The organism is Allgaiera indica, from assembly GCF_900106675.1.
Taxonomy (GTDB): Bacteria; Pseudomonadota; Alphaproteobacteria; order Rhodobacterales; family Rhodobacteraceae; genus Acidimangrovimonas; species Acidimangrovimonas indica.
In genome coordinates, this window is the sequence record NZ_FNOB01000025.1 from 1 (window position 1) to 47990 (window position 47990).

A 47990-nucleotide genomic window follows, 5' to 3' on the forward strand; every position below is an offset into this window, starting at 1 on the left:
CTTGCGTTTCGACATCTCTGATCTCCTTCTCGTCGAAGATCAGCAGACTGCAAATCGTAGCTTATGTCAGTGTCCGAATTTCGGGGGGTAGCTCAAAGTTCCGATCCAACGCCGAGGTTCTCCGCGCCATTCGTATCAGACAACTCTATAGCCATGGACCTGGCAGGGGCATTGGTCTGCCACCCGATGCTCGAGGAGGCGCCCCAATTGGCGCTGACACGCGACGCGATTATGCCCGTGTTGCGGAAGAGAAAGATGATCCTCGAAAGACTGGGGATCGAACAATCACAGCTATGCGAGCTTTTTCGGGAGCGTGCATGGTTGTGATTAATGGGAGGTGAGAAGGTTCTGCACCTAATTGAATGAGGATGCAGCAATGACCAAACAACCTCTCCCCTCGGGCCTGATGAGCGCCACCGACGTTGCCGAGCATTTCGGTTGCGGGATTTCGACGGTCTGGCGCTGGGCCAAGATCGGCGTTCTACCGAAGCCCGTCAAGATCGGTGGCTCGACCCGCTGGCGCCGCGCCGATATCGAGGCCGTGATCAACGGCTCGGAGGCTGCATGACATGGGCCGAATGAAAGACTTCGCCCCTGGCGGCTGGCGGGCCGACCAGGGGCTGCCTGGGTCTTCAAGAACTCTGGATGCCCGAATTGTATCGCAACCGCGCAATCGGCGCCAGACCGCAAAGCGATATCGGATTGCCTCGATCGGTGAGGCACCCCGCGACATTCAGTTGAGCGGTCGACCGGCATGGCTCCTCGAAGAACTGATCCGTGCAGGATCTACCGGATTGACCGCGGCTGACCTGCCGGCGGGGCTTCGTGTGTCCGGCTTCGTTATGAAGTTGCGGCGCGCTGGGGTGCCGATCGACACGCTGACCGAAGCCAACGAGGGCGTCTATGGCGGCCACCATGGCCGGTATCGGCTGGCCTGCAGGGCTGAGCGTCTGGGCAACTCTGGCCACGATTGAAAGGGAGATATGAGGGCGCCGCATTGGGCGCCCCCGCGTCGGCTGGACGGTTTGCAAGACAGTGGCGACCGACGCAAAGGGCTTACCACGGGGACCGGCCAAAAGCCATCCGCAGTCCGAAAGGCTGAAGCGGGGCCGGCGGGGGCAGAGACGCTCTCGGAAGTAGCAGCCGACCTATGTGCCGTCTCCTAGGGACGCATGGGGCCCAAGCGATGGCCCGGCTCCGTTGAGCAGGACTTCACGCAGAGGGCATGGGATCAACCTCGGCTAACCCCGGGGCTGGTCGTCCTATGCCCTTCGCTCCGACCCTCTCCATTGAGCAGATCAGGTTAGAAAGAAGGTGAACATGACAATCAGCGACTGCATCCAGGAAGCGATCGACGACGGGCACATCGACAAGGAGCGCGGCGAGCGCGCGCAGCAGATGTGGCGCGAGATGGCCGATCGCTACCAGAGCGCGGGCTATACCCGGCACCAGGCCGAGACGATGGCGGCCGACGATCTGAAGGAGGCCCTGAAGCGCGAGGCCGGAGCGAAGCAGCATCGCTATCTCGCCACGCTCTCGATCCTGCGCGACCGCGAGCTTGAGGTTTCGAAGTTGAAACCTGAGCAGATCAAGTCGCACGCCACGGAGATGATCGAGCGGCTGGGTCACGAGGAACGCGGCCTGTCGCGCTACTTCATGGGCCGGATCGGGCAGTTCCTGAACGAGCACCACGCCGACCTTCTCGGCCGGATCTCCAAGCCGGCGCAATGGATGAACATCCTGCGCGAACTGCATGGGCAGGCGACTGACGACGAGGCGGCCAAGGCGCTGGCGCAATCCATCCATGCGGCGCGCGAGGAGCAGCGGCTGATGTATAACGCCCAGGGCGGCAACATCGGAAAGCTGGACAACTGGGGCCTCGCGCATTCCCATGACCGGGTGAAGGTCAGCCAGGTGTCGTTCGAGAACTGGTATGGCAACCTCAAGCGCCCGGATGGCACGTCGCGGATTGACTGGACCAAGATCGAGGACGACCTGACCGGGCGCCCGCTGCAAGCGGAGGGCGGCCCTGAGCCCAGCGAGGCGCTCCAGCGGCGCTTCCTGCAGGAGATCAAGGATAACATCGACTACGGCAAGGGCTCCAAGGAAGTGGTCTATGGCCGCAACAAGGGGTCTGGGCTGTCGATCGAGAACTCGCGCGTGCTGCACTTCAAGAGCGCGGACGACTGGATCGCCTACAACAAGGCCTTCGGCACGGGCACGCCCTTCAATGCGCTGGTGAGCCAGATGAACAGCATGTCGCGGCGGATCACCGAGGCGCGGATGCTGTCGGTCAACGGAGACGCGGGCCTTGACGCGGTGCGGCAGATGCTTGCCAAGCGCGTCCGCGACGAACGGCTGCCTTCGGAGATCAGCGATTCGATGGAAGGCAACGTCCAGCACGCAGAACGGATGCTGAAGGTGCTGCGGCCGGGCGTCGGGCCCAAGGGCCGCTTCTCGCGCGCCGCGGCATCGTTCTTCGCCACCACGCGCGAGGTGATGAATGCGGCCTTCCTCGACCGATCGGTCATCATCTCGTCGCTCTCCGACACCAACCTGTCGCGGCTCGGCCTTCAGACGCTCGAGATGAACCCGGGCAACATGCTCACCACCTACGGCAAGCTGATGGCCGAGAGCCTGAAGGGCGGCGGCCTGACCCATGAGGAACTGCTCCAGCAGGGCTGGATCGGGCAGGCGCTTGCGAACCCGCATGTGGCGATGGACCGCTACAACAGCGAGTATCCGGCCCACACCGTCGCGAAGCTTCTCTCCAACGCTTCGATGCAGATCCAAGGCCACCTGGCGCACACCGACAATATCCAGATGGCAATCCAGCACGAGATTGCCGGGACATGGGGCGCTGCCGCCGACAAGACCTTCGACGAGCTTGCGCCGCGCCTCCGTGCCGAGATGCAGAAGCATGGCATCACCGCGGGCGATTGGGACACCTTCCGCCAGCCGGCCGGGATCTACACTGCGGCGAACGGGGCCAAGTTCCTGACACCCTTCTGGTGGCGCCACGCGGCCGAGGGCGCGCCCGACGTGATCGACCGGACCTTCTTGAAGTTCCAGAGCTTCATGGAGAAATGGACTGAGATGGGCGTGCCGAGCCGCAACCTGTGGGTTTCGGGCATCTTCGATCCAAAGGCCCACGGCATGACGCCGGGCAGTCTGCCCTACGAGTTCCTGAAGTCGGCCGGCATGTTCAAGAGCGTGATCGGTTCGATGATGGTCAGCCAGTACCGGATGGCGATGGCGCACCCCGGCGGCTGGTCGCGGGTGCGCTTCGTTGCCGACCTCGCGGCGAGCAACCTCATGGTCGGTGCGATGGCGCTTCAGATCAACGACGTGCTGATGGGACGCGACCCGCAAGCGATGGACCCGCGGACGCACCCCGGCTTCATCGCACACGCTTTCATTCGCGGCGGCGCCCTCGGCCCGATCGGGGACGTTCTCTCGGTCGGCTCATCGCCTTGGGGCGGCATCGCTGCCTATGTGGCGGGTCCGATGCCCCAAGCCTCTCAGGACGCCTACAATCTCGCCTTCAAGGCATCCTCGCTCCTTGCGGCCTGGGCGATGGGCGGCGCGACCAGCAAGCAGCGGAGCGCTTTGTTGAAGGAGATGGCGCACCTTGGGATGCGCTACACCCCCATGGGCCAGACGCCGCTGTTGGCCGGCGGCGCGGCGATGGATCGCCTGATCTGGGATCAGCTCTGGATGGCGCTCGACCCCGAGGCGGTGAAGGCGATGGAGAAGGCCGCCCGCAGGCGGACCAAGGTCTACGGCGATGGAGAGTGGTGGCCCAGCACCAGTCCGCTGCCGACGCGGTTGCCTGACCTGGACTGATCGACTCGCCCACATGCGCCCGGTGATGTGCTAGGATCTGCGCGAGTGGCGGCATCGCTGCCGCGGCGCTCACCGGCATCACAAGAGGGGGCAGACATGCCTGACCTGGGAAGCGCACGAAGACGCCCGGCAGATCTCTGGGACCAAGCCGAGTCGCTTGCAGGGCGGCGCGGCGCTCCCGACCGGCTGGATATCGTTCTGCTCGTCCCGTTTTTCCTCATCTCGGCCACGATTGGGGAAATGGTGGCCATGTTCGTCTTTCCCCGGGCAGAGGGACTCGCCACTCTGACCGCCCTTCTGGTCACCGCGCTGGGCTACTCGATCTTTCGAGAGCGCAACAACGAACGCTTCCGCATGATCGAGGAGGCGCACGCCGAGCTCTTGGAAGTAGAAGAGCGCCGCGAAGCGACGGAGCGCGCGGCGCCGAAGGCCGAGCACGCGGACCCCGGGGCGGCAGCGGAACCCGTCGAGCACCTGACTATGGCGACATCCCCTGGGACGAACCGCACAGCGCAGCTGATCGCAGCGGCGGACAAGATACTGGCGCTGCCGGATCGAACGCCAAGCCAGATCGCGAAGGCGCGGCGGGCGAAGGCAATCCTAGAACAGGTACAGAGCGCACGGCAGCGGGGGAACAGCATGTCACCCCCGGTGTCGCCCCGATCACCGAGCGACAGCGCCTAGAGGCGCAGCAAGCCAAACAGATCAGCGGCTTGCACAACGCGCGAGTGCCGAAAAACATGCTCTGCCGCCCGCGTGCTGGTCCACCCCTTTCCCCCTCTTCCCGCATCCCCATCCGGGCGCGCGCCCTTGTTTTCCGGCCATCGGCACCTTCCCCAGCATTCCGCCTCCGGTTGCCTGATCCTCAACGTTTCGGGCTCTGGTCGAGGCTTCCGGGGTCTTGTGCGCCCCGGGAAATGCCCTGCGCCGGGTTCGCGAGCGCTTTTCGGCGGCTGATCGGCGGCTCTGTCCTCGCTCGGGAGGGGGCGGGGCGCCCGGTGTCCGACCCTATGGCGACTCGTGAGGTGATGGTGGCAGGATCGGCTGGACGAGAGGGAAGGCAAGAGATGCAGCCGAGGGCATGGTATTTCTATCGGCCGGACGGGCGCCGGCATGGGCCATCGTTCACCGAATGGCAGGCGAAGGTGGAAGCGGGCAGGTTCGCGGCCCGGCGGCCGAAGCTGGAGGCGGAAACCGCCTTCATCCTGTACCGCTCCCTGTCAAAGGCTGGCTGGCGCGTTGATCACACGGGAACGAGGTTCATTCCGGCTCCGAGCTGATCGGCTCTTCCTCGATCTCCACGACCCTCTGTCCCGGGCGCCGGTATTCGTAACCGCCCCCCTGACGCGCGTCGATGTTGACGGAGACCTGCGGCGCCTTCCCGTCGCTCGCCAGAAATTCAGCCATTCGCGCACGGATCGATTCCGACTTCGCATGGAGCATCAGCTCGAGCGCGACTTGAAGGGCCTGGGCCTTGATGAGGCCGCGGTTGGCGTCGACCTCGGCAACAAAGCGGCGCTGGACCTCCTCGAGGTGGTCGCGCACCGCGGGCCGCTTCATGGCCTTGTACCAGCCTTGCGGGCTGATCCCGGCTTCGGCACAGGCGTCGGCGATGGTCCTTCCCTCCGTGACGCGCAACTCGATGGCGCGGCGCAGCTTCGCGGAAAGGCGGGACGGGCGGGGCTGAACGATTGCAAGGGGCTTGGTCATGCCGGGATGATATGCCGGTCCCGTGCTATCTCAAATGCCCGATCCCTGAGCGAAGGCAGCGGAGGCTCGCTGATCAACTTCTGGGCTTATGATCTGAGCAGGGATGTACGGGAAGCCGGCAGCAACCGAAGCGAAGTAGCGATGGAAACCATCCCTGAGCCGGTACGGGTAATCTTCGCCCGCCCAAGGCCCACTCACCTTGATCGGCGGAAGGAACGAATGCTCACCCTCGCGAAATGCCATAAGCACAGGCACCAGTCGCAGCTTGTTCAAAAGCGCAACGCCGGCACGTCGCTCCGGAACAACAATCGCATCAAGCGGGATCAGTTCACACTCTGCGCACGGAAGCGGTGTGAAACATCGTCTGCCGCTCCGATTCCAAGTCTGCATTTCAGAGAACACCCACCAATCATCTGGAATCTCGAAAGGCTTACCTGAGGGCGTCTGAAACTGCATCCTTGGAACTCTGGCTGTCTTGCGTGTGTGCTCGAGAAAATGCCGGTGGCGAGGCATATGCGCTAGAAAAAAATCAAAATCCGCGCGCGCCGGGGTCCACTGATTGAAATGCGGCCGCATTTTTCCCCCTACCCCCCCCCTGCCAGGTCGCCTGAGCGCCCGCGGTCACCCTCGATCGACGTTTTCTCCGCCGCCCTCACCGCGCGGGATGGTAGGTCGGCGCTTCGCGTGCGCCTGGCGCTGGATATTTGAAGCGCACAGCGCCATCTCTGGCCGCCGGGGGTCAGGAGGGCGGCGCGGTCAACGTCGCCCTCTGGCGGCTGCTATTCGGCCATCTGCGGCGCGGCGGGTGTCCCGATCGTCCGAAGCGGCAACCCGAGGGCGGCGTAGGCTTCGCGGATCAGCACCGCGCCCTTGCTATCGTCATCGGTATCCGGCGCGCCATCGGCCAGCACAAGGAGCTTGCGGAAGACATCGAGGCTCGACTGGCTCGGTGCCGCGAGAATCTGGCGCTCCAGGTCGTCGATGATCCGCAGGGCGCATTCGTGCTCTTGGGCGCCAGTCTTGCCCCACAGGTTCTCGTTTGCCGCTATCCACTCGTCGAACATCCACTCAATCGGACCGCCAACGCCGAGTAGGGCCATCGCGTCATTCGCAAGGAACGTGGAGGGAAGGACTTCAACGTCGTCGCTGCCGCCTGCGATGATGCACTTTTGGGCCAGCTCTTCGAGAGAGCGCGGCGCAGTTTTCGCAATGGCGTTTTCAACCTCGATCCGCTCGTCATTCGTGCGGTCGAAGTCCTCGGGCGCGAAGGCACCGATCGCAAGCTTGCGGGATAGCTCACGCCATTCGGTGAACAGGGTGGGGATGGTCTTCGGGGTGGTGTCGTTCGTCATGATCAGATCCTTCAGGTCTGGTGACCGAGCCGCGTGATTGCGGCGCGAAGGATGATCTGAGGCGGGGCAAACAGCGTCCTCGTGGTGGGAAGAATGGTGGGTCAAGCGGCCGTGACGGCTATCTTTCCCTTATTCTTCAAAGCCTTGAGGTGGTTAATTTGGTGGAGCCAAGGGGAGTCGAACCCCTGACCTCTTGAATGCCATTCAAGCGCTCTCCCAACTGAGCTATGGCCCCACCGGAGCGCGACCCTTGCGGATCGCTCGGGCTATTTAGGGGAGCGCGGAGGGCACTGCAAGTGAAAAAATCACCCTGGATGCCATGTTCCGCGCCGCCCCTTCGGCCCGTCAGCTTTCGTCGTCGTCACCGCCCACGTCGGCGATGTCGTCAAGCGAAACGGTGTCGTCGTCGTCGTCTTCGAGAAGATCGTCGTCGATGTCCGAATCATCGGACGCGTCATCGTCAAGCAGGTCTTCGGCCTCGATCGGTTCAACGCTGGCTTTCTCAGCCTTCACCGGTGCCGCCCGGGAACCGCCAGAGGTTCCCTTGCGGAAGGCGTCTTCGATTTCGACCACTTCGCCCGTATAGGGGCTGACGATCGGCGTTTTGTTCAGGTCGTAGAAGCGTTTTCCCGTGGTGGGGCAGACCCGCTTCACGCCCCATTCTTCATTGGGCATGGATGTTCCCCTGCGATGCTGGGCTAACGGAATTCGACGCCAACTGCCACATGTCGCTCCTGGTGTCAAAGCCTTTGTCGGTCATTATTTTAACGTGTCGCACCGCGCCGCGGAAAGCGGATTCGCCCTTTCCGCGCCGCGCCGGGTGACTATGCTGAAACCATGGCCTCGTCCGACGACATCCGTATTCTGCCCGGCGACCCCCCGGTCACGCTGACGCTGCGCCGCTCGGCCCGCGCGCGGCGGCTCAGTCTGCGGGTCTCGCGACTGGATGGGCGCGTCACGCTGACGCTGCCGGCGCGCGCGCCCGAGCGCGGTGCGCTGGCCTTCGCGCAAGAACGCGCGGCCTGGATCCGCGAGGCCCTGGCCCGTATGCCCGCGCCCGAGACGGTGGGGGAAGGAATGCAGCTGCCCGTCGAAGGACGGATCTTGACCCTGGCCGCGCCGCCCGGCCGCGGGGCGCCGCGGATCGAGGGCGACAGGTTGATCCTGCCAGGCGGTCCTGCGCGCGCGGGCATCCGGGCACAGGCTTTCCTGAAAGCCCTGGCGCGCGAACGCCTGGCGGCGGCCTGCGCGCGGCATACGGCGCAACTGGGGCTTCGGCATGGCAAGCTGACGCTGCGCGACACGCGATCGCGCTGGGGCTCGTGCACCGCGGCGGGTCACCTGATGTTTTCCTGGCGGCTGATCTTGGCGCCGCCCTCGGTGCTGGATTACGTCGCGGCGCACGAGGTCGCACATCTGGCGCGGATGGATCATTCGCCGGCCTTCTGGGCCGTGGTCGCGCGCCTGATGCCCGGCTATCAGACCCCGCGCGCCTGGCTGAAGCACGAAGGCCAGAATCTGCACGGCTACCATTTCGGCCACTGACCGCCGGGCGCCGCACGGGGGGATTGACCCACCGCCGCTTTGTGATCACATCAGGACATGCTTTTGCAATCGCGACCATCCGACTCGGTCTCGGCCGTCCACGACCGGCTTTACCGGACGTTGCGGTCCCAGGTGATGCATGGCGAGCTGGACCCGGGCGCGGCGCTGACCCTGCGCGGCATCGCCAAACGCTTCGGCGTTTCGATGACCCCGGTGCGCGAGGCCCTGCGCCGGCTTGTGGCGGAAGGCGCGCTCAGCATGTCGGCCTCCGGTCGGGTGACGACGCCCGAACTGTCGAACGAACGGATCGAGGAACTGGCCGCGATTCGCGCCTTGCTGGAGCCCGAGCTTGCCTCACGCGCGCTGCCGCGCGCGCATTTCGCGCTGATCGAGCGGCTTCAAACCATCAACACCGCCAATGCCGAGGCCGTGGCCAAGCAGGATGCGGTGGCCTATATCCGCACCAATCTGGAATTCCACCGCACGCTATATCTGCGTGCCCAGGCGCCGGCGATGCTGGCGATCGCCGAAACCGTCTGGCTGCAGCTGGGGCCGACGATGCGGGCCCTATACACCCGGCTGCGCCGGAATGAGCCGCCGCCGCATCACCGCATGATCCTGGCGGCGCTGAAGGCGGGCGACGAGCCGGGGCTGCGGCTGGCGGTGCGCGCCGACGTGACCCAGGGGCTGCGGCACCTGGCCGGCTGATAGGCGCCAAGCAGGCACGAACCGGGCCAAGCTGAACCGGCGCTGCGGTGCCTTGGGCCGATCAATACATCCCGGCGTCGCGTGCCAGCAGGGCGGCCTGGGTGCGGTTCTTGGCCTCGAGCTTCCGGCACAGGTTCTTCACATGCAGCTTCACGGTGACCTCCTGCAGCCCCAGGTCGCGCGCGATTTCCTTGTTGGCAAGTCCCCGGCACAGGCCTTCCAGAACCTCGCGCTCGCGCTCGGTCAGCTTGTCGGCCAATACCTCGGGCGCGTTGGGGACCGAGTCGTTCAGCAATTGCACCGGCGCGAAGGTCTCGCCCGCCGCCATGTAGCGCACCGCGTGGATCAGGGCCTTTGCGCCGATCGTCTTGGGCACGAAGCCCGCGGCGCCCATCGCAAGCGCTTCGTCCGCGATGCGCCGCGTCGCCGCTCCCGACATGATCGCCACCGGCGCATCGGTCAGTTCGCGCATCTTCGCAAGGCCTTCCAGCCCGTCCATTCCCGGCATGGCGTAATCAAGCAATATCACATGGAACGGACCGGCCTTGGCAAGCTGCACCACCGCCGCCGGCAGGTCTTCCGCGGTGGTTACCTGAAAGTCGTCTTCGTTCGAGAGATAGGCGACAAGCGTATCGCGGATCAGCGCATGGTCATCAGCCAGCAGTACTTTCATGCTTTTCCCCAGGGCTTCTTTCCCGTCGCGCGACCGGCAAGATCCCCATGGCCTGGCCGCGCAGTCCCGCCATGCCCGAAGGGGGGACTATTCTTTCGGATATCACAGGTTGGTCCCCGGGGGCAATTTGAACCGTTGCCTTACCCGTGCCATCCTGCGCCGCAGTCGAGCAAGCCCTCGGCAGGGCGGGGCGGCGTCGCAAAGGCCTATACAAAGGCACAGGACCCTATGCCGATTTTCCGTGGGGAACAAACATCCCCAATGTAAAATGTTCGCGATTATTCGCGAGCTTGCCGTGGTGCGATACAGGAAAGACTGCGTGGTTCTGTCGTCTTCCCGACAGCCGGCCCGGCGGTTGGAATGGGGGCGGCCCCGACCGAGGGGATCGTCATCGTGCGGGCGCGCCGGCGCGTGGCTTGCGTTGCTTTGGCTGACTGCCAGTCTGATGTCGGTGCCCGCCTGGGCGGTTGCGTCGCCGCGAGGCGTGGTGCTTCTGACGGTGAAGCGCGCCATTCCGGGGCAGGGGACGCCCAGCGTCAAGCGATTCGATATGGCAATGCTGCAGGCGCTGCCGCATCGCAGCTTCACGACCACCACGATCTGGACGAAAGGGCCGCAGCGGTTCGAGGGCGTGCTGCTTCGGGATCTGATGCGGGCGCTTGGGGCGCCGCCCGGGGCGATGTTGCTGGCCCATGCGCAGAATGCCTATTCCGCCCGCATCCCGCTGTCCTCGGCGACGGATCCGGGCCCGATCATTGCCTATCTGCGCAACGGCAAGCCGATGAGCCTGCGCGAAAAGGGGCCCCTATGGCTGGTTTTCCCCTATGACGCCGATCGCCGCTGGCAAACCGAGGTGGTGTATTCGCGTAGTATCTGGCAGCTTGATCAGATTACCATCGCGCCGGGCCCGGCGGCGGATTGATCCCCGGCCACCCGGCTCGTGCCAGCCAAGCCCCGCCCCGCCCCAGGACCGCGCGTCCGGGATGAGCCGAGTCAGAGGTGACGTGACGAAAACCGCCGATCAGGAGACCGCCGCAGCCGAGAGGCCCCCCGGGAAGGCGCCACCGAAGGCCCCCGCCGCCGCCGGAGGCCCGCCGGCCCCGGAAAGCGGCCGCTGGCCACGCCGGTTGGGCTTTGCCCTTGCCATCGTGGCGATCCTGTCCGCGATTGCGGTGCTGATGGTCGAGGTCGTGGCGCGGATGGATTCGCTGCAGACCGCCGAGGCCGACAATCTGCAATGGTCGCTGTCGCAGGTCGAGGTGGAATTCCTCTTGCTGGAAGACGCGGTGACGGTCGCGCGCATGACCCACGCGGCTCCGCTCGGCCCCGAACTGGCTGCGGTACGCAAGCGTTTCAACCTGTTCTATTCGCAATTGCGTACGGTGCAGACCAGCCCGCATTTCTCGCCGGTTCGCGACGATGGACAAGGCGGCGCCGCGATCGCGCATATCGGCAAGTTCACGATGCGGATGATGCATCTGGTCGACGGGCCGGATGCCGCCCTGGCGGCGCAGCTGGATGACATCGGTCGGCAGATGGCGATGCTGCGCCCGGATGTGCGGGCGCTGACGGTGCAGGGCCTGGGGGTGTTCGCCCGCATTGCCGATCAAAGCCGCGCCGCGCTTGGGGCCACGCTGATGCGGCTGGCGGCGTTGACCTTCGCGCTGATCGTGGTGCTGGGCGGGTTGGCCGGTGCACTGGCCTGGCTGAACCGCGTCAACCACGCCCGCATGGCCGAGATCGCCCGCACCCGCGCCCGCCTGCAGACGATCCTGGCCACTGCGCTCGATGCCGTCCTGGTCACGGATGCGCGCGGCAGGTTGCAAGAGATGAACCGTGCCGCGGAAGAGATGTTCGGGCTTGATGCCGCGACCGCCCGGGGCCGGGCGCTGAATCAGATGGTCGCGCCCACCGAGGCCGCCGCCGCCCAGGATGTCGGGCTGGCCGCCTATCTGGTCACCGGAGAACCCGCCACCATCGGCCAGGGGCGGCGGCGGCTGCAGGGGCGGCGGGCCGACGGCAAGGTCTTTCCCGTGGAACTGGCGCTTGCCGCCGCCCAGGGAGGCGAGGGTGGCGACATGCTGTGCATCGCCATCGTGCGCGACATCTCCGATCAGGACGCGGCCGACCGCGCCCTGCGCGAGGCCCGCGACCGGGCGCTGGCGGGCGAGCGCGCCAAGGCCGAATTCCTGGCGGTCATGAGCCATGAGATGCGCACCCCCCTGAATGGCCTGCTGGGCACCATCGAGCTGCTCGCGCAAGAGCACCTCAGCCCCAAGCAGGCGGAATATGTCGAGGTGATGCAAAGCTCGGGGCGGCATCTGCTGCGCCATGTGAACGACGTGCTCGACATCGCACGGGCGGAATCCGGCCGCGCGCCGGCCGCGCTCGAACCCGTCGATCTGGCCCAGCTTCTGGAAGAGGTCGCCGCCGGTCAGCGCGGCCTGGCAGAGGCCGGGGGCAATCGCCTGCGTCTTGATCTGCCCGACCCGCCGCTGCCGCCGGCCGAGGGCGATCCCGCGCGCCTGCGCCAGGTGATCCTGAACCTTGTCGGGAATGCGGTGAAATTCACCGAGAACGGCGCCATCACCCTGTCGCTGAAGCTTCTGGCCGACGACAGGGTCGAACTGCGCGTGACCGACACCGGACCCGGCATCGCCGCCGAGGATCTGGACCGTGTGTTCGCCGATTTCGTGACGCTCGATGCCTCGTATCGGCGCAACGTGGCTGGCACCGGCCTGGGGCTGGGCATCGCCCGGCGCATGGTCGCCGCGATGGAGGGCGAGATCGGCGTCGACAGCACGCCAGGCCAGGGCAGCAGCTTCTGGGTGCGCCTGCCGTTCCGCCGCGCCACCGCGCTGCCCGCGACCCGCCCGGCGCCGCCACAGGCTCTGCCGCGGACCCGGCCGCTGGATCTGCTGGTGGTCGAGGACAACCGCATCAACCGTTTCGTCGTGCGCGAGATGCTGGAAGGCATGGGCCACAGCGTGACCCAGGCCGCCGACGGACAGGAGGGCGCCGCACTGGCGACGGCGAAGCGGTTCGACGCGATCTTGATGGACATTTCGATGCCGCGGCTTGACGGGGTCGAGGCGGCGCGTCGGATCCGCGCGGCCAGCGACGGGTCTAGCCGCGCCCCGATCGTGGCGCTGACCGCCCATGCCCAGCCCGCCGAACACGCCCGTTTCCGCGCCGCCGGGATGACCGAAAGCCTGACCAAGCCGATCACGCGCGCGGCGCTGGCAGCCGTGTTGCACCGCATCCTGGGCGAAGGAGACGCGCCCGCAGCGGCGGCGGCGTCCACGCCACAGGATGAGGCAGGGCTTCTCGATCTCGGTCATCTGGTCGAGATGAGCGAGCAACTTGGAGCGGCCTTCCCCGGGCTTTTGCGAAGGTTCGAGGAAGAGGGGGCTGCGCTGCTTGGCGCCGCTCCGACCGAGACGCTTCCTCCGAAGGCGCTGCATCGGCTGGCGGGATCGGCATCGGTGTTCGGCGCGGTGGCGTTGCAGGCGCGACTGGCCCGCGCCGAGGCCGCGGCGGAGGCCGGCACCGATGTCGACTTGGCCTCGCTGCGCGCGCTTTGGTGCCGGACGCTGTCGGCCCTGCGTGCCGCGCTCGACGAGGACGAAGACCCGGGTGCAGCCGGCGGGGCCGCCGCGGGCTGAGCCGTAGGAAGGTGGCGGGGGCTTCGCCCCCTGCACCCCCAGAGTATTTGAGCCAAGATGAAGCACATGAGGCGTGTCCTGGGGTTCTTCTTCGCGTCGGTGTGCAGGCGGGGCGCGAAGGAAGGCGGGGGCCGCCGCAGGGACGCGCGCCGCGGTCCGGGCACCGGCCCGCCGGTTCCGAAACGCGCTTCAGCTTTGTCGGAAAGGCCCTGTTAACCAGAATTTTCTAAGGTCGGACGGCCCGGATCGCGGGGTGTCGTTGCGCTGCCGGGGGTTGATTTACGAAGGCCGCCGCCGCATGAGAAAGCTGTCCGGGCCGCGCTGATCAAGGCGGCCCGAGACCTTACGAGGGAACAGGGTACGAGGGAGCGGGGCGGGGCACCGCATGGAGGAGGAAAAGACAGAAGCAGACGGCGTGCCGGATAGGGCGCGTGCCCGTGTCCAGCGTGCGCTGGGCCGGTTGCGCCATGTTGCGCCGGTCCTGGTGGGGCTGGCGCTTTTTGCCGCTGGGATACTTGCGCTGCTTCGGCTACTAGGCCCGATCCATATCAGCGATGTCATGGCGGATGCGCGGGCGATGCCGGCCGATGCGCTGCTGGCGTCTTTGGCCGCGACGGCGTTGGGCTATGCCGCGCTGGTCGGCTATGACTGGTCGGCGCTGCGCCATATCGGCCGCAAGCTGCCCTTTCCGGTGGTCGCGATGGGTGGCTTCCTGGGCTATTCGCTGGGCAACACGATCGGCATCTCGATCCTGTCCGGCGGCGCGGTGCGCTACCGTATCTATTCCGCCTTCGGCATCAACGCGCTGGAGGTTGCGGCGATCTCTACCTTCGTGGCCATGGCGTTCGGGCTGGGGATCTCGGTCATCGGCCTGGCGGCGCTGACGCTGCGGCCCGATGCGCTGGTCGGCGTGATCGGCCTGCCGGGCGACCAGATCCGTATCATCGCCCTGGCGGCGCTCTTGGTGACGGTGGTGGTGATCGGCTGGGTGTCGGTCACCGGCAGCACCCTGCGCCTTTGGCGGTTCGAACTGCGCGCCCCTTCGCCGGGAATCTTGCTGGGCCAATTGCTGTTCACCGCCGCCGATACCTGCATGGCCGCGCTTGCGCTGTATGTTCTGATGCCCGACGGGGCGCCGGGCTTTGTCACCTTCCTTGTGATCTATTCCACGGCGGTGATGGTCGGCGTGCTCAGCCATGTTCCGGGCGGCATCGGCGTCTTCGAGAGTGTGATGATCGCGGCCCTTCCCGCCGAGGTCAGCGTCGAACAGGCGGCCACCGCGCTGCTGCTGTTTCGGATGATCTATTACCTCGTGCCCTTCGGTCTGGCGATGCTGGCGATCTCGGTGAACGAGGCGCGGCTGGCCTCGGGGCCGATCGCGCGTTTCCTGCACCGCCACCTGGGCGAGATGAGCGACACGATGGTTCCCGTCAGCCGCGCCATGTCGGGGGTTGCCCCGGCGGCGATGGGCACCATGGTGATGGGGCTGGGCATCTGGATGATCATGATGGCGCTGATGCCCTCGGTCCGCCCGCACGAGGCCTATCCCCACGATATCCTGGCCGCCGTCATCCTGGAGGGCGGGGCGATGGCCTCGGCGGTGCTGGGGGTGCTGATGATCCTGCTGGCACAGGGGCTGATGCGGCGCATCTCGGCCGCCTATTGGCTGGCCGAGGTGGCGCTGATGGCCGGCGCGGTCGCCTCGGTCGCGAACGGCATCGATATCAAGAGCGCCCTGTTGCTGCTGGTCGCCGCGATGATCCTGTCACCGATGCGGGGCGAATTCTACCGCGCCGCGCGGTTGACGCAGAACTTGCTTAGCCCCAGCTGGTTCGTGCTGATCTTCGCGATCCTGCTGTCGGGGGCGGCCTTTCTTTACCTGATGGACCGCAACGAGCCCTATTCGCATGAAATCCTGTTGCGGTTCGCGACCGATGCGAATGCGCCGCGGGCGCTTCGGGCGGGGCTGGCCGCGACCGCGTTGATGACCTTCGCGCTGATCTATCTGGCGATGCAGCCGCCCCGGGCGCGGTCGGTAAGGCCCGATCCGGCGGCTCTGGCGCTGGCCCAACAGATCATCGCCACCCAGGACGCGCCCGAGGCCATGTTGGCATTGTCGGGCGACAAGACCTTCTTCTTCTCGGAAAACAACGACGCCTTCATCATGTATGGCGTGCAGGGCAGTTCCTGGATCGCCTTTTCCGATCCGGTCGGTGCCCGCGAGGCGGTGCGCGATCTGGCCTGGGCCTTCTTCGATGCCGCCTATGCCGCCGGCTGCCGGCCGGTGTTCTACGAGGTCTCCGAAGCCTACCTGCCGATCTGGGTCGAGATGGGCATGAGCGTGAACAAGATCGGCGAAGAGGCGGTGGTGCTGCTGGCCGATTTTTCGCTGAGCGGGCGGAAGTTCAAGAACATGCGGTCCGCGCGCAATCAGACCTTGCGCGACGGGGTCAGCTTCGAACTGCTGTCGCCGCCGCATTCGCCGGCCCGCCTGGCAGAGCTGAAATTCGTCTCGGACCGCTGGCTGTCGGAAAAGCGGGGCCGCGAAAAGCGGTTTTCCGTGGGCCGTTTCGACCCCGAGTATCTGCAGCGCTTCCGCATCGGTGTGGCGCGCAGATCCGGGCGGATCGTGGCCTTCGCTTCGTTGATGGAGACACCGACCAAGGCCGGGGCCGCCGTCGATCTGATGCGCTACGGCGCCGAGGCCCCCGAAGGGGTGATGGAGTTCCTCTTCGTGTCGCTGATCGAGGCCTGCCGGGACGAGGGTTTTGCGACCTTCAGCCTGGGCATGGCGCCGCTTGCGGGGATTACCGCGAAACACGGCGCGCGGATGTGGAACCGCTTCGGCGCGGTGCTGTTCCGCTATGGCGGGGCGTTCTACAATTTCGCCGGGCTGCGCGGCTTCAAGCAGAAATTCGGCCCCGATTGGCGGCCGCGCTATTTCGCGGTGCCGGGCGCGTTGCCGCCGCTGACCGCGCTGCGCGACGTGACCTTGCTGATTTCGGGGGGCGCGCGCGGGGTGATGCGCAAGGAAAAGCGCGCCCGCGCGGCGCAGGAGCGGCCGATCACGCCGCCGCCTTCCGCGGGCTAGATCGTGTCGCAATCGCCGCGCCGGGGGCGGCCGTCGGCGTGCATCGGCGGGCAGGGGCCGAACGCGCGGCCTCGGGGTTGGACCCGGCGCGCCCGTGGTTCGTGCCGGGCTGCGCGGCGTGGCGCGGCAGATCGGCCGCTATTTCAACAGGTCCGCAGTCCGGCCGTAGGCACTGGCAAAGCCCTTCAGCGGCGCATCCACGCGGAATGGCCTGCCGTCGCCCGCGGTGGCCTCGATCCGCAGCTTGGCGCCATCCGAAACCGCCTTGATCGCCGCGGCCGACAGGTCGAGCGGCACCAGGCAGCCGGCCGGAATGCAGGTCGAAAACCACCGCGGTTTGCCGATGGGCCTGTCCTTCACCGACAACTGGATCGGTTTGGTCACCGACAGGCCGAAGGGCATCACGATCACCCCGCGGGCGCCGCCCTGGGCCAGCGGGACAAGGCTGATCTCCAGCGCCAGCCGGCGGGTCTTCCTGTCCGATTGCTGCTGCGACATTGCGCAGGCGGTCGTTTGCGCGCCGTCCTTGGCGGTGACGCGGCAGCGCACCGTCCAGTCGCCATGAACCTCGTTAAGCGAACTGGCGCCTCCCGGCAGCGCGCGGCTTTGCGCGGGTGCCGTCGTGGCCAGGGCGCAAAGCGCCGCCGCGATGGTCGCGCCCGCGAAAAGGCCCCGGCCGGATCCTGGCTTTCTCATGTCTTCCTTCCTGCTTATGCCCTGCCTCACGGGGGCGCCCGGGCAGGCACCCCGTCGGAGTGCGGGCGGGCATGGTCGATCAGGCCACCAGACCTTCGGCGCGGGCCCAGTCCGCCGCGCGGTCGATCGCGATGCCCATCAGGCGCACGATCTCGTCCACGTCGTGTTCGGTCACGATCAGGGGTGGGCAGACGGCGATGGAATCGCCCAGGTTGCGGAAGATCACCCCTTCCTCATGGCCGTATTCGAACACCTTGCCGCCGACCTTGCCGACCGGGTCGAAGGGTCGCTTCGTCGCCTTGTCGGCCACCAGTTCGACCGCCGCGATCAGCCCGGTGCCGCGCACCTCGCCCACCAGCGGGTGATCGGCAAGCTTCGCAAGGCCCGCCTGCAGCCGTTCGCCCATCTTCGCGGCGTTCTCCATCAGCCCCTGTTCCTCGATGATCGCCAGGTTTTCCAACCCCACGGCACAGGCCACCGGATGGCCCGAGGCGGTGAAGCCATGGCCGAAACCGCCCAGCTTGTGGGTATTGTCGGCGATGACGTTGTAGATATCTTCCGAGAAGACGATCGCCGCCAGCGGCATGTAGGATGAGGTCAGCTGTTTCGAGGTCACCAGGATGTCGGGGGTGAAGCCCATCTTTTCGCAGCCCCAGCGCGCGCCGGTGCGGCCGAAGCCGTTAATCACCTCGTCCGAGACCAGCAGGATATCGTATTTGCGGCACAGCGCCTCGATCCCCTGCCAATAGCCCTCGGGCGGGACCATGACGCCGCCGGCGCCCATCACCGGCTCGCCGATGAAGGCGGCGATGGTTTCGGGGCCCTCGGCCAGGATCGTGTCCTCGGCCTCCTTCAGAAGCCGTGCGCAGAACTGCGCCTCGGTCTCGCCCTCCTGTCCGAAACGGTAGAGATGCGGGCAGGTGAGGTGCACCACCGGGATCGCCGGCAGGTCGAAATCGCGGTGGTTGCCGGGCAGGCCCGTCAGGCTGCCCGACGCTATGGTGATGCCGTGATAGGCCTTGTTGCGGGCCAGGAACTTCTTCTTCTGCGGCCGGCCGAGGGCGTTGTTCATGTACCACACCAGCTTGATCACCGTGTCGTTCGCCTCGGACCCCGAGGAGGTGTAGAACACCCGTGTCAGGTTCTCGGGCGTCATCTCGACCAGCTTTTCGGCCAGCCGGACCGACGGCTCGTGCGATTTCGAGGCGAAGGTATGGTAATAGGGCAGCTTTTCCATCTGCGCCGCGGCGGCGTCGCGCAGGCGGGTCTGCGAAAAGCCCACCGCGACCGACCACAGCCCCGACATCGCCTCGATATAGCGCTTGCCGGACTGGTCGATGACATGGACGCCATCGCCCTTCTCGATCACCAGCGGCCCCTTTTGCTCATGCATGCGGGCATCCGTGTAGGGGTGCAGTATCGTGGTGATATCGGCATGGGCGACGGAATTCGACAGCTCGTTCATGGCGTCCTCCTTGGCAAGCGGCTCGGCCGAGTCGCGGCCGATTGCCTCAGGTGTCGCGCATCGCGGCGCAAAGGGCCAGCGGAACTTCCCCGGTGCCTGGGGTGCGGGGGCCGCCTGCACAAGGCCTGTGCGGGAGGCGGCGGCCAAATCGGGCCAGGCGCCGGATCGCGGGCGCGGGATGGCCTGCCTGAGCAGTCGCGGGGGCTTCGTTTCCGGCTACCGGATCGACGCAGAGCCGGATCCCGCGTAGCCTTATCCCGGGCGCCGGGCCGGATCTTCCGCCTGCGCGGGTTAACGGAAAGGGGCGTTCTTGGCAGCAAGGACAGAAAAGAGCTGGCGCGTCGGGGTGCTGTTTTCACGAAGCGGCACCACCCATGTGACCGAGAGCGACCATATCCGCGGCACCGAGCTTGCCATGGAACAGATCAACGCGTCGGGCGGCGTGCTGGGCCTTCCGCTCCGCCCTGTCAGCTACGATCCCGCGGCCGATGCCGCGCAATACCGGGCGCTTGCGCGGCGGATGCTGGGCGAGGACGAGATCGACGTCATCTTCGGCTGTTCGACCTCGGCCAGCCGCAAGGCAGTGTTGCCGATCGTCGAGCGCCACAACGGCCTTCTGTTCTATCCCTCGATGTACGAGGGTTTCGAATATTGCGAGAATATCCTCTATGCCGGGGCCACGCTGAACCAGACCTGCCTGCCGCTGGCTGAATATCTGCTGGCCCATCACGGCCGGCGGATCTTCTTCGTGGGCTCTGATTACATCTACCCCCGGGAATCGAACCGGGTGATGCGCGACCTGATCGAGGCCAAGGGCGGGGAAGCGGTCGGGGAAGTTTATCTGCCGCTGGGCAGCACCGGCACGGCGGTGGCCGAGGTGGTCGACCAGATCCGCCTGGCGCGCCCGGACGCGGTGTTTTCCACCGTCGTCGGCACCTCGGCCCATGCGTTCTACCGGCTCTATGACGAGGCCGGCATCGACCGGGCGGCGCAGCCGGTCGCCAGCCTGACCATGGCCGAAAGCGAGATCGCCCACATCGGGCCGCGGCATTGCAGCGGCCATATCCTGGCCGCGACCTATCTGCAGACCCTCGACAGCCCCGAAAACCACCGCTTCGTCGCGGCCTACAAGGCGCGTTTCGGAGACGACGCGCGCGCTTCCGTCTGGTCCGAGGCCGCCTATGTCCAGGTGCATCTGTTCGCCCGGGCGCTGGCCCGGGCCGGCAGCATGGATCCGGCGCGCATCGGCCGGGCGCTGCTGGGCGACGAGATGCAGACCCCCGAAGGCGCGATCCGTGTCGATCCCGACACCCGCCATCTGTGGCTGACACCGCGCATCGGCGTGGCGCGCGCCGACGGGCTGTTCGAACTGGTCTGGCAGGGCGGCGGCCCCACGCGCCCCGATCCCTACCTTGCCACCACCCGGTTCGAGGAGGCGTCGCTGGAGGAATGGGCATGAAGGGCGCGCGGCGGATCATGGAGGAGTTGCGGCGCGCGCGTGTCCTGATCCTGCTTCCCCAGGACGAGGACGGCAAGCTGCTGCGCGATCATCTGCGGCGCCTGGGCTGCGAGGTGCAGGCCGCCTGGCCGATCCCGCGCGACCTGCCCGAGGATATCGACACGGTGTTCATCAGCGTCAACGACGCCCCCGTGGACGAGATCCTGGCGATGATCGGCGAACGCGACGTGGCGCTGATCGCCATCGTCACCTACGAAAGCCCGACCACCCTGAAGGCGATCTACGACCTGAACGCCCATGGCGTGATGAGCAAACCCCTGCGCCCCCTGGGCATCCTGACCCAATTCACCCTGGCGCTCTACCGTCATCGCTATGAGGCGCAGCTAAGTGTCAAGGTCCGCAAGCTTGAGGAAACGCTGAAGGGCCGCCGGCTGGTCGACCGCGCGATCCGCCTGTTGATCGAGGTCCAGGGCATGGAAGAGGACACCGCCTATCGCCTGCTGCGCGATCAGGCCACGGCCGAGCGGGTGACGCTAAGCTCGATCGCGGAAGAGATCGTCGCCGCCCACGACACCATGGCGCGGCTTGGGCTGGGGGCCAGGGGCGTTTCCAAACCGCCGCAAAAATAACGCCGTTTTCCGGCGCGGCGCCGAAATCTTCAACTTGATCGGTGTTCCAACCTGTGCCAGCCTCAGGGCTCAAGAGCAGGATTGCTCGACGGCAGGGTTGCCGTCTCACATTCAGGCTATGTAGCCCCTGATCCGCGGTCGCGACCGCGTCAGGGGCTTTTTGCATTTCGAGGGGCCCATGGCAGATCGCGCCGACGTAACACTTGCCTGCATCCAGTTCGAACCGATCATCGGGGAACCGGATCACAACCTTGCCCGGATGGAGGCCCATATCCGCGAGGCCCATGCCCGCGGCGCCGATCTGGTGGTGCTGCCGGAACTGGCCGACAGCGGCTATGTCTTCGAGACGATGGAAGAGACCGCGCGGCTGGCGCGCCCGATCCCGGGCGGCGCCAGCGCGGCGCGGCTTTGCGCCCTGGCGGCCGAACTGGGCCTGCATATCGTCTCGGGCCTGGCCGAGGAGGCGGGCGGCGATTTCTACAATTCCGCGCTGCTTTGCGGCCCCGACGGGCCGATCGGCACCTACCGCAAGCTGCATCTGTGGAACCGCGAGAACCTGTTCTTCAAGCCCGGCAACCTGGGGCTGCCGGTCTTCGACACGCCGCTGGGCCGGATCGGCATGGCGATCTGCTATGACGGCTGGTTCCCCGAAACCTTCCGCGCGCTGGCGGCCGCGGGGGCCGAGATCGTCTGCATCCCGACCAATTGGGTGCCGATGCCCGAACAGGACCCCGAGGCCGAGGCGATGGCCAACGTTCTGCACAAGGCCGCGGCCCATTCGAACGGCTTCTACATCGCCTGCGCCGACCGGGTCGGCACCGAGCGCGGCCAGCCCTTCATCGGCCAAAGCCTGATCCTGGATGCCACCGGCTGGCCCCTGGCGGGCCCCGCCAGCCGCAGCGCGCCCGAGATCCTGATCGCCACCGTGACGCCGGGCGCCCTGCGCGCCAAGCGGCAGCTTAATGAATTCAATAACATCCTCGGCGATCGCCGGACGGATGTTTACGGCTGAGGGGTTTTCCTCGGCACTCTCCAACCCGCAACAAAAACTCAAGACAGGGAAGACGCAGATGAAACGCAGACTAGTTATCGCAGCACTCGCCGGCAGCCTTCTGGCCGCCCCGGCCTTCGCCAAGGATCCGATCCTGATCGGCGTGCCGGTCGGGCTGTCTGGGGCCAATTCGGTCGTCGCGCCTTCGGTGGTGCAGGCGGCGGAACTGGCGGTCGACGAGATCAACGCCAAGGGCGGGGTGCTGGGCCGGCCGCTGAAGCTGGTGGTGGCCGATGACGCCTCGGGCGCGGTGGGCGCGCAGAAGGCGTTCGATTCGCTGGTGTTCCAGAAGAACGTGAACGTGCTGATCTCGATGGAAACCAGCGCCGCGCGCAACGCCGGCCTGCCGATCGTGGCGAAGGGCAAGATCCCCTATATCTACACCTCGTTCTACGAGGGCCATTCGTGCAGCCCCTACCTTTACGTCGATGCCTGGGTGCCCGAGCAGCAGGTGCCGCCGGTGGTGGACTACCTCAAGGGCAAGGGTGCCAAGACCTATTTCCTGATCGGCAGCGATTACGCCTTCGGGCGCGGCATGCTGGGCTTCGCGCGCAAGTATATCGACAAGACCGGCGGCAAGGTGGTGGGCGAGGAATACCTGCCGATGGACGGCACCGACTGGACGCCGATCATCTCGAAGCTGAAGGCCTTGGGGGCGGATGCGCTGATCACCTCGACCGCCGGCGGCGCGCCGAACGTCACGCTGACCAAGCAGCTGCGCAGTTCGGGCGTGACCATCCCCTACGCCAACCTTGCCGTCGATGAGGGCACTGCCAAGAGCATGGGCAAGGATGCCGCGGGGATCCTGATCTCGGCCTCCTACATCACCGGGATCGACAGCAAGGCCAACAAGGATTTCATGGCCGCGCTGAAGAAGAAGTTCGGCGACAAGGCGCGCACACCGAACGATCTGTCGGTGCCGGAATATGAGGGTATCTATCTTTATGCCAAGGCCGTCGAGAAGGCCGGCACCACCGATACGCGTCCGGTGTTGAAGGCGCTGGGCGAGGTGTCGTTCACCGGGCCGCGCGGCACCATCCGGATGAACAAGCAGCATCACGCGCCGCTGACCATGTATCTGGGTCAGGTGCAGGACGATGGCTCTGTCAAGGTGGTGAAGTCGTTCAAGGACGTCGACCCCGGCAATCAGTGCCCGAACCTGAAGTAAGCGCGGGGCGGGGTCGCCCGGCGGCCCCGTCCTTCAATACAGGAGACGGCGCATGACGCTTGTCCTCGACATCATCACGACCGCGGCCATCCTGTTCATCATCGCGACCGGGTTGCTGACCATTTTCGGCGTGCTGAAGATCATCAATTTCGCCCATGGCGCCTGGCTGACGGTGGGGGCCTATTGTGCCGTCGCGGTTGGCGATCTGGGCTGGAACCCCTGGTTGGCGCTGCCGGTGGCCTTCGTCACCGGCGCGGCGCTGGGCGGACTGACCGAGCGGTTCATCGTGCGTCCGCTCTATGCCCGGCCGCTGGACGCGATCCTTGCGACCTGGGGTCTGGGGATCATCATCGGCCAGCTCATCACGCTGGGGTTCGGGCGCGACGTGCAGTTCACCGCGGCACTGCTGCCCGGCACCGCCGATATCCTGGGCACCTCCTATTCGATCTACCGGCTGTTCGCCCTGGCTGCGGCGATCGCGATCGGGCTGGGCTTTTCGTGGCTGATGGAGGGCACGCGGCTGGGCCTTTCCGCGCGAGCGGTGATCATGAACGAGGCGCTGGCGCGGGCACTGGGCCTTGATACCCGGCGCATTCGCTGGGTGACCTTCATGATCGGCTGTGGGCTGGCGGCGCTGGCGGGCACGCTGCTGACGCCGCTGACCAGCGTCGATCCCAACATGGGCGTGGCCTGGCTGGTGGGATCCTTCATGCTGGTCATGGTGGCGGGGCAAAGCTTTGCCGCGCTGGCCCTGGCCTGCCTGCTGCTGGGCGGCGCGCAGGTGATCGTGTCGACCTATGTCAGCCCGATCCTGGGGGGGATCACGGTGGCCGTGCTGGCCGCTATCGTGTTGCGCATTTCGCCGAAAGGGTTTTCCCGTGTCTGACACCACGCTTGAAACCGCAACGGCGCCTGCCCGCCGCCGCCGGATGCGCCACCTGTGGATCCTGGCGCTGATCACGGCCGCGCTGGTGATCGCCGGCCCGCTGTTTCTGGATCGCTTCACCGTCAATGTGCTGACGCGCTCGATGACCTTCGCGATCCTCGCCGTCACCGTCGATCTGCTATGGGGCTTCACCGGCATCCTGACCTTCGGACAGGCCGCCTTCTTCGGTGCCGGCGCCTATGCGACGGCAATGGTCCTGACCCATCTGGGCAGCACTCCGGGGCTGATGGTGCTGGGGCTTGTGCTGTCGATCGGGCTTCCGGTTCTGCTGGCGGCCGCGGTGGGTTGGCTGACGTTCTACCCCGGCGCGTCCGATTTCTACGCGACGGTGATATCGCTGGTGGTGCCGATCGTGGTGACCCAACTGATCTATTCGGGCGGCACCTGGACCGGGTCGAGTTCCGGCCTGGTGGGCTATTTCGCGCTCGACCTCAGCCTTGGCGGGTATTTCCGGCTTGCCGGGCTCAGCCTGGTGGCGGTGGTCGTGGCGGCGCTGATCTTCGTGCGGTCGGACGCCGGCCGGGTGCTGACCGCGATCCGCGACAACGAAACGCGCTGCGCCTATCTCGGGATCAGCACCCAGAAGGTGAAGATCGCCCTGACGGCGGTCCTGGCCGGGGTGACCGGCTTTGCCGGGTTCATCTACGCGAATTCCTCGGGCGTGGTGGCGCCCGAGAACGCGGGCTTCGTCTTCGGCACGCAACTGGTCGTCTGGACCGCGCTGGGCGGGCGCGGCACAGTGATCGGCCCGGCCCTCGGGGCGGTGGCGATCGACTATCTCAGCGCGCAGCTGTCCGGCCAGATGCCGTTTCTGTGGCAGTTGGTGATCGGCACGCTGTTCGTGGTGATGATCATCTTCATGCCCAACGGGCTGGCGGCGCTGGCCACCGGCTGGCGCCGGATGCGGCGGCCCGCGGATGGCGTGTCGCCCGAACTGGTGGCGCTGCCGCCGCGCGCCGGACGGGGCGGGCCCGCGGGCGCAGAACCGCTTTTGCAGATCGAGAAGCTGGAGAAATCCTACGGCAGCCAGAAGGTGCTGGAGGATATCACGCTGGAGGTCCGGCGCGGCGAACTGGTCAGCCTGGTCGGCCCGAACGGCGCCGGCAAGACCACGCTGATGCGCTGCATGACCGATGGCAAGGTCGCCAGCGGCGGTAGCGTACGCATCCATGGCACCGGCATCCACGGCATGGTCCCCGACCAGATCGTCGCGTGCGGCATCGGGCGCAAGTTCCAGGTGGCCTCGGTTTTCGACAGCCTGACCGTGGCCGAATGCCTGCGCATGGCCCGCGTCTCGCACGAGTCGCCCAGCTTCCTGCGCAGCGCCGACAGCCTTTCGCTGCCGCAGGCCGCGATCGAGATCCTGCGGCTGACCGGCCTTGACCAGCATCTGGGGCGCGAGGTTTCGTTGCTGTCGCACGGGCAGAAGCAAAGCCTGGAACTGGCGATGGTGGTCTCGCTGGAGCCGGAGCTGATCCTGCTGGACGAGCCGACAGCCGGCCTGACGGCGGCCGAGCGCGCGACCATCGGTAAGGTTTTGGTACGGCTGACATCCGAACTGGGCCTGGCCGCGATCCTGGTCGAGCATGATCTGGATTTCGTGCGCGACATCTCCAGCCGGATCGTGGTGCTGCATCAGGGCCGGCTGGTGCTGGACGGTACCGTCGAGGAGGTGGTCAATGACGAGATCGTCAAGCGGATCTATTCAGGAGGCGATCATGTCTGACCCGGCCCCCGCCGACACGGCGGTGCTGTCGCTCGACGGCGTGACCAGCGGCTATGGCCCGATTTCCGTCCTGCAAGGTGTTTCGCTTGCCATTCGGCCCGGCGAGATCTTCGCGCTGATGGGCAAGAACGGCATGGGCAAGACCACCTTGCTGAAGACCATCCTGGGCGCGATCCGCGCGCGGGGCGGGCGCATCGACTATCGGGGCCGCCCGATCCTGGGCGCCGATCCGCGCGCCCTGGTCGAGTCCGGCATCGCCTATGCGCCGCAGGATCAGCCGCTGTTTCAGGACATCTCGATCCGCGACAACCTGCGTCTTGCGCTGCAGGGCGATCGGCAGCTTGGCGCGGCGCTGGATCGCGTCTATGGGCATTTCCCCTTCCTGCGCGACCGGCTGGGCCAGAAGGCCGGCACCCTGTCGGGGGGCGAGCAGAAGATGCTGATCATCGCGCGCGCGCTCATGATGCAGCCCAAGCTGCTGCTGATCGACGAAATCTCGGAAGGGCTGCAGCCGACGGTGGTGGCACGCATCGCCCAGGCGCTGCGGCAGGAACGCGAGAGCCGAGGCACCACGATCCTGCTGGTCGAGCAGAACCTGCGTTTTGCCCTTGATGTGGCGGATCGCTGGGCGGTGCTGAAGCTTGGGGCGATCGAGGATGCGGGCGCGGTGGATGACGGGGCGCATGACAGGATCCTGCGCCATCTGCAGATTTGAAGGTGGCTGCGTGGATAGATCGGTTCCGCAATGTCTTGGCCGGCTCGGCGTCGGGGCTGCCACCGCCGGATCGCGATGTGCGCCGGCGCCGGGCGCTTTCTCCAACCAGGAACCTCTGGCGCCGACCGGGCAAGGGCATCGATCCTACCTTCGCCGGTGCTTGCGGATCGCCCCGCCCTGCCTATTCTCAAACTATCTGCACTCAAACCCCGAAGGAGTCTCTCATGCCGGATGGTAGCAACACACCGTCGCGTCGTAGCGTCGTCGTCTCGGAATTCACCAATAGTGTGCTTGACCCGAAGGCACCAATGCTGGGCCCGGTCGAGAATGGCGGCACGATCATCGCCAATACCGCGCCCGGGTGCTGGGGGCCGATGATCACGCCGCGCCTGCGCGGCGGCCACGAGGTGACGCAACCGGTCTTTGTCGAAGGCGCCGAGATCGGCGATGGGGTCGCGATCCGCATCCGCGACATCACTGTGACCTCGATCGCGACCGCCTCGGGCCATGACAGCTCTCCCGAGGGGTTTTGCGTCGGTGACCCCTATGTCGCCGCGCGCTGCCCGGTCTGCGACACGGTCTGGCCCGAAACCCATGTCGAGGGCATCGGCCAGGACGCGGTGAAATGCGATGTCTGCGGCAATGCCGTAAAACCCTTCGAGATCGTGCATGGCTATACCGTCACCTTCGACGATACCCGCGCCGTCGGCCTGACGCTGCCGAAGGAGGCCGCCGAAACCATCGCGCAGCAAGCCGATCATTATTCGGCCCTGCCGGACAACAGCCGCCAGCATTCGATCCTGACCTATGCGCCCTCGGGGATGCCGGGCACGCTGGTGCGGATGCGGCCGTTCATGGGGCAGCTTGGCACCTGCCCGTCGATTGCGATGCCCGACAGCCACAACGCCGGCGATTTTGGCGCCTTCCTCGTCGGCGCGCCGCATAATTACGGCATCACCGCCGAGCAACTGGCCGAACACAAGACCGACGGCCACATGGATATCGACGCCGTGCGCGCCGGTGCGATCCTGGTCGCGCCGGTCAAGGTGCCCGGCGCCGGGATCTACATGGGCGACATGCACGCGGGCCAGGGCGATGGCGAGATCGCCGGCCATACGATGGATGTGTCGGGAAGCGTGACGCTGCAGGTAGAGGTCGTGAAGAACTACCTGCTGGACGGCCCCGTGCTGTTCCCGCTGGAAGAGGATCTTCCGCCGATGGCCCGGCCCTTCACCGCGGCAGAGATGGCCAAGGGCGCTAAGCTTGCGTCAAAATGGGGCGTGTCCGGGATCGAACCGCTTGCCCCGATCTCGGTGATCGGCACCGCGGCCAACCTCAACGACGCGATCGAGAACGGGCTTGCGCGTGCGGCCAAGCTGCTGGACATGACCGTCGCCGAGGTGCGCAATCGCGCCACGATCAACGGCGCGATCGAGATCGGACGCGCCCCCGGGGTGATCCAGGTCACCTTCCTTGCGCCGTTGGCCAGGCTGGATGCCGTCGGCCTTGGTTCCTATGCGCGTGAGCAATATGGACTCTGAACGCGGGGTCAGCATGGTGGGCCGTGTGGCCCACCTGCCTTCGCGATAGGTCGCGCCGGCACCGGATGAAGGCCAGGGTACAGCGGGCGCCGGCCGTTGCGCGGCCACCTTTCAGGGTGCGCTCGCTGCTTCCGATCGCGAAGGTGCCGTGGCTTGCGCGCGGCCGCGCGCAGGTTTCGGGAGCCTCGTGGCATGCAGGCGCGGCGACATGCTGTCAGACGCTTTCGGCCAGACATTCCACAAGACGCGGCAGCACGACATCTCGTCAGCCCGGCCCCATGTTGTCGAAGGCGAAACGATGCTTCGGATTGGACAGGTCGAACCCGTGATGTTCCGGCCGTAGCACGCAGCCCTCGGCGGTCGGCGTGATTGTCCAGCGCAGGTCGAAATCCCCGAAGGTGAAGGGCAGGGGCCGGCCGGGGGCGACCTCGGTCACGCGGCAGGGAATCGCGCCCCAGCGGTCCATCTGCATGACGAATTCATGGCCCTCGATCGGGCGATGTCGCCGGGACGCCACCAGCTGGCGATCCCCGCGGGGGTCGAAATGCGCTGCCACACCCGCGCGGGCGAGGCCTTGATGGGCTGTTCGATCACGATGCTTTGCGGTGTCATTCCGTATTCTCCTCGATCTGTCCGGCAAGATCGGACATGCGCGCCTTCCAACAGGCCTCGGACGGTTTCAGCCAACTTCGCAATTCGCGCAGGGGTTCGGCGTTGAGCGCATAGATGCGCTCGCGGCCGGATTTGGTTTCCCGCACGAGGTCGGCATTGCGCAAGACCGCAAGGTGTTCGGACACGGACGAGTGGCTGATCTTGAATTCCTGCGCGATCGCGCCCACGGACGCGCCGCGGCCCGCAATGCGCGGATCCGGCAGTTTCGCCTTGGCCGGAAAGATCGCGGGTGCTTGGGCTTGCGGACGCGGGACGGTGTGGCCATAATATGGGTGACGAGTCACCCATATTGGTACCGAAATGGCGAATGTAAGCAAGAAGACCCGAGACGCGACCCGCAAGCGCCTGCTGGCGACCGGCGCCGCGCATCTGGCGCGCGACGGACTGGAGCGCGCCAATGTCGACGCGATCGCGGTTGCGGCGGGCTATGCGAAGGGCACCTTCTACAATTACTTCGACAGCAAGGAGGCGATGTTCGGCGCGGTGATCGCGGAATGGGCGGCTCGGGCGACGGAGATCGAGGCAGAGGCCGATCGCGCCTCGGCCGGGGTCCGCCTGCGCCTGACCGCGCTGGCCGAAGCCGATGTGCGCGTGGTGCGTGAAAACGAGGACTTCGCCAAGGTCGTGATCCGCGAGGTGCTGGCGTTCCGGCCCGAAACCTATCCGATGGTGATCGCGCAGCTGGACCCGTTCGTGGCCAAGGTGGAACAGGTGCTGCACGATGGCGTCGCCGCGGGCGAGATCCGCGACGAGCCTTCGGTGACGCAGCAGGCGATGATGTTCACCGGGTTGCTCGCGCTTTCATATGTCCAGCATTGGGGCAGCGGCGGCGCCTGGCCCGCGCTGGACGAGGTGCCGGCAATGGTGGTGGGCGTGTTTCTGGACGGCGCCGCGATGCGGGGCGGGCCATGAGCAGCTTCGTCTGGATGAAGGTGCTGGAATCGACGCCCGAGCGTTACGACCGCGGCATCGCGATGCTCAGCGGCGGCCGGATCGCACAGGTCTACGGGCGCATCGCCGCGATCGCCGCCGCGCCCGGGCGGCGGGTGCTCGACATCGGCTGCGGCACGGGCGCGGTCTCCTTCGCCTGCGCAGAGCGCGGGGCGCTGGTGACCGGCATCGACATCAATGCCGAAATGCTGGAGGTCGCGCGCGCCAAGCCGGTCCCCGAGGGCGGGACGATCGCCTTCCTTCAGCTTGCGGCGGCCGAGATCGAGGACCGTTTCGAGAAGACGAGCCTCGACGCCGTGGTGTCGTGCCTGGCGTTCTCCGAAATGTCGGAAGAGGAACAGGATTACGCCCTGGAAATCGCGCGTCGGCGGCTGGTGCCCGGGGGCGTGATCGTGATCGCGGACGAGGCCGCGCCGGCGACGCCCCTGGGTCGCCTGCTGCACCGCCTGCGCCGGCTTCCGGTGGTGCTGGCGACCTATCTGTTGACCCAGACAAGCACCCGGCCGGTGACGGGCCTGGCCGGGCGGATGCGGGCCGCGGGTTTTGTCGATGTTTCGCAAGAGCGGATGCTGTCGGACGCGTTCGTGATCGTACGGGGGACGCGGCCGTGAAGCTTTCCGATCTTCCGGGCTATCTGCGCGACACCGCCTTCCGCCTTCTGCCCCACCGGGCACGCACCGGGCTGTTCCCGATCGGCGATCCCGGCCCCGATGCGCCGGTCCTGGTGACCGGCAATTTCACCCTGACGGTGCGCCGGCTGCGCGAGGCGCTTGCCGGCCAGGCCGCCTGGGTGCTTGTGGTGAATTCGAAAGGGTACAACGTGTGGTGCGCGGCGGGTGGCGGACACCTCACGCATCACGACGTGATCTCGGCGATGCGCGTGACGCATCTGGCCGACAAGGTCCGCCGTCGAGAGGTGATCCTGCCGCAGTTGGCCGCAACCGGGGTGGAACGCCGCGCGATCTCCGCCGCCACCGGGTTCGCCACCCGCTGGGGCCCGGCCAGGCTGGAGGATCTTCCGGCGTTCCTTGGGCGCGGATCGCGGGTGTTCAACGCCGAACGCTTCATGCGCTTCCCCGCCTGGGAGCGCCAGGAAATGGCGGCGATATGGTATGTCCCGGCGCTGATCGTCCTGGCGCCGGCGATCTGGCTGATGCTTGGCCCGGCGGCGGCGCTGGCTGCGGCCTTCGCCCTGGTCTCGATGGTCGCCGCGCTTTTCGCGATGCTGCCCCGGTTCAACCCGGTCGGGCCCAGGCGGCTGCCGATCCTGCTGGGCTTCGGTCTGGCCGGGGCGCTGGCCGGCTGGGGTTTGCTGGCCGCCATGGGCGACGCCATGCCGTGGACGCTGGTCGTGGTCGGCGCGACCAACCTGATCGGCACGGGGCTTTTGTTCATGGATCTCGCGGGCACCACGCCATGGTACCCCAGCGTGATCAACACCGGCGCGAACCCTGCGACGATCACGCTGGATGAGGCGCGCTGCGACGGATCGGGCGATTGCGTGATGGTCTGCCCGCGACAGGTGCTGAAGATGAACGGATCGCGGCGCAAGGTGGAAATCCGCGATCCCGGCCAGTGCATCCAATGTGGTGCCTGCATCGTGCAATGCCCAAGGGATGCCCTTCTGTTCCATTATGCCGATGGCAGCACGGTCGAGGCGCCCACCATCCGCAACACCCGTCTGAACATGCTGGGCAAGCGCCGAGAGGTTCGCCGCTAGGCGCCTGCAGGGCCACCGTTCCCCCGGCGCCGCGACGCCCGCCGCCGCCGCGGCCCTATCCGGGGTCGCGGTCCCGACCCCCGCCTGCCGAGCCGCGCCACCGGTCTGACCCGACCGCGGCGGGCGTCATATTCCCGTCGCGCAGTTTAATTACCTTGACCCAAAGTCGGCAACATATTGGGTATCGGGTGCACTATCGCACAATATTTATCTCCGACACGCATCTTGGCAGCCGCGGCTGCCAGGCGGACATGCTGTTGGACTTTCTTCGCCAGCATGACGCGGACACGATCTTTCTGGTCGGAGATATCGTCGACACCTGGCAATTGCGTCGGGGCTGGTTCTGGCCGCAGACCCATAACGACGTGGTTCAGGAACTGCTTTCCAAGGCCCAGTCCGGCGCGAGAGTGATCTATATTCCGGGCAACCACGACGAGGGCCTCCGATCTTATCTTGGGACCCATTTCGGGGGGATCGAGGTCAAGAAGTCGGCCGAGCATGTCGCCGCGGACGGGCGGCGCCTGCTTGTCACCCATGGCGATCAGTTCGACGCGATCGTCGTTCACGCCAAATGGCTGGCCCATCTCGGGGACCGGGCCTACGACTTCGCATTGTGGCTCAATATCTGGGTGAACCGCTTTCGCCGGATCTGGGGCGGTTCCTACTGGTCCTTGGCGAACTGGGCCAAGGGACGGGTGAAATCGGCGGTCAACTTCATCGGGGAATACGAGAAGGTGCTGGCCGGCGAAGCCCGGCGCGGGCGCTTCGACGGGGTCGTGTGCGGACATATCCACCGCGCCAACATCCGCGATATCGACGGCATCCGATACGTCAATTGCGGGGACTGGACCGAAAGCTGCACCGCGGCCGCCGAGCGCGAGGATGGATCGCTGTTTCTCATCGACTGGGCCGCGGCCAAGCGGCGCCGCCGGATGATCGAGGATCTTCGCGCGGGACGGCCCCTGCCAGAGGCCCTGCGCGCGCGGCGCAAGAGGAAGAAGGAACTCGCCTGAGCCATGACCGGCATTCCCAACGTCAGCGATCAACTCCGCTCTGCCGTTCAGCAAAATGCCGCGTTCAGCGCGACGGGGCTGCTGGAACGTCTGTTCTCGCGGCTCTTCCATGGCCTCGTCTATCCCCAGATCTGGGAGGATCCGGTGGCCGATCTGGCGGCTTTGCAGATCGGTCCGCAAGACAACATCGTCTGCATCGCCTCGGGCGGCTGCAACGTGATGTCCTATCTCACGGCCGATCCGGCCTCGATCACCGCCGTCGACCTTTCGCCCGCGCATGTCGCGCTGGGCCGGTTGAAGCTGGCGGCGGCGCAACATCTCGATGCGCAGGGGTTCTTCGACTTCTTCGGCCGCGCCGACCGCGCCGGCAATGTCGCGGTCTATGACCGCCGGATCGCGCCGCATCTCGATCCGGTCACGCGCGCCTATTGGGATGCGCGCCCCTATGTCCGCCGCCGCATCGCCATGTTCGGCCGGGGTTTCTACCGCTTCGGCCTGCTTGGCCGCTTCCTAGGTGCGCTTCGGGCGGTGGCGCGGCTTGCCGGCGTCGATTTCCGCCGCTTCGCGACCTGCGCGACGCTCGACGACCAGCGGCGGTTCTTCGACGCGCGCATCGCCCCGCTTTTCGACGCGCCGGCAATCCGCTTCCTTGCGCGAAGCCGCGCCGCGCTGTTCGGCCTGGGCATCCCGCCCGCGCAATACGACAAGCTGGAGGCCGACGGCGGTGGCGACATTCTTCCCGTGCTGCGGGATAGGGCGCGCAAGCTTCTGTGTGGCTTTCCGCTGTCGGAAAACTACTTCGCGCGGCAGGCGCTGACCCGGTCTTACGCGGCGGCCGAGGCCGGCTCGGTGCCGCCCTATCTGGACGCGGCCGCATTCCCGGCGCTGCGGCGCAATGCCGGGCGCGTTCGGGTGCTGAACCGGTCGCTTACCGATCTGCTGGCCGAAATGCCGGCCAGCCAGACCCAGGCTTATGTCCTGCTCGATGCGCAGGACTGGATGACCGACGAACAGCTCAACGCGCTCTGGCATCAGATCACCCGCACCGCGGCCCCCGGCGCGCGGCTGATCTTTCGCACCGGGGGCGCGGCGGATATCCTGCCCGGCCGCGTGTCCACGACGCTGCTTGCGACCTGGCGCCGCGATGACGAGGCATCCGCGAAAGGCTTCGCGGCGGATCGCTCGGCGATCTACGGCGGCTTCCACTGCTACCGGCAGATCGGCTGAGCCGTGGAAGAAAGCACGCTTTCCCACGCCGCGCTGATGGATGCGACCTACCGCTATCAGCGGCTGTTCTACGACGCGACGCGGCGCTATTACCTGCTTGGCCGAGACCGGCTGATCCGCACACTCGATCCGCCCGCCCGCGCCCATATACTGGAAGTCGCCTGCGGCACGGGCCGCAATCTTGACCGGATCGCCGCGCGCTATCCCGGGCGCGGGCTTTACGGGCTCGACATCTCGGAACAGATGCTGCGCTCGGCCCGGGCGAAGCTTGCCGGCCGGGCGGTGCTGGCGCGGGCGGATGCGCGTGACTTCGATCCGGGGGCGCTCTTTGGTCGGTGCCAGTTCGACCGGATCGTGTTTTCCTACAGCCTGTCGATGATCCCCGACTGGGAAGAGAGCTTGCGCCACGCGCTGCCGTATCTCGCCCCGGGCGGAGAACTGCACATCGTCGATTTCGGCGGGCAGCGCCGGCTCCCCGCGTGGTTCGGGGCCGGGCTGCGCGCCTGGCTTGCGCGTTTTCACGTCGCGCCAAGGGATGATCTTGCCGAGGCCGCGGCCCGGATCGCGGCCGAGGCCGATTGCCGCGCAATTTCGGAAAGCCTCTTTCGCGACTATTGCCAGCATCTTGTCATCCGCCGCCCCGGACCGGCTGACTGACCCAGGCCGCAGGCGCGCGGACATGCCCCTGTCACGCTTTTCGACCGCCGGGGCCCGCATGGTCGCGGGGTCCTGGCGGTGCGCGGAAGTCGCCGGGCCGGGGATCTGATCCGTATCATCACAATATGGTAACTCATACATCACTGGCGCGTTACAAGCGCCGCCTACATCGGACGCCAAGAAGGAGCGTGCGATGCGGTTGGAATTCAGGAACGTCAGCAAGACCTTCGGCCTCAAGGCGGCTGTGGATGACGTCAGCTTCGCATTGGACGGGGCGGGTTTCGTTGGCGTCATAGGGCGATCCGGCGCGGGCAAGTCGACGCTTTTGCGCATGATCAATCGCCTCGGCGACGCCACCCGCGGACAGATCCTGGTGGACGGCACCGATATCCTGTCGCTTGGCGGGAAGGCCAAGCGCGCCTGGCAGGCGAATTGCGCGATGATCTTCCAGCAGTTCAACCTGGTGCCGCGGATGGATGTGGCCTCGAACGTGCTGCACGGGCTTCTGGGGCAGCGCGCGACCCTTGCGACCATCTTCAATCTTTGGCGGGCAGAGGATATCCGCCGCGCGCTGGCGATCCTGGACCGGCTCGGCATCGCCGAACAGGCCGCCAAGCGCGCCGAGGCGCTTTCCGGCGGCCAGCAGCAGCGCGTCGCGATCGCCCGGGCGCTGATGCAGGATCCGCGGATCATCCTGGCCGACGAGCCGATCGCGTCGCTCGATCCGATGAACGCGCAGCTGGTGATGGACGCCCTCAAGCGCATCCAGGTGGAAGATGGCCGCATGGTCATCGCCAATCTGCACACGCTCGACACCGCGCGGCGCTATTGCGACCGGGTGATCGGGATGCGCGACGGGCGCGTCGTCTTCGACGGCCGGCCGGATCTGCTGACGACCAGCGTCGCGCGCGACATCTACGGCGCCGACGCGAACTTCACCGAAGACATGACCTCGACCGCGATCGAAGAGCGCGACGAAGACATCCGATACGCGGCCGTCCTGGTGGGCGGCTGAGTAACCACCGGCCGAGGCCCAACCTTCGCCCCGGCTTCATCACGATTGGGAGAGAACCATGAAGAACCTGCCCGCGATCCTGGCCGCGTCCACCATGCTTGCCGGTGCCGCCTCGGCCCAGGAAATCAATCACTTCAACATCGGCATCCTCGGTGGTGAAAATGCGCAGAACCGCATCGCCAACAACCAATGCCTCGTCAAGCAGATGGAGGCCGCGCTCGGCGTGCCGGTGAAGCTGTTCACCCCGGCCGACTATGACGGCGTGCTGCAGGGGCTGATGGGCGGCACCATCGACTTCGCGATCCTCGGCGCCTCGGGCTACGCCAAGATCGCGATCGACGATCCGCAGGCCGTGACGCCCTTTGGCACCACCGCGAACCCCGACGGCTCATACGTCTATTACTCGATCGGTTTCGCCCGCAAGGATCACGACATCCATTCGCTCAAGGACATGAAGGGCAAGACCTTCGGCTTCGGCGATCCGAACTCGACCTCGGGCTATCTGATCCCCTCGATCGAGATCCCCAAGCAGACCGGCCATTCGATGAAGTCGGGCGACTATTTCGGCACCGTCAAGTTCACCGGCGGGCATGAGCAGACCGTGCTGGCCGTCTATAACGGCGATCTTGACGCCGGCGTGACCTGGGCCGACGGCCAGGGTGCCTGGGAAGACGGCTTCAATAACGGCCAGCTGCGCAAATCGGTGGACGCGGGCCAGATCGACATGAACCAACTGGTCGAGATCTGGCGCTCGAAGCCGATCCCGAACGGGCCGCTGGTGATCCGCAACGCGCTGCCCGCCGACGTCAAGGCGAAGGCCGAGAAGGTTCTGCTCGACCTCAAGAAGACCGACCCGGACTGCCAGTACAACGTGGCGGGCGGCGATTCGGCCGGCTTCGTCAAGATCGACCCCAGCTATTACGACACTATCATCGAGGTGCGTAAGGCGAAGATGAAGCAGGGGTCGTAACCTCGACACCCGCGCGGGCCGGCGGCGCGAACGCCCCGGCCCGTGCCTTCCTTCCCGCCACCACCAGGCAAGGCCCCGATGCCCCCCCACGATCCGAATCTGACAGAGATCTATATCGCCCATGCCCGGCGCAAGCGTCTTTACGGCGGGCTGATCCTGGCGGTCTTCGTGGCGCTGATGGCCGCGGGGTTTCACACGGCGGATGCACGCAACGCCGGCGGCTTCCTTGCCGGTCTTCACCGCATCTTCGATTTCCCGGCCGAGATCTTCTCCGAGGCGCTTGCCAAATGGCGCGCGCTGCCCGGCCGGATGTGGGGCGCACTGCCCGCGCTGATCGAGACGCTCAACGTCGCCGCGGTCTCGATCGTGATCGGCGGTCTGGGCGCGATGCTGCTGGCGGTGCTGTCGACGCCGGGGCTGGCGCCCTGGCCGCGGCTGGTGCCGCTGTTCCGGCGGCTCATGGACATCCTGCGCGCGCTGCCCGAGATCGTGACCGCGCTGGTGTTGATCTACCTTCTGGGCGGCGGGCCGGTGGCGGGGATGGTGGCGATCACGCTGCACGGCTTCGGCGCGCTCGGCAAGCTGTTCGCGGAGGTTGCCGAGAACGCCGACCTTCGGCCTGTCGAGGGGCTGCAATCCACCGGCGCGACCTGGGTTCAGCGGATCTGGTTCGGCGTGATCCCCCAGGTGGCGCCGAACTGGTCCTCTTATGCGCTGCTGCGCTTCGAGATCAACATCCGTGCCAGTGCCATCCTGGGCTTCGTCGGCGCGGGCGGCATCGGCTATGATCTGAAGACCGCGCTGCAATGGGGCGCGGGGCGCTACGATTCCGTCGTCGCGATCTTCGCCTTGCTGTTTCTCACCATTGTCGTGGTCGACACGGTCTCGGACCGGGCCCGCAACCGGCTGGTACGCGGCGGCAAGCTGGCGGAGGGCCGGATATGAGCGCGGCGGCAGGCGGCGCGGCAGTATTGCGCGCGGGGGAGGCGGCGCTTTTGCACGGCTTCGCGCAGCGCAAATGGCGTGCGCTGGCGGTGCCCGCTGTGCTGCTGGCCTATTTCGCCTACATCTTCTTCGCCTTCGACCTCGGCGCCGTCATCGGCCATGCCAAGCCGTCCCGCGCCGAGACGCTCTTGCGCGACGTCTGGTCCTACAAGACCGAGGTCACGCGCCGCAACCGCGCCGGCACGCTGGAAGTAGCCATCGAGGGCGAGCGCAACGGAACCTACCCCCAGACCGCGCCGCCCGACTGGGTGCGCCACGACGGCGAGACCACCAAGATCGCGTTGCCGGACGGGGCGCAGGTCACCTATCTGCCCGGCGCGAAGGCGGAACTGCGGATCCCCGGCTTCGGCAGCGTCCATGTGGGCATGCAGGGCCGCCGTGTCGTGCTGCAACTGCCCGAGGGCAAGACACGGCCCGGCTGGATCTCGGCCTCGCGCACCCGCGTGGCGATCGACCGGGGAAGCTGGCGCTTTTCCATGACCCGCAACGAAACCCGGACCTTCCGCTATTTCGCGGGGTGGGAGCTGTTCTTCTTCACCCTCGACAGCCCGTTCCACGGCAAAAGCTGGACCCAGCTTGCCGCACTCGCCATGTCGGACCGGCAGGTCGTGCCGGGCATGTCGAACCTGCGGGCGATGGCGTATGACATCTGGACCAACAAGGTGTGGCACCATGGCATGGTAGCCGGGGCGATGCTGGAAACCGTGTTGATGGCCTTTCTCGGCACTATGGGCGCGGGGCTGATCGCGCTGCCGCTGGCGTTCCTTGCGGCGCGCAACTTCATGCAACTGAACGTGCTGCGCCTGGCCCTGCGCCGGGTGTTCGATTTCCTGCGCGGCGTCGACGGCCTGATCTGGACGGTGATCCTCAGCCGTGCCTTCGGGCCGGGGCCGCTGACCGGATCGCTTGCCATCCTGCTCACCGATACCGGCACCTTCGGCAAGATGTTCTCGGAGGCGCTCGAGAACATCGAGGGCAAGCAGGTGGAAGGGGTCGCCTCGACCGGCGCGAACGCGTTGCAGCGCGCGCGTTTCGGGGTGATCCCGCAGCTTGCCCCGGTGATCCTGTCGCAGCTGCTTTACTACCTTGAATCGAACACCCGTTCGGCCACGGTGATCGGCGCGATCGTCGGCGGCGGCATCGGCCTTTTGCTGACCCAGGCGATCGTCACCGGCAAGGACTGGGAAGAGGTGACCTATTACGTCATCCTCGTGGTGATCACGGTGATGCTGATGGACGGCCTTTCGGGCTGGATCCGCCGCAAGTTCATCAAGGGGTAGCGCGATTGGCCGAATGCCGCGGGGGCAAGCCGGCCCGCGCGGCTGTGGCCCGGCGCCGCAAGGATGGCGTGAAGGCCCCCGTCAGGACCACTGCAGCACGACGGCGGTGGTGATCAGAAGCGCCATGATCTGGTGGAAGACGACCATGACGCCGGGCGATTTCGGTTTCAGGTTCACCGCGTGGAACAGGAAGAAGCCGACGGCGGCCTGAAGCAGCGCGAAGGCGAAGGCCATCGGATAGGTCTGGCTGTACCAGCCCAGGGTGCCGATCGCGGTCAGGGCGGCGATGCCATGGACCACGAAGACCCATTGCGAGGCCCGCCTGGGCTGCAAGAACGGGTCTATGGCCTGGCCGAAGCCGCGCTGGCCGGTCACCATGCCGCCCATGAAGATCGCGAACAGGATCGCATGCAGCGGAATGATGGCGTCGACGAAATCGGGCAAGGCGACGCCGGGATAGTTCAGTCCCACCAGGTAACTGAGAAAGACCAGATAGGCGAGCAGGCCGTGCATGCCATGCACGAAGGCGGGCGCGCGGCCGGCCAGCACATAGAGCGTGCCCATCCCGAACAGCGCGGTGACGACGACCAACCCCAGGCCCACGAAGGTCGTATAGCCCGGCTCCAGAACCGCAAGACCAAGCGCGCAAAGGCCGACCGCGGTGGCCAGCACGCGGTGGGCCGCTTCCGGATCGCCGCGCAGCATCAGCACGACGATGTTGCGCGTGTAGGGCCATTTCGTCCCCAGCGACAGGCCATAGCCGAAACCCTCGACGATGCTTCCAAGCATGATGAGCGCGGCGGCAAAGAACACTTGGGCGATCATCAGGCCGTCAGCCACCGCCGCCAGCCCGGCGGACGCATCGCCAAGCCCGCGCCACAGGCCCAGCCCCGCCGCCAACGCGACCATGCTGCCAATGAGGGCGCCGATGACACGCACCGTCAGGGTCATCTCGCCCTCGACGACATGCCGGTTTTCGGCTGCGGTGGGGGCAGGGATCGGGCTCATGCTTTACGCCTTTGCTCAGGAAGGGAAGTCGGCCGTGAAGACGCCGCGGACCATAGAGCGATACAATTGGCCATGAAACTGAATACCCCGACCCGCCGATCAACTTTCGATCGCGAAAACCGGAGCAGCCCCGGGGCTTGCCCCTTGCCCTCGTCTGTCCGCCCCGATGCCCGCGATGAAGGCAGCGGGCTGCCCTGCGCCCGGGGCAGCCCCCTGCGGTCGCGCGGCGACGCATTCCTGACCGCCGCGCGCGGGTTTGACCCGGGAAGGCGGCCGCAATGCAATCCTGCCTGGCTGTGGCGTTGCTTTGATGCAACGGTCGTGTATGATCCAGGCCATAGCGAAAAATGATGGAGAGTATCGTGGACAGCATGCTGGCCCAGGAAACGCCCGCGCCCGCTGGCAACCCGATCGAAAGCGCCGAAGAGCTTTCGTCGATCGCCTTTGGTTTCATGGCGTCCAAGGCGCTGTTCGCGGGGCTTCACGTCGATCTGTTCACCTTGCTTGCGGACGGCCCCAAAACGGCCGAGGAACTGGCCAAGGCCGCGGGGATCCCGCTGAACCGGATCGTCACGTTGACGACCGCGCTTGCCAGTGTCGGGGTGGTGTCGATCAGCGACAGGAAACTGATCCAGAATTCGTCGGCGGCGCAGAACTTTCTGGCGAAGCAGTCCAAATACGATTTCGGCGACTATCTGCGCTATCAGATCGACCAGCAGATGTATCCGTTCCTGCTGCAGCTCAACGCGGTGATGAAGGGCGATCTGTCCGATGATGCGATCGCCTCCTATCAGCACTGGATGGCGGATGAGGAACAGGCCTCGGTCTATTCCGAAAGCCAGCATGCGGGCTCGCTGGGGCCGGGGCGGACGCTGGCGCGGAAGGTGGATCTGGCGAAGGCCTCGACACTGCTGGACGTGGGCGGCGGAACCGGCGCGATGACGATCAGCCTGTGCAACGAATACCCGGACCTGCATGCGACGATCATCGATTTCCCCAATGTCGCGGAAATCGGCTGGCGCTTTGTGTCCGAGGCCGGGCTGGTCGATCGCGTGCGCTACATTCCCGGCAATGCGGTCCAGGCGCAATGGCCGGGGCGCCAGGATGCGATCCTGATGTCCTACCTGATGAGCGGCGTCCCGGGCGAAGCCGTCGCCGACCTGTTGCGCAAGGCATTCGACGCGCTTGCCCCCGGCGGCAAGCTGATGGTCCACGATTTCATGGTCGAAGAAGACCGGCGCGGCCCCGCGCTTGCGGCGCTTTGGCAATTGCAGCACATGGCGTTCACGCCGGATGCCCACTCTCTTTCCGTCGGCTGGCTGACCGAAGCCGGCAGGAAGATCGGCTTCGCGGTCGATGACGTCGACAATCTGATCCCCGCGATGACCAAGCTTGTGGTCTTCGCCAAACCATCCTGAACGGTGGCCGCCATGCCGACTTTCCGATTGCACGAGGAACCGCTTCAAGAGGCCTGGCTCGATGCCTACGGGCATTTGAACGAAGCCTATTATCTGGTGCCGTTCAGCAATGCGACCTGGAAGCTGCAGGACAAGTTCGGCATCGGCACGGCCTATTTCGACCGGACCGGCTGTGCGCTCTACACGCTTGAGACGCATTTGCGCTATGTCGCGGAGGTGCGCCCGCCCGCGATGCTGTCGATCGAGACCACGATCCTGGGGGTCGACGCCAAGCGGCTGCATATCGGGCATGTCATGTGGTCGGGCGGGCGCGAACGTGCGACGTTCGAATGTATGCTGCTGCATTACGACACGCGAAACGGGCAGGCGGCGCCATTCGGCGAAATGACCGGCCGGGAACTGAATGCCGCGGTGCTGGCGCCGGCACCGGAATGGGCCGGTCGCGCGGTGCGCCGGTTGCGATAGGCGGGCGGCGACGATTTGCAGCGCCTCAACCGAACGCGCGGCGGTTTCCCCAGGGGACGTCGCGCCGCCGCCGGGTTCCCTCGCTATCGCAGCACCCGTCGCAGCCCTGACTGGACCCGCAGCAATTCGGGCAGGTAAGTGGTGATCAGGCTGTCCGCGGGCTCTGCCGTGACCGCCATCCCGCTGTTGAGCGCCGCGACCACCCGGCCATGCAGGTCATAAAGCGGCACGGCAAGCGCGCGCAGTCCGGTCTCGACCTCCTGGTCGATCAGGGCATAGCCGGACGACCGGACCTCGGCCAGCCGGGCGAGGATCTCGTCGGGTTCGGTCACGCTGTGGGGCGTGCGCGGCGTAAGGTCCGAAGCCTCGATCCGCGCGCGCGCCTGCGGCTCGGGCAGCGCCGCCAGCAGCACCCGCCCCATCGAGGTGCAATGCGCCGGCAGCCGCGACCCCGGCATCAGCCCGATCGACATCACCCGCCGCTGCGCCGCCCGCGCGACATAGACGATCTCGGTCTGATCCAGGATCGACACCGAACAGCTTTGCCCGATCCGTTCGGTCAGCTGGTCAAGCCATGGCTGCACGATCTGCGACAGCGGCAGCGCCGCCAGCGCACCGACCCCCAGTCGCAGCGTCCGTGGTGTCAGGGTGAAGAACTTGCCGTCGTAATCGGCATACCCTTCGTGGTGCAGGGTCAGCAGGCAGCGCCGCGCCGTGGCGCGGTCCAGCCCGGTCGCCGCCGCGACCTCGGCGATCGACCGGCGCGGGGTCTCGGTGCCGAAGGCTTCCAGAACCCTCAGCCCCTTGGCGAAGGAGCCGACGATACCAGCGGGGCGGGATGCGGCAGAGTTGTTCGTCATGCGCACAGAAAGTTGCGAATGCGAACAAATGTCAAGCTCCGCACGACGGGCGTGGAAAGCCGCCCGCGCCCGGCCTAATCCGAAGGCGGGAGGATCATTCATGGACAAGACACTTCCTTCGCCGGCCGATGCCGTCGCCGGGATCGCGGACGGCGCCACGGTGATGGTCGGCGGGTTCGGGGGATCGGGTGCGCCTATCGAACTGATACACGCCTTGATCGACCGGTTCCTGGCGACCGGCAGCCCCGGGAACCTGACGGTGATCAACAACAATGCCGGCAACGGCCAGGTCGGCATCGCCGCGCTGATCGCGCAGGGCATGGTCGGCAAGATCATCTGCTCGTATCCGCGCTCGACCAATTCGCGCGCGTTCATCGAGAAATACCAGGCCGGCGAGATCGCGCTGGAACTGGTGCCGCAGGGCACGCTGGCCGAACGCATCCGGGCGGCCGGCGCGGGCATTCCGGCCTTCTTCACCCCCACCGCCTACGGCACCGAACTGGCCGAGGGCAAGCAGATCCAGGAATTCGAGGGCCGTCCCTATGTGATGGAGCGCTGGCTGAAGGCCGATGTCGCGCTGATCAAGGCGGAACTGGGCGACCGGATGGGCAACCTCACCTACCGCATGACGGCGCGCAACTTCGCACCGATCATGGCGATGGCGGCGGCGCACACCATCGCCCAGGTCAGCCGTCTCGTCGCGCCGGGCGAGATCGACCCCGAAGCCGTCATCACCCCCGGCATCTTCGTCGACGCGCTGGTCGAGGTGGCCGAACCGGCGCAGGAAGAGGCCCTCAACCGGGCAGAGGTGCATTACCCATGACCCAGGAGCCGACCGAAAAACTTTCCAACGTACAGATCGCCTGGCGCGCGGCGCAGGACATTGCCGACGGCGCCTATGTGAACCTCGGGATCGGGTTTCCCGAAATGGTGGCCCGGTTTCAGCCCGAAGGACGTGCCGCGGTGTTCCATTCCGAGAACGGCATCCTGGGCTTCGGCAAGGCCCCGTCAGAGGGACAGGAAGACTGGGATCTGATCAACGCGGGCAAAAAGGCGGTCACGCTGAACCCGGGGGCCGCGTTCTTCCACCACGCCGACAGCTTCGCGATGGTGCGGGGCGGGCATCTGGATGTGGCGATCCTGGGCGCGTATGAGGTCGCGCAGACCGGCGATCTGGCGAACTGGTCCACGGGGCCTACTGGCGTGCCCGCGGTGGGTGGCGCGATGGATCTGGTTCACGGCGCCAAGCGTGTGGCGGTGATCACCGAACATGTCACCAAGAAGGGCCAGCCGAAGCTGGTCGAGCGCTGTTCTTTGCCCCTCACCGGGGTGGGCTGCGTCACCCGGGTTTACACCAGCCTTGCCGTCGTCGATATCGAAGAAGGTCGTTTCGTGCTGCGCGAGAAGCTGCCCGCGATTTCCTTCGATGACCTGCAATCCCTCACCGGGGCCACGCTGCATTGCCCGGGCCCGGTGGCCGACCTGATCGTACCGGAGTTGTGACATGACCGAAGCCTATATCTGCGACTATATCCGCACCCCCATCGGACGCTTCGGCGGCGCGCTGTCCTCGGTGCGCGCCGACGATCTGGCCGCGATCCCCCTGAAGGCGCTGATGGCGCGCAACGCCGGCGTTGACTGGGAGGCGGTCGAGGACCTGATCCTTGGCTGCGCCAACCAGGCGGGCGAGGACAACCGCAACGTCGCGCGCATGGCGGCGCTGCTGGCCGGGCTGCCGGTGGCCGTGCCGGGCAGCACGGTGAACCGGCTTTGCGGCTCTGGCATGGACGCGCTGACCATCGCCGCGCGCGCGATCAAGGCGGGCGAGGCGCAGTTGATGGTGGTCGGCGGCGTGGAAAGCATGAGCCGCGCGCCCTTCGTGATGCCGAAGGCGGAAACCGCGTTCTCGCGCGCCAACGCGGTCTATGACACGACGATCGGCTGGCGTTTCGTCAACAAGCTGATGAAGGCGCAATACGGCGTCGATTCGATGCCCGAGACGGCCGAGAACGTGGCCGAGGAATTCGGCGTCAGCCGCGCCGATCAGGATGCCTTCGCGATCCGCAGCCAGCAAAAGGCCGGCCGCGCGATGGAAGACGGGCGTCTGGCGCAGGAAATCACCCCGGTCAGCATCGCGCAGCGCAAGGGTGATCCTCTGGTGGTGGACACCGACGAACACCCCCGCCCCGGCACCACGATCGAGGCGCTGGCGAAGCTGAAGCCGATCGTGAAACCCGACGGCTCGATCACGGCGGGCAACGCCAGCGGCGTCAATGACGGGGCGGCGGCGCTGATCGTGGCCACCGAAGCCGCCGCGCGCGCCCATGGCCTGACCCCGATCGCCCGGGTACTGGGCGGGGCAACGGCGGGCGTGCCGCCGCGGATCATGGGGATCGGGCCGGCGCCGGCGTCGAAGAAGCTGATGGCGCGGCTGGCGCTGACGCCTGCCGATTTCGACGTGATCGAACTGAACGAGGCCTTTGCCAGCCAGGGCCTTGCCACGCTGCGCGACCTGGGCGTGGCCGATGACGACCCGCGCGTGAACCCCAATGGCGGGGCCATCGCGCTGGGCCATCCACTGGGCATGTCGGGTGCGCGCATCGCCGGGACGGCGGCGCTGGAACTGGTCAAGACCGGCGGCAAGCGCGCGCTGGCCACCATGTGCATCGGCGTGGGCCAGGGCATCGCCGTGGCGCTGGAACGCGTCTGAACCGCCGGGGGCGCGGTGGCGGCGGGCCGCTTTCCCGCCCCCCTTCGTCAGATCGTCCAGCCGCCGTCGATGCAGACGGCCTGGCCCGTCGTATAGGTCGCGCGGGCCAGATAGACGGCGAGATCGGCGATTTCCTCGGCCTCGGCGATCCGGCCCATCGGCTGGCGCGCGACGAAGGCCGCGCGCGCGGCATCGTAATCGCCGGTGGCCGAGAGCCGCTCATCGAGCGAGGGCGATTGCACCGTGCCCGGGCAGATCGCGTTGCAACGGATGCCCCGCGCCACATAATCGGCGGCCACCGATTTCGTCAGCCCCAGCACGGCGGCCTTGGTCGTGGAATAGACAAAGCGGTTTGGCACCCCCTTCACCGACGAGGCGACCGAGGACATGTTGAGGATGCATCCCGATCCGCGTTCCAGCATTCCCGGCAGGATCCCCCGGATCATCCGCACCATCGCCGTGACGTTCAGATCATAGGCGAAATCCATCTCGTCATCGGTGGCCTCCAGGATCGTGCCGGCATGCACGAAGCCCGCGCAGTTGAACAGCACATCCACCGGGCCAAGCCCCGCGCAGAACTCGGCCACCGCCACCCTGTCCAGCACATCGAGCCGCGCGGTCTCGCACTCCAGGCCGGCAAGGCCGTCGGCATTGATATCCGTCGCGACCAGCCGGGCGCCGGCGCGGATGAAGGCCTCGGCGCTCGCCCGTCCGATGCCCTGCGCGGCCGCCGTGATCACCACCACCTGGCCGGTCAGATCCATTCCCTGCATCGCTTGCCTCCCCTTTCTGTCAGTCCTACATCACCGCGCCGATCTGCCAAGGCACGAATTCCACCGCGCCGAAGCTCTGCGCCTCGCTCTTGGTTTCCTCGCCCGAGGCCACGCGCAGCATCAGATCGAAGATCTCCTGCCCCTTGTCGGCCAGGCTCGCACCTTCCAGCACGGCGCCGCAATTCACATCCATGTCGGGCTCCATCCGGCGCCAGAGGTCTGGGTTCGAGGCGATCTTCAGGCAGGGCACCGGCCGGTAGCCCGACACGCTGCCGCGCCCGGTGGTGAAGGCAATGAGGTTCGCCCCCGAAGCGATCTGTCCGGTGACCGAGGCCGGATCGTAGCCCGGGCTGTCCATGAACACGAAACCGGGTCGGTCGATCGGCTCGCCATATTTATAGACACCCGACAGCGGCGCCGCGCCGCCCTTGGCCACCGCGCCCAGGCTCTTTTCCAGGATCGTGGTCAGCCCGCCGCGCTTGTTGCCGGGGCCGGGGTTGTTGTCCATCTGGCCGAAGTTGCGGGCGGTGTAATCCTGCCACCATTCGATCAGATCGACGACCTTCTGCCCGGTGCCGGCGTCCACCGCGCGGCGGGTCAGCAGATGCTCGGCGCCGTAAATCTCGGGCGTCTCGGACAGGATCGAGATGCCGCCATGGCGCACCAGCAGGTCCGAGGCCACGCCCAGCGAGGGGTTCGCGGTGATCCCCGAATAGCCGTCCGAGCCGCCGCATTGCATCCCCAGCACCAGCTTCGAGGCCGGCGCCTCGGCGCGCACCGCGCGGTCGGCCTCGGCCGCCATCTCGCGCAGCAGCGCCACGCCCTTGTCGACAGTGGCGCGGGTGCCGCCGGTCTGCTGGATCGTCATGTAGCGAAACCGCGCGCTATCCTTCAGCGCCTTGCGGTCGATCAGGTCGGGGATCTGCATGACCTCGCAGCCCAGCCCCACCATCAGGATCGCGCCGAAATTGGGGTTGTGGCCATAGCCCGCAAGGGTGCGAAACAGCGTCTCGTAGCCTTCGTCGCCCTTGCCGGCCATGCCGCAGCCGGTGCCGTGGACGATCGGCACCACGCCGTCGACATTGGGGAAATCGGCCAGCCAGCCCTGCCGCTCGACCTCTTCCGCGATGAACCGCGCGACCGATCCCGCGCAATTCACCGAGGTCAGGATGCCCAGGTAATTCCGCGTGCCCACCCGGCCCGAGGCGCGGTGGTAGCCGCTGAAACTCGCGGGTGCCTCGACCGGGGGCAGGGGGGTGGTGGCGCTGCCGAAGCCGTAATCTTGCCGGTGATCGCCCATGCCGAGGTTCTGGGTATGGACATGCCGGCCCGGCGCGATGTCATCGGTGGCCATGCCGATGATCTGGCCATATTTGCGTACCGCCTTGCCCTTGGCGATCGCGCGGCTGGCCAGCTTGTGTCCGGCCGGGATCGTCTCGGCGGTGATCAGCCCTTCGCCAAGGTCGGTGCCGGGGGGCAGGGCGCGCAGGGCGACCAGGACGTCATCGGCCTCGTGCAGGCGCAGGGCTGGTTGGGTGTTGTTCATCGGATCGGCCTGAGACGTGAAAGAAACCCCTTGCGCGCATGGCATTTCGCGGGCGGAGGAGGCGCGGCGTTCAGCGCGGCCCGGGCCGGATTTCGCGTTCCGGCCCAGCCCGGCGCGATCGTCGGCATTGGCCTTCCTTCGCCGCGTCCATAAGCGTGCCCGACATTCATCCGTGCGGCGCAGGTGCCCGTCAAGTGTTTTGCTTGTGTTCGGACACGCTACGCCGTGGCGCGGACAGGGGTGCAAGCGCACCAAGAAGGGCCGCAGGCGTGATCCATGCGATGATCGGCCAGGGCCCGGCCCGGTCGCGCCGGCCGCGCGGATCGCGACATGCAAGGTCCGGGGCGTGTCGGCCGAGGCGATGCCTGCGCGGTTGACGCGGATGTTTTCACCGCGCCTTCTGGCGGGGGCCTTGGCCGCGAAGGTCGATGCGCGACTCATTCGGAAATGGCGGCGGGATGAAAGACATGACGTCAGGCTACAGGTTTTCGGCCAACACCGGGTTCTTGTGGAAGGAGCGCCCGTTTCTGGAGCGGCTGTCCGCGTCGGCGGCGGCCGGGTTCGAGGCGCTGGAATTCCATGACGAGGCGCAATCCGAGGACCCAGGCGCGCTGGCCGAGGCGCTGGCGGCCTGCGGGTTGCCGGTGCTGGGGCTGAACATGCGCATGGGCGACACCGCCGGCTGCGCCGCCGATCCTGCCCGCGCCGACGCGG

Annotated in this window: 45 protein-coding genes, 1 tRNA gene and 1 pseudogene; 33 read left to right on the forward strand and 14 right to left on the reverse strand. The window is 66.7% G+C overall.

What is annotated here, in order from left to right:
* Positions 1-376: 376 nt before the first annotated feature.
* From BLV97_RS17165 to BLV97_RS17180, 4 genes are all read left to right on the forward strand, one after another.
* Positions 377-568: a helix-turn-helix transcriptional regulator gene (locus BLV97_RS17165; RefSeq protein WP_035838652.1), complete on the forward strand. Its 192-nt coding sequence runs from the start codon at positions 377-379 to the stop codon at positions 566-568.
* Positions 569-578: 10 nt separating this feature from the next.
* Entirely contained in the window at positions 579-974 is a 396-nt protein-coding gene (locus tag BLV97_RS17170) for a winged helix domain-containing protein (RefSeq protein WP_210184809.1), read from the forward strand.
* A gap of 346 nt (positions 975-1320) precedes the next feature.
* Positions 1321-3846 carry a hypothetical protein gene (locus BLV97_RS17175; protein WP_035838654.1) on the forward strand — a complete coding sequence of 842 codons (2526 nt, stop codon included), beginning with the start codon at positions 1321-1323 and terminating at the stop codon, positions 3844-3846.
* Between the two features lie 96 nt (positions 3847-3942).
* Positions 3943-4530, forward strand: a complete 588-nt coding sequence (locus BLV97_RS17180) for a hypothetical protein (RefSeq protein ID WP_051645862.1) — start codon at positions 3943-3945, stop codon at positions 4528-4530.
* 576 nt (positions 4531-5106) lie between these two features.
* Here the strand turns inward: BLV97_RS17180 and BLV97_RS17190 are convergent.
* The 5 genes from BLV97_RS17190 to BLV97_RS17205 form a co-directional block, all read right to left on the reverse strand.
* Entirely contained in the window at positions 5107-5556 is a 450-nt protein-coding gene (locus BLV97_RS17190; RefSeq protein WP_035838662.1) for a hypothetical protein, read from the reverse strand.
* 30 nt (positions 5557-5586) lie between these two features.
* Positions 5587-6012, reverse strand: a complete 426-nt coding sequence (locus tag BLV97_RS20905) for a hypothetical protein (protein ID WP_143037572.1) — start codon at positions 6010-6012, stop codon at positions 5587-5589.
* A gap of 323 nt (positions 6013-6335) precedes the next feature.
* Positions 6336-6908, reverse strand: a complete 573-nt coding sequence (locus BLV97_RS17195) for a hypothetical protein (protein ID WP_035838664.1) — start codon at positions 6906-6908, stop codon at positions 6336-6338.
* A gap of 159 nt (positions 6909-7067) precedes the next feature.
* Positions 7068-7143, reverse strand: a tRNA-Ala gene (locus BLV97_RS17200).
* Positions 7144-7253: 110 nt separating this feature from the next.
* Positions 7254-7583, reverse strand: a complete 330-nt coding sequence (locus BLV97_RS17205; protein ID WP_035838666.1) for a TIGR02300 family protein — start codon at positions 7581-7583, stop codon at positions 7254-7256.
* Between the two features lie 180 nt (positions 7584-7763).
* On the opposite strand from BLV97_RS17205, the gene BLV97_RS17210 reads away from it, so the two are divergent.
* Positions 7764-8453: a M48 family metallopeptidase gene (locus BLV97_RS17210; protein WP_035838735.1), complete on the forward strand. Its 690-nt coding sequence runs from the start codon at positions 7764-7766 to the stop codon at positions 8451-8453.
* Between the two features lie 57 nt (positions 8454-8510).
* A complete protein-coding gene (locus BLV97_RS17215) occupies positions 8511-9161 on the forward strand; it encodes a GntR family transcriptional regulator (protein ID WP_035838668.1) in 651 nt (216 codons plus the stop codon).
* Between the two features lie 61 nt (positions 9162-9222).
* On the opposite strand, the gene BLV97_RS17220 is transcribed toward BLV97_RS17215, so the two are convergent.
* Positions 9223-9834 carry a response regulator transcription factor gene (locus BLV97_RS17220; protein ID WP_035838670.1) on the reverse strand — a complete coding sequence of 204 codons (612 nt, stop codon included), beginning with the start codon at positions 9832-9834 and terminating at the stop codon, positions 9223-9225.
* Between the two features lie 550 nt (positions 9835-10384).
* Between BLV97_RS17220 and BLV97_RS17225 the strand changes: the two genes are divergently transcribed.
* The 3 genes from BLV97_RS17225 (at position 10385) to mprF (ending at position 16590) form a co-directional block, all read left to right on the forward strand.
* Positions 10385-10756, forward strand: coding sequence for a putative pterin-binding protein (locus tag BLV97_RS17225; RefSeq protein WP_244521058.1), 372 nt, complete (start codon positions 10385-10387; stop codon positions 10754-10756).
* Positions 10757-10817: 61 nt separating this feature from the next.
* Complete coding sequence (locus BLV97_RS17230) at positions 10818-13499, forward strand: hybrid sensor histidine kinase/response regulator (protein ID WP_152546037.1); 2682 nt, start codon at positions 10818-10820, stop codon at positions 13497-13499.
* Between the two features lie 385 nt (positions 13500-13884).
* Positions 13885-16590, forward strand: a complete 2706-nt coding sequence (mprF, locus tag BLV97_RS17235; RefSeq protein ID WP_051645865.1) for a bifunctional lysylphosphatidylglycerol flippase/synthetase MprF — start codon at positions 13885-13887, stop codon at positions 16588-16590.
* Positions 16591-16728: 138 nt separating this feature from the next.
* Here the strand turns inward: mprF and BLV97_RS17240 are convergent, their stop codons facing one another.
* Positions 16729-17286, reverse strand: coding sequence for an invasion associated locus B family protein (locus BLV97_RS17240; RefSeq protein WP_051645866.1), 558 nt, complete (start codon positions 17284-17286; stop codon positions 16729-16731).
* 79 nt (positions 17287-17365) lie between these two features.
* A complete protein-coding gene (locus BLV97_RS17245) occupies positions 17366-18751 on the reverse strand; it encodes an aspartate aminotransferase family protein (RefSeq protein ID WP_035838674.1) in 1386 nt (461 codons plus the stop codon).
* 310 nt (positions 18752-19061) lie between these two features.
* Here BLV97_RS17245 and BLV97_RS17255 point away from each other — a divergent pair, with 310 nt between their 5' ends.
* From BLV97_RS17255 to BLV97_RS17290, 8 genes are all read left to right on the forward strand, one after another.
* The gene (locus BLV97_RS17255; protein WP_035838678.1) at positions 19062-20210 is read left to right on the forward strand and encodes a transporter substrate-binding domain-containing protein; all 1149 of its coding nucleotides are present in this window, start codon (positions 19062-19064) and stop codon (positions 20208-20210) included.
* On the forward strand, positions 20207-20839 hold the full coding sequence (locus tag BLV97_RS17260) for an ANTAR domain-containing response regulator (protein WP_035838679.1): 633 nt from the start codon (positions 20207-20209) through the stop codon (positions 20837-20839). Before BLV97_RS17255 ends, BLV97_RS17260 begins: the two co-directional genes overlap by 4 nt.
* Positions 20840-21017: 178 nt before the next feature.
* A complete protein-coding gene (locus tag BLV97_RS17265; protein WP_035838682.1) occupies positions 21018-21851 on the forward strand; it encodes a nitrilase family protein in 834 nt (277 codons plus the stop codon).
* Between the two features lie 58 nt (positions 21852-21909).
* Positions 21910-23058 carry a substrate-binding protein gene (locus BLV97_RS17270; RefSeq protein ID WP_035838685.1) on the forward strand — a complete coding sequence of 383 codons (1149 nt, stop codon included), beginning with the start codon at positions 21910-21912 and terminating at the stop codon, positions 23056-23058.
* Positions 23059-23110: 52 nt separating this feature from the next.
* On the forward strand, positions 23111-23944 hold the full coding sequence (locus tag BLV97_RS17275) for a branched-chain amino acid ABC transporter permease (RefSeq protein WP_035838686.1): 834 nt from the start codon (positions 23111-23113) through the stop codon (positions 23942-23944).
* On the forward strand, positions 23937-25730 hold the full coding sequence (locus BLV97_RS17280) for a branched-chain amino acid ABC transporter ATP-binding protein/permease (RefSeq protein WP_244521059.1): 1794 nt from the start codon (positions 23937-23939) through the stop codon (positions 25728-25730). Before BLV97_RS17275 ends, BLV97_RS17280 begins: the two co-directional genes overlap by 8 nt.
* Positions 25723-26445 carry an ABC transporter ATP-binding protein gene (locus tag BLV97_RS17285; protein WP_035838688.1) on the forward strand — a complete coding sequence of 241 codons (723 nt, stop codon included), beginning with the start codon at positions 25723-25725 and terminating at the stop codon, positions 26443-26445. The genes BLV97_RS17280 and BLV97_RS17285 overlap by 8 nt, the downstream gene beginning before the upstream one ends.
* A 224-nt stretch (positions 26446-26669) precedes the next feature.
* A complete protein-coding gene (locus BLV97_RS17290) occupies positions 26670-27986 on the forward strand; it encodes an acetamidase/formamidase family protein (RefSeq protein ID WP_035838690.1) in 1317 nt (438 codons plus the stop codon).
* A 265-nt stretch (positions 27987-28251) separates the two neighbouring features.
* Here BLV97_RS17290 and BLV97_RS17295 read toward each other — a convergent pair whose 3' ends face one another.
* Positions 28252-28503: an SRPBCC family protein gene (locus BLV97_RS17295; protein WP_143037573.1), complete on the reverse strand. Its 252-nt coding sequence runs from the start codon at positions 28501-28503 to the stop codon at positions 28252-28254.
* Positions 28504-28594: 91 nt separating this feature from the next.
* Positions 28595-28942, reverse strand: a complete 348-nt coding sequence (locus BLV97_RS21265) for an ArsR/SmtB family transcription factor (protein ID WP_280138211.1) — start codon at positions 28940-28942, stop codon at positions 28595-28597.
* Positions 28943-28958: 16 nt separating this feature from the next.
* Here BLV97_RS21265 and BLV97_RS17305 point away from each other — a divergent pair, with 16 nt between their 5' ends.
* The 10 genes from BLV97_RS17305 (at position 28959) to phnE (BLV97_RS17350) (ending at position 38496) form a co-directional block, all read left to right on the forward strand.
* Positions 28959-29570 (forward strand): TetR/AcrR family transcriptional regulator, encoded by a 612-nt coding sequence (locus tag BLV97_RS17305; RefSeq protein WP_035838697.1) that lies wholly within the window; start codon positions 28959-28961, stop codon positions 29568-29570.
* A complete protein-coding gene (gene cpaM, locus BLV97_RS17310) occupies positions 29567-30220 on the forward strand; it encodes a corrinoid protein-associated methyltransferase CpaM (RefSeq protein ID WP_051645868.1) in 654 nt (217 codons plus the stop codon). The genes BLV97_RS17305 and cpaM overlap by 4 nt, the downstream gene beginning before the upstream one ends.
* Complete coding sequence (locus tag BLV97_RS17315) at positions 30217-31329, forward strand: HgcAB-like fusion protein (RefSeq protein WP_051645869.1); 1113 nt, start codon at positions 30217-30219, stop codon at positions 31327-31329. Before cpaM ends, BLV97_RS17315 begins: the two co-directional genes overlap by 4 nt.
* A 188-nt stretch (positions 31330-31517) precedes the next feature.
* A complete protein-coding gene (locus tag BLV97_RS17320) occupies positions 31518-32342 on the forward strand; it encodes a UDP-2,3-diacylglucosamine diphosphatase (RefSeq protein WP_280138212.1) in 825 nt (274 codons plus the stop codon).
* Between the two features lie 3 nt (positions 32343-32345).
* On the forward strand, positions 32346-33569 hold the full coding sequence (locus BLV97_RS17325) for a BtaA family protein (protein WP_035838700.1): 1224 nt from the start codon (positions 32346-32348) through the stop codon (positions 33567-33569).
* Between the two features lie 36 nt (positions 33570-33605).
* A complete protein-coding gene (locus BLV97_RS17330; RefSeq protein WP_035838764.1) occupies positions 33606-34226 on the forward strand; it encodes a class I SAM-dependent methyltransferase in 621 nt (206 codons plus the stop codon).
* A gap of 193 nt (positions 34227-34419) precedes the next feature.
* Complete coding sequence (gene phnC / locus BLV97_RS17335) at positions 34420-35241, forward strand: phosphonate ABC transporter ATP-binding protein (RefSeq protein WP_035838703.1); 822 nt, start codon at positions 34420-34422, stop codon at positions 35239-35241.
* 58 nt (positions 35242-35299) lie between these two features.
* Complete coding sequence (gene phnD, locus BLV97_RS17340) at positions 35300-36211, forward strand: phosphonate ABC transporter substrate-binding protein (protein ID WP_035838706.1); 912 nt, start codon at positions 35300-35302, stop codon at positions 36209-36211.
* A 78-nt stretch (positions 36212-36289) separates the two neighbouring features.
* Positions 36290-37156 (forward strand): phosphonate ABC transporter, permease protein PhnE, encoded by an 867-nt coding sequence (phnE, locus tag BLV97_RS17345; RefSeq protein WP_035838709.1) that lies wholly within the window; start codon positions 36290-36292, stop codon positions 37154-37156.
* Positions 37153-38496, forward strand: coding sequence for a phosphonate ABC transporter, permease protein PhnE (gene phnE / locus BLV97_RS17350; protein WP_051645870.1), 1344 nt, complete (start codon positions 37153-37155; stop codon positions 38494-38496). The genes phnE (BLV97_RS17345) and phnE (BLV97_RS17350) overlap by 4 nt, the downstream gene beginning before the upstream one ends.
* Before the next feature lie 81 nt (positions 38497-38577).
* Here the strand turns inward: phnE (BLV97_RS17350) and BLV97_RS17355 are convergent, their stop codons facing one another.
* On the reverse strand, positions 38578-39504 hold the full coding sequence (locus BLV97_RS17355) for a hypothetical protein (protein ID WP_035838712.1): 927 nt from the start codon (positions 39502-39504) through the stop codon (positions 38578-38580).
* A gap of 371 nt (positions 39505-39875) precedes the next feature.
* Between BLV97_RS17355 and BLV97_RS17360 the strand changes: the two genes are divergently transcribed.
* Both BLV97_RS17360 and BLV97_RS17365 read left to right on the forward strand, forming a co-directional pair.
* A complete protein-coding gene (locus tag BLV97_RS17360) occupies positions 39876-40922 on the forward strand; it encodes a class I SAM-dependent methyltransferase (protein WP_051645871.1) in 1047 nt (348 codons plus the stop codon).
* 12 nt (positions 40923-40934) lie between these two features.
* Entirely contained in the window at positions 40935-41387 is a 453-nt protein-coding gene (locus BLV97_RS17365; RefSeq protein ID WP_035838717.1) for a thioesterase family protein, read from the forward strand.
* 83 nt (positions 41388-41470) lie between these two features.
* On the opposite strand, the gene BLV97_RS17370 is transcribed toward BLV97_RS17365, so the two are convergent.
* On the reverse strand, positions 41471-42247 hold the full coding sequence (locus BLV97_RS17370) for an IclR family transcriptional regulator domain-containing protein (RefSeq protein WP_051645874.1): 777 nt from the start codon (positions 42245-42247) through the stop codon (positions 41471-41473).
* A 100-nt stretch (positions 42248-42347) separates the two neighbouring features.
* Between BLV97_RS17370 and BLV97_RS17375 the strand changes: the two genes are divergently transcribed.
* The 3 genes from BLV97_RS17375 to pcaF are packed head-to-tail and all read left to right on the forward strand — an operon-like array spanning position 42348 to position 44957.
* The gene (locus BLV97_RS17375; RefSeq protein ID WP_035838719.1) at positions 42348-43070 is read left to right on the forward strand and encodes a 3-oxoacid CoA-transferase subunit A; all 723 of its coding nucleotides are present in this window, start codon (positions 42348-42350) and stop codon (positions 43068-43070) included.
* Positions 43067-43750 carry a 3-oxoacid CoA-transferase subunit B gene (locus BLV97_RS17380; protein ID WP_035838721.1) on the forward strand — a complete coding sequence of 228 codons (684 nt, stop codon included), beginning with the start codon at positions 43067-43069 and terminating at the stop codon, positions 43748-43750. Before BLV97_RS17375 ends, BLV97_RS17380 begins: the two co-directional genes overlap by 4 nt.
* 1 nt (position 43751) lies before the next feature.
* Positions 43752-44957, forward strand: a complete 1206-nt coding sequence (pcaF, locus tag BLV97_RS17385; protein WP_035838723.1) for a 3-oxoadipyl-CoA thiolase — start codon at positions 43752-43754, stop codon at positions 44955-44957.
* Positions 44958-45004: 47 nt separating this feature from the next.
* Here pcaF and BLV97_RS17390 read toward each other — a convergent pair whose 3' ends face one another.
* Positions 45005-45730: an SDR family oxidoreductase gene (locus BLV97_RS17390; protein ID WP_035838727.1), complete on the reverse strand. Its 726-nt coding sequence runs from the start codon at positions 45728-45730 to the stop codon at positions 45005-45007.
* A gap of 25 nt (positions 45731-45755) precedes the next feature.
* The gene (locus BLV97_RS17395; protein WP_035838729.1) at positions 45756-47276 is read right to left on the reverse strand and encodes a UxaA family hydrolase; all 1521 of its coding nucleotides are present in this window, start codon (positions 47274-47276) and stop codon (positions 45756-45758) included.
* Positions 47277-47743: 467 nt separating this feature from the next.
* Between BLV97_RS17395 and BLV97_RS17400 the strand changes: the two are divergent.
* A pseudogene (locus BLV97_RS17400) lies at positions 47744-47990 on the forward strand (isomerase); the annotation flags it as partial.

Bases quoted from the DNA above. Each gene is read 5' to 3' on its own strand.
- BLV97_RS17240 (WP_051645866.1), bottom strand. From the start codon at position 17,286: ATGAGAAAGCCAGGATCCGGCCGGGGCCTTTTCGCGGGCGCGACCATC.
- BLV97_RS17290 (WP_035838690.1), top strand. From the start codon at position 26,670: ATGCCGGATGGTAGCAACACACCGTCGCGTCGTAGCGTCGTCGTCTCG.
- BLV97_RS17230 (WP_152546037.1), top strand. From the start codon at position 10,818: ATGAGCCGAGTCAGAGGTGACGTGACGAAAACCGCCGATCAGGAGACC.
- BLV97_RS17215 (WP_035838668.1), top strand. From the start codon at position 8,511: ATGCTTTTGCAATCGCGACCATCCGACTCGGTCTCGGCCGTCCACGAC.
- BLV97_RS17270 (WP_035838685.1), top strand. From the start codon at position 21,910: ATGAAACGCAGACTAGTTATCGCAGCACTCGCCGGCAGCCTTCTGGCC.
- BLV97_RS17370 (WP_051645874.1), bottom strand. From the start codon at position 42,247: ATGACGAACAACTCTGCCGCATCCCGCCCCGCTGGTATCGTCGGCTCC.
- BLV97_RS17375 (WP_035838719.1), top strand. From the start codon at position 42,348: ATGGACAAGACACTTCCTTCGCCGGCCGATGCCGTCGCCGGGATCGCG.
- BLV97_RS17365 (WP_035838717.1), top strand. From the start codon at position 40,935: ATGCCGACTTTCCGATTGCACGAGGAACCGCTTCAAGAGGCCTGGCTC.
- BLV97_RS17205 (WP_035838666.1), bottom strand. From the start codon at position 7,583: ATGCCCAATGAAGAATGGGGCGTGAAGCGGGTCTGCCCCACCACGGGA.
- BLV97_RS17175 (WP_035838654.1), top strand. From the start codon at position 1,321: ATGACAATCAGCGACTGCATCCAGGAAGCGATCGACGACGGGCACATC.
- BLV97_RS17390 (WP_035838727.1), bottom strand. From the start codon at position 45,730: ATGCAGGGAATGGATCTGACCGGCCAGGTGGTGGTGATCACGGCGGCC.
- BLV97_RS17325 (WP_035838700.1), top strand. From the start codon at position 32,346: ATGACCGGCATTCCCAACGTCAGCGATCAACTCCGCTCTGCCGTTCAG.
- BLV97_RS17190 (WP_035838662.1), bottom strand. From the start codon at position 5,556: ATGACCAAGCCCCTTGCAATCGTTCAGCCCCGCCCGTCCCGCCTTTCC.
- BLV97_RS17245 (WP_035838674.1), bottom strand. From the start codon at position 18,751: ATGAACGAGCTGTCGAATTCCGTCGCCCATGCCGATATCACCACGATA.
- BLV97_RS17265 (WP_035838682.1), top strand. From the start codon at position 21,018: ATGGCAGATCGCGCCGACGTAACACTTGCCTGCATCCAGTTCGAACCG.
- BLV97_RS17360 (WP_051645871.1), top strand. From the start codon at position 39,876: ATGCTGGCCCAGGAAACGCCCGCGCCCGCTGGCAACCCGATCGAAAGC.
- BLV97_RS17220 (WP_035838670.1), bottom strand. From the start codon at position 9,834: ATGAAAGTACTGCTGGCTGATGACCATGCGCTGATCCGCGATACGCTT.
- BLV97_RS17180 (WP_051645862.1), top strand. From the start codon at position 3,943: ATGCCTGACCTGGGAAGCGCACGAAGACGCCCGGCAGATCTCTGGGAC.
- BLV97_RS17225 (WP_244521058.1), top strand. From the start codon at position 10,385: ATGGCAATGCTGCAGGCGCTGCCGCATCGCAGCTTCACGACCACCACG.
- BLV97_RS17275 (WP_035838686.1), top strand. From the start codon at position 23,111: ATGACGCTTGTCCTCGACATCATCACGACCGCGGCCATCCTGTTCATC.
- phnE (WP_051645870.1), top strand. From the start codon at position 37,153: ATGAGCGCGGCGGCAGGCGGCGCGGCAGTATTGCGCGCGGGGGAGGCG.
- BLV97_RS17380 (WP_035838721.1), top strand. From the start codon at position 43,067: ATGACCCAGGAGCCGACCGAAAAACTTTCCAACGTACAGATCGCCTGG.
- BLV97_RS17165 (WP_035838652.1), top strand. From the start codon at position 377: ATGACCAAACAACCTCTCCCCTCGGGCCTGATGAGCGCCACCGACGTT.
- BLV97_RS17285 (WP_035838688.1), top strand. From the start codon at position 25,723: ATGTCTGACCCGGCCCCCGCCGACACGGCGGTGCTGTCGCTCGACGGC.
- BLV97_RS17330 (WP_035838764.1), top strand. From the start codon at position 33,606: ATGGATGCGACCTACCGCTATCAGCGGCTGTTCTACGACGCGACGCGG.
- phnE (WP_035838709.1), top strand. From the start codon at position 36,290: ATGCCCCCCCACGATCCGAATCTGACAGAGATCTATATCGCCCATGCC.
- BLV97_RS17195 (WP_035838664.1), bottom strand. From the start codon at position 6,908: ATGACGAACGACACCACCCCGAAGACCATCCCCACCCTGTTCACCGAA.
- cpaM (WP_051645868.1), top strand. From the start codon at position 29,567: ATGAGCAGCTTCGTCTGGATGAAGGTGCTGGAATCGACGCCCGAGCGT.
- mprF (WP_051645865.1), top strand. From the start codon at position 13,885: ATGGAGGAGGAAAAGACAGAAGCAGACGGCGTGCCGGATAGGGCGCGT.
- BLV97_RS17395 (WP_035838729.1), bottom strand. From the start codon at position 47,276: ATGAACAACACCCAACCAGCCCTGCGCCTGCACGAGGCCGATGACGTC.
- BLV97_RS17170 (WP_210184809.1), top strand. From the start codon at position 579: ATGAAAGACTTCGCCCCTGGCGGCTGGCGGGCCGACCAGGGGCTGCCT.
- BLV97_RS17305 (WP_035838697.1), top strand. From the start codon at position 28,959: ATGGCGAATGTAAGCAAGAAGACCCGAGACGCGACCCGCAAGCGCCTG.
- phnD (WP_035838706.1), top strand. From the start codon at position 35,300: ATGAAGAACCTGCCCGCGATCCTGGCCGCGTCCACCATGCTTGCCGGT.
- phnC (WP_035838703.1), top strand. From the start codon at position 34,420: ATGCGGTTGGAATTCAGGAACGTCAGCAAGACCTTCGGCCTCAAGGCG.
- BLV97_RS17355 (WP_035838712.1), bottom strand. From the start codon at position 39,504: ATGAGCCCGATCCCTGCCCCCACCGCAGCCGAAAACCGGCATGTCGTC.
- BLV97_RS20905 (WP_143037572.1), bottom strand. From the start codon at position 6,012: ATGCAGTTTCAGACGCCCTCAGGTAAGCCTTTCGAGATTCCAGATGAT.
- BLV97_RS17260 (WP_035838679.1), top strand. From the start codon at position 20,207: ATGAAGGGCGCGCGGCGGATCATGGAGGAGTTGCGGCGCGCGCGTGTC.
- pcaF (WP_035838723.1), top strand. From the start codon at position 43,752: ATGACCGAAGCCTATATCTGCGACTATATCCGCACCCCCATCGGACGC.